General features: G+C 71.6%; 53 protein-coding genes and 3 tRNA genes (1 of these 56 cut by a window edge). 39 read left to right on the top strand and 17 right to left on the bottom strand.

Translation table 11 applies throughout. The features are described 5' to 3' along the window. From ACZ37P_RS23610 to ACZ37P_RS23590, 5 genes are all read right to left on the bottom strand, one after another. On the bottom strand, window positions 1-1,562 hold the 5' portion of the coding sequence (locus ACZ37P_RS23610) for a nitrate- and nitrite sensing domain-containing protein (protein ID WP_467348476.1). The gene continues 1,552 nt to the left of window position 1, outside the view; only the first 1,562 of its 3,114 coding nucleotides appear in the window; the start codon lies at window positions 1,560-1,562; its stop codon lies off the left edge, out of view. 489 nt (window positions 1,563-2,051) lie between these two features. Next, the gene (locus ACZ37P_RS23605) at window positions 2,052-2,660 is read right to left on the bottom strand and encodes a GTP-binding protein (protein WP_391050368.1); all 609 of its coding nucleotides are present in this window, start codon (window positions 2,658-2,660) and stop codon (window positions 2,052-2,054) included. After that, window positions 2,641-3,048 carry a DUF742 domain-containing protein gene (locus ACZ37P_RS23600; protein ID WP_093717892.1) on the bottom strand — a complete coding sequence of 136 codons (408 nt, stop codon included), beginning with the start codon at window positions 3,046-3,048 and terminating at the stop codon, window positions 2,641-2,643. Before ACZ37P_RS23600 ends, ACZ37P_RS23605 begins: the two co-directional genes overlap by 20 nt. Window positions 3,049-3,121: 73 nt before the next feature. Further along, a complete protein-coding gene (locus tag ACZ37P_RS23595; RefSeq protein WP_317452960.1) occupies window positions 3,122-3,535 on the bottom strand; it encodes a roadblock/LC7 domain-containing protein in 414 nt (137 codons plus the stop codon). 9 nt (window positions 3,536-3,544) lie between these two features. Then, window positions 3,545-7,672 carry a sensor histidine kinase gene (locus ACZ37P_RS23590; protein WP_467348472.1) on the bottom strand — a complete coding sequence of 1,376 codons (4,128 nt, stop codon included), beginning with the start codon at window positions 7,670-7,672 and terminating at the stop codon, window positions 3,545-3,547. A gap of 580 nt (window positions 7,673-8,252) precedes the next feature. On the opposite strand from ACZ37P_RS23590, the gene ACZ37P_RS23585 reads away from it, so the two are divergent. From ACZ37P_RS23585 to ACZ37P_RS23560, 6 genes are all read left to right on the top strand, one after another. Beyond that, on the top strand, window positions 8,253-8,456 hold the full coding sequence (locus ACZ37P_RS23585; RefSeq protein ID WP_188284971.1) for a hypothetical protein: 204 nt from the start codon (window positions 8,253-8,255) through the stop codon (window positions 8,454-8,456). Between the two features lie 35 nt (window positions 8,457-8,491). Beyond that, the gene (locus tag ACZ37P_RS23580; protein ID WP_355349418.1) at window positions 8,492-9,307 is read left to right on the top strand and encodes a fumarylacetoacetate hydrolase family protein; all 816 of its coding nucleotides are present in this window, start codon (window positions 8,492-8,494) and stop codon (window positions 9,305-9,307) included. Between the two features lie 22 nt (window positions 9,308-9,329). Continuing rightward, window positions 9,330-10,049, top strand: coding sequence for an HAD family hydrolase (locus ACZ37P_RS23575; protein ID WP_391050365.1), 720 nt, complete (start codon window positions 9,330-9,332; stop codon window positions 10,047-10,049). Between the two features lie 86 nt (window positions 10,050-10,135). After that, window positions 10,136-10,207 (top strand) — tRNA-Gln (locus ACZ37P_RS23570). A 27-nt stretch (window positions 10,208-10,234) separates the two neighbouring features. Further along, window positions 10,235-10,307: transfer RNA gene (locus ACZ37P_RS23565), tRNA-Glu, on the top strand. 61 nt (window positions 10,308-10,368) lie between these two features. Continuing rightward, a tRNA-Glu gene (locus tag ACZ37P_RS23560) sits at window positions 10,369-10,441 on the top strand. A 155-nt stretch (window positions 10,442-10,596) separates the two neighbouring features. Here ACZ37P_RS23560 and ndgR read toward each other — a convergent pair. Beyond that, on the bottom strand, window positions 10,597-11,313 hold the full coding sequence (gene ndgR / locus ACZ37P_RS23555) for an IclR family transcriptional regulator NdgR (RefSeq protein WP_188284974.1): 717 nt from the start codon (window positions 11,311-11,313) through the stop codon (window positions 10,597-10,599). Between the two features lie 183 nt (window positions 11,314-11,496). Between ndgR and leuC the strand changes: the two genes are divergently transcribed. From leuC to ACZ37P_RS23535, 4 genes are all read left to right on the top strand, one after another. Next, a complete protein-coding gene (gene leuC, locus ACZ37P_RS23550; RefSeq protein ID WP_355349424.1) occupies window positions 11,497-12,921 on the top strand; it encodes a 3-isopropylmalate dehydratase large subunit in 1,425 nt (474 codons plus the stop codon). A gap of 6 nt (window positions 12,922-12,927) precedes the next feature. Further along, entirely contained in the window at window positions 12,928-13,533 is a 606-nt protein-coding gene (gene leuD, locus ACZ37P_RS23545; RefSeq protein ID WP_355349427.1) for a 3-isopropylmalate dehydratase small subunit, read from the top strand. A 220-nt stretch (window positions 13,534-13,753) separates the two neighbouring features. Further along, window positions 13,754-13,978 carry an SCO5555 family protein gene (locus ACZ37P_RS23540; RefSeq protein ID WP_188284977.1) on the top strand — a complete coding sequence of 75 codons (225 nt, stop codon included), beginning with the start codon at window positions 13,754-13,756 and terminating at the stop codon, window positions 13,976-13,978. A gap of 132 nt (window positions 13,979-14,110) precedes the next feature. Continuing rightward, window positions 14,111-14,728, top strand: coding sequence for an HU family DNA-binding protein (locus ACZ37P_RS23535; protein WP_355349430.1), 618 nt, complete (start codon window positions 14,111-14,113; stop codon window positions 14,726-14,728). A gap of 178 nt (window positions 14,729-14,906) precedes the next feature. On the opposite strand, the gene ACZ37P_RS23530 is transcribed toward ACZ37P_RS23535, so the two are convergent. Both ACZ37P_RS23530 and cofC read right to left on the bottom strand, forming a co-directional pair. Next, window positions 14,907-15,134 carry a hypothetical protein gene (locus ACZ37P_RS23530; protein WP_401306150.1) on the bottom strand — a complete coding sequence of 76 codons (228 nt, stop codon included), beginning with the start codon at window positions 15,132-15,134 and terminating at the stop codon, window positions 14,907-14,909. 71 nt (window positions 15,135-15,205) lie between these two features. After that, the gene (gene cofC, locus ACZ37P_RS23525; protein WP_467348468.1) at window positions 15,206-15,859 is read right to left on the bottom strand and encodes a 2-phospho-L-lactate guanylyltransferase; all 654 of its coding nucleotides are present in this window, start codon (window positions 15,857-15,859) and stop codon (window positions 15,206-15,208) included. A 151-nt stretch (window positions 15,860-16,010) separates the two neighbouring features. Between cofC and ACZ37P_RS23520 the strand changes: the two genes are divergently transcribed. The 3 genes from ACZ37P_RS23520 to ACZ37P_RS23510 are packed head-to-tail and all read left to right on the top strand — an operon-like array spanning window position 16,011 to window position 18,979. Beyond that, window positions 16,011-16,733, top strand: a complete 723-nt coding sequence (locus ACZ37P_RS23520; RefSeq protein ID WP_355349439.1) for a lysophospholipid acyltransferase family protein — start codon at window positions 16,011-16,013, stop codon at window positions 16,731-16,733. Further along, window positions 16,730-17,731 carry an NAD(P)H-dependent glycerol-3-phosphate dehydrogenase gene (locus ACZ37P_RS23515; RefSeq protein ID WP_355349442.1) on the top strand — a complete coding sequence of 334 codons (1,002 nt, stop codon included), beginning with the start codon at window positions 16,730-16,732 and terminating at the stop codon, window positions 17,729-17,731. Before ACZ37P_RS23520 ends, ACZ37P_RS23515 begins: the two co-directional genes overlap by 4 nt. 12 nt (window positions 17,732-17,743) lie before the next feature. Beyond that, window positions 17,744-18,979, top strand: coding sequence for a D-alanine--D-alanine ligase family protein (locus tag ACZ37P_RS23510; RefSeq protein ID WP_391050363.1), 1,236 nt, complete (start codon window positions 17,744-17,746; stop codon window positions 18,977-18,979). A gap of 57 nt (window positions 18,980-19,036) precedes the next feature. Here the strand turns inward: ACZ37P_RS23510 and ACZ37P_RS23505 are convergent, their stop codons facing one another. Next, window positions 19,037-19,483 carry a DUF3515 domain-containing protein gene (locus ACZ37P_RS23505; RefSeq protein WP_355349448.1) on the bottom strand — a complete coding sequence of 149 codons (447 nt, stop codon included), beginning with the start codon at window positions 19,481-19,483 and terminating at the stop codon, window positions 19,037-19,039. A 51-nt stretch (window positions 19,484-19,534) separates the two neighbouring features. After that, on the bottom strand, window positions 19,535-19,768 hold the full coding sequence (locus ACZ37P_RS23500) for an Lrp/AsnC family transcriptional regulator (protein ID WP_188284985.1): 234 nt from the start codon (window positions 19,766-19,768) through the stop codon (window positions 19,535-19,537). A 179-nt stretch (window positions 19,769-19,947) separates the two neighbouring features. Between ACZ37P_RS23500 and ACZ37P_RS23495 the strand changes: the two genes are divergently transcribed. Both ACZ37P_RS23495 and thiD read left to right on the top strand, forming a co-directional pair. After that, window positions 19,948-20,913, top strand: a complete 966-nt coding sequence (locus ACZ37P_RS23495) for a thiamine-phosphate kinase (RefSeq protein ID WP_467348466.1) — start codon at window positions 19,948-19,950, stop codon at window positions 20,911-20,913. 101 nt (window positions 20,914-21,014) lie between these two features. Further along, window positions 21,015-21,803, top strand: a complete 789-nt coding sequence (thiD, locus tag ACZ37P_RS23490) for a bifunctional hydroxymethylpyrimidine kinase/phosphomethylpyrimidine kinase (RefSeq protein WP_402711267.1) — start codon at window positions 21,015-21,017, stop codon at window positions 21,801-21,803. 120 nt (window positions 21,804-21,923) lie between these two features. Here the strand turns inward: thiD and rpmB are convergent, their stop codons facing one another. Beyond that, entirely contained in the window at window positions 21,924-22,109 is a 186-nt protein-coding gene (gene rpmB, locus ACZ37P_RS23485) for a 50S ribosomal protein L28 (protein WP_028426177.1), read from the bottom strand. Between the two features lie 278 nt (window positions 22,110-22,387). On the opposite strand from rpmB, the gene ACZ37P_RS23480 reads away from it, so the two are divergent. From ACZ37P_RS23480 to mutM, 9 genes are all read left to right on the top strand, one after another. Further along, entirely contained in the window at window positions 22,388-24,037 is a 1,650-nt protein-coding gene (locus ACZ37P_RS23480) for a DAK2 domain-containing protein (protein ID WP_355349455.1), read from the top strand. A 76-nt stretch (window positions 24,038-24,113) separates the two neighbouring features. Then, on the top strand, window positions 24,114-26,345 hold the full coding sequence (recG, locus tag ACZ37P_RS23475; RefSeq protein ID WP_391050360.1) for an ATP-dependent DNA helicase RecG: 2,232 nt from the start codon (window positions 24,114-24,116) through the stop codon (window positions 26,343-26,345). A gap of 62 nt (window positions 26,346-26,407) precedes the next feature. Further along, complete coding sequence (rsmD, locus tag ACZ37P_RS23470; RefSeq protein WP_355349461.1) at window positions 26,408-26,986, top strand: 16S rRNA (guanine(966)-N(2))-methyltransferase RsmD; 579 nt, start codon at window positions 26,408-26,410, stop codon at window positions 26,984-26,986. A gap of 70 nt (window positions 26,987-27,056) precedes the next feature. Next, the gene (gene coaD / locus ACZ37P_RS23465) at window positions 27,057-27,536 is read left to right on the top strand and encodes a pantetheine-phosphate adenylyltransferase (RefSeq protein ID WP_355349488.1); all 480 of its coding nucleotides are present in this window, start codon (window positions 27,057-27,059) and stop codon (window positions 27,534-27,536) included. A gap of 10 nt (window positions 27,537-27,546) precedes the next feature. Further along, on the top strand, window positions 27,547-28,722 hold the full coding sequence (locus tag ACZ37P_RS23460; protein WP_391050359.1) for an ATP synthase subunit B family protein: 1,176 nt from the start codon (window positions 27,547-27,549) through the stop codon (window positions 28,720-28,722). Window positions 28,723-28,897: 175 nt separating this feature from the next. Beyond that, the gene (locus ACZ37P_RS23455; protein ID WP_355349491.1) at window positions 28,898-29,506 is read left to right on the top strand and encodes a YceD family protein; all 609 of its coding nucleotides are present in this window, start codon (window positions 28,898-28,900) and stop codon (window positions 29,504-29,506) included. 2 nt (window positions 29,507-29,508) lie between these two features. Next, window positions 29,509-29,682, top strand: coding sequence for a 50S ribosomal protein L32 (gene rpmF, locus ACZ37P_RS23450; RefSeq protein ID WP_188281855.1), 174 nt, complete (start codon window positions 29,509-29,511; stop codon window positions 29,680-29,682). A 19-nt stretch (window positions 29,683-29,701) separates the two neighbouring features. After that, window positions 29,702-30,442 (top strand): ribonuclease III, encoded by a 741-nt coding sequence (gene rnc / locus ACZ37P_RS23445; protein WP_188281856.1) that lies wholly within the window; start codon window positions 29,702-29,704, stop codon window positions 30,440-30,442. Between the two features lie 175 nt (window positions 30,443-30,617). Beyond that, on the top strand, window positions 30,618-31,484 hold the full coding sequence (gene mutM / locus ACZ37P_RS23440) for a bifunctional DNA-formamidopyrimidine glycosylase/DNA-(apurinic or apyrimidinic site) lyase (protein ID WP_401306141.1): 867 nt from the start codon (window positions 30,618-30,620) through the stop codon (window positions 31,482-31,484). Here mutM and ACZ37P_RS23435 read toward each other — a convergent pair. Together ACZ37P_RS23435 and ACZ37P_RS23430 are read right to left on the bottom strand one after the other, a co-directional pair. Next, window positions 31,457-31,882: a winged helix-turn-helix transcriptional regulator gene (locus ACZ37P_RS23435; RefSeq protein ID WP_391050358.1), complete on the bottom strand. Its 426-nt coding sequence runs from the start codon at window positions 31,880-31,882 to the stop codon at window positions 31,457-31,459. The genes mutM and ACZ37P_RS23435 overlap by 28 nt on opposite strands. A 163-nt stretch (window positions 31,883-32,045) precedes the next feature. Further along, on the bottom strand, window positions 32,046-32,930 hold the full coding sequence (locus ACZ37P_RS23430; RefSeq protein WP_391050357.1) for a CAP domain-containing protein: 885 nt from the start codon (window positions 32,928-32,930) through the stop codon (window positions 32,046-32,048). Between the two features lie 145 nt (window positions 32,931-33,075). On the opposite strand from ACZ37P_RS23430, the gene ACZ37P_RS23425 reads away from it, so the two are divergent. From ACZ37P_RS23425 to ACZ37P_RS23410, 4 genes are all read left to right on the top strand, one after another. Then, a complete protein-coding gene (locus ACZ37P_RS23425; RefSeq protein ID WP_355349478.1) occupies window positions 33,076-33,357 on the top strand; it encodes an acylphosphatase in 282 nt (93 codons plus the stop codon). A gap of 296 nt (window positions 33,358-33,653) precedes the next feature. Further along, window positions 33,654-33,857 (top strand): hypothetical protein, encoded by a 204-nt coding sequence (locus ACZ37P_RS23420; RefSeq protein WP_188281861.1) that lies wholly within the window; start codon window positions 33,654-33,656, stop codon window positions 33,855-33,857. A 210-nt stretch (window positions 33,858-34,067) separates the two neighbouring features. Beyond that, entirely contained in the window at window positions 34,068-37,940 is a 3,873-nt protein-coding gene (locus tag ACZ37P_RS23415; protein WP_467348460.1) for an AAA family ATPase, read from the top strand. 108 nt (window positions 37,941-38,048) lie between these two features. Next, on the top strand, window positions 38,049-39,464 hold the full coding sequence (locus ACZ37P_RS23410; RefSeq protein WP_355346347.1) for a sugar porter family MFS transporter: 1,416 nt from the start codon (window positions 38,049-38,051) through the stop codon (window positions 39,462-39,464). 114 nt (window positions 39,465-39,578) lie between these two features. Here the strand turns inward: ACZ37P_RS23410 and ACZ37P_RS23405 are convergent, their stop codons facing one another. After that, window positions 39,579-40,565, bottom strand: coding sequence for an LLM class flavin-dependent oxidoreductase (locus ACZ37P_RS23405; RefSeq protein ID WP_188281234.1), 987 nt, complete (start codon window positions 40,563-40,565; stop codon window positions 39,579-39,581). A 327-nt stretch (window positions 40,566-40,892) separates the two neighbouring features. Here ACZ37P_RS23405 and ftsY point away from each other — a divergent pair, with 327 nt between their 5' ends. Beyond that, window positions 40,893-42,101, top strand: a complete 1,209-nt coding sequence (gene ftsY / locus ACZ37P_RS23400) for a signal recognition particle-docking protein FtsY (RefSeq protein WP_391050355.1) — start codon at window positions 40,893-40,895, stop codon at window positions 42,099-42,101. Between the two features lie 140 nt (window positions 42,102-42,241). Here the strand turns inward: ftsY and ACZ37P_RS23395 are convergent, their stop codons facing one another. Then, entirely contained in the window at window positions 42,242-42,940 is a 699-nt protein-coding gene (locus ACZ37P_RS23395) for a bifunctional DNA primase/polymerase (RefSeq protein WP_391050354.1), read from the bottom strand. A gap of 311 nt (window positions 42,941-43,251) precedes the next feature. Here ACZ37P_RS23395 and nsdA point away from each other — a divergent pair, with 311 nt between their 5' ends. From nsdA to ACZ37P_RS23365, 6 genes are all read left to right on the top strand, one after another. Beyond that, complete coding sequence (nsdA, locus tag ACZ37P_RS23390) at window positions 43,252-44,736, top strand: transcriptional repressor NsdA (RefSeq protein WP_355346356.1); 1,485 nt, start codon at window positions 43,252-43,254, stop codon at window positions 44,734-44,736. Window positions 44,737-45,091: 355 nt separating this feature from the next. After that, on the top strand, window positions 45,092-46,429 hold the full coding sequence (locus tag ACZ37P_RS23385) for an ammonium transporter (RefSeq protein ID WP_391050352.1): 1,338 nt from the start codon (window positions 45,092-45,094) through the stop codon (window positions 46,427-46,429). Next, window positions 46,426-46,764: a P-II family nitrogen regulator gene (locus tag ACZ37P_RS23380; protein ID WP_355346362.1), complete on the top strand. Its 339-nt coding sequence runs from the start codon at window positions 46,426-46,428 to the stop codon at window positions 46,762-46,764. The genes ACZ37P_RS23385 and ACZ37P_RS23380 overlap by 4 nt, the downstream gene beginning before the upstream one ends. Before the next feature lie 70 nt (window positions 46,765-46,834). Next, a complete protein-coding gene (locus tag ACZ37P_RS23375; protein ID WP_467348456.1) occupies window positions 46,835-49,270 on the top strand; it encodes a [protein-PII] uridylyltransferase in 2,436 nt (811 codons plus the stop codon). A 135-nt stretch (window positions 49,271-49,405) separates the two neighbouring features. Further along, window positions 49,406-50,965 carry a signal recognition particle protein gene (gene ffh, locus ACZ37P_RS23370; protein ID WP_391050350.1) on the top strand — a complete coding sequence of 520 codons (1,560 nt, stop codon included), beginning with the start codon at window positions 49,406-49,408 and terminating at the stop codon, window positions 50,963-50,965. A 72-nt stretch (window positions 50,966-51,037) separates the two neighbouring features. Further along, entirely contained in the window at window positions 51,038-51,562 is a 525-nt protein-coding gene (locus tag ACZ37P_RS23365; protein WP_391161455.1) for a GNAT family N-acetyltransferase, read from the top strand. Window positions 51,563-51,626: 64 nt separating this feature from the next. Here ACZ37P_RS23365 and ACZ37P_RS23360 read toward each other — a convergent pair whose 3' ends face one another. Beyond that, window positions 51,627-52,133: a ribonuclease FAU-1 family protein gene (locus tag ACZ37P_RS23360; protein WP_467348453.1), complete on the bottom strand. Its 507-nt coding sequence runs from the start codon at window positions 52,131-52,133 to the stop codon at window positions 51,627-51,629. A 263-nt stretch (window positions 52,134-52,396) separates the two neighbouring features. Then, a complete protein-coding gene (locus ACZ37P_RS23355) occupies window positions 52,397-53,272 on the bottom strand; it encodes an SAM-dependent methyltransferase (RefSeq protein ID WP_467348451.1) in 876 nt (291 codons plus the stop codon). A 212-nt stretch (window positions 53,273-53,484) separates the two neighbouring features. On the opposite strand from ACZ37P_RS23355, the gene proS reads away from it, so the two are divergent. From proS to ACZ37P_RS23335, 4 genes are all read left to right on the top strand, one after another. Then, window positions 53,485-54,897 (top strand): proline--tRNA ligase, encoded by a 1,413-nt coding sequence (proS, locus tag ACZ37P_RS23350; protein ID WP_355346380.1) that lies wholly within the window; start codon window positions 53,485-53,487, stop codon window positions 54,895-54,897. A 198-nt stretch (window positions 54,898-55,095) separates the two neighbouring features. Beyond that, on the top strand, window positions 55,096-55,686 hold the full coding sequence (locus tag ACZ37P_RS23345) for a hypothetical protein (RefSeq protein WP_467348450.1): 591 nt from the start codon (window positions 55,096-55,098) through the stop codon (window positions 55,684-55,686). A 149-nt stretch (window positions 55,687-55,835) separates the two neighbouring features. Then, on the top strand, window positions 55,836-56,288 hold the full coding sequence (rpsP, locus tag ACZ37P_RS23340) for a 30S ribosomal protein S16 (RefSeq protein ID WP_355346383.1): 453 nt from the start codon (window positions 55,836-55,838) through the stop codon (window positions 56,286-56,288). A gap of 2 nt (window positions 56,289-56,290) precedes the next feature. Then, a complete protein-coding gene (locus ACZ37P_RS23335; protein WP_355346386.1) occupies window positions 56,291-56,530 on the top strand; it encodes an RNA-binding protein in 240 nt (79 codons plus the stop codon). The last annotated feature ends 168 nt before the right edge of the window (window positions 56,531-56,698 follow it).

Below are 56,698 nucleotides of genomic sequence, written 5' to 3'. Positions count from 1 at the left end.
GCCTCCACCTCGGACGCGGCGGCGCGGAGCACGTCGACCAGCGGAATCGGCTGATTCCACTGCCGGCCCGGCTCCTCACCCGCGAGGACCAGCAGATTCTCGCCGTTGCGGCGCATGCGGGTGGCGAGGTGGTCCATCTGGAAGAGGTGCTCGAGCTGGTCGGGGTCGGCCTCGTTGTTCTCCAGCTCGGTGATCAGGGTGAGCTGGCGCTGGATGAGGCCCTGGTTGCGCTGCGAGAGGTTGGTGAAGATCGCGTTGACGTTGCCCCGCAGCAGCGCCTGCTCCGCGGCGAGCCGCACGGCCTCGCGGTGCACCTGGTCGAAGGCGCGCGCGACCTCGCCGATCTCGTCCTGGCTGTTGATCGGGATCGGCGCCACGGTGGTGTCCACCCGGCCCGGGTCGGTCCGCGAGAGCTGGTCGACCATCGACGGCAGCCGCGTCTCGGCGATCTCGAAGGCCGCGCCGCGCAGCCGCCGCATCGCCCGGCTCATCGAGCGGGCCATCATGCCCGCCACGATGAAGGCCAGGATCAGCGCCACGATCACGATCGCGGAGTTCACGATCGCGTCCCGCTTGGCGTTCGACGCGATCGTCGAGGCGTCGGCGGCGGCCTGGTCGGCCAGCGAGTTCTCGACCGTGTGGTACGCGTCGAAGGAGAGCGTGGAGGCGGCGAAGTACGACTCGGGCGTGATGCCCTCGGCGCGCAGCTGCGCGACGGTCTTCCCCGGCGTGGCGATCTCGGTGACCATCTTCGGCAGGTCCGGCGGTACGACGAACGCCGTGTGCGCGGCCTCCGCCTTGCGCTGCGCCTCGCCGATCAGGTCGGTGCCCTTCTTCTCCGCGGCGGCCTGCGCGTCCTTCAGCCGCTGCACGTCCGCGGCCGTACCGCTGCCGTTGTACTCCGCGACCGAGATGCCCTGGAGGTACTGGTACGAGCCCAGCGCGGTCTTCTGGAGGGCCAGCTCCTTGTCGGAGACCGGCTTCTGCACCAGGATGTGCGTGCCGATCGACCTGGTCAGGGACTCGGCGGCCTTGGCCAGTGACACCGCGTAGAGGGTGCGGCCGTAGGCGGTGACATTGCTGGTGCCGTAACCTAGCTCATTGTCCAGTTCCAACAGCGGGTGCTGGATCTTGACGTAGAACTCCTCGGTCTGCACCCCGGAGAGCTGACGGGTGTACGCGACCTTGCGGAGCGTGGCGAGCTGCGGCTCGACGGTCCTGAAGTTGGCCATCCGGCGCTTGAGCCCGGCCTCGTTCGGCATCTTGGCCGCGGCGGCGTCGAATTCGCGGGCCGCCTCGTCGGTGGCGGCGCGGGCGGTGGAGACCGCCGGATCGTCACGTTTTCCCGCCAGCAGCGGAACCGCGGTGACATCACGTTCGTTGATCAGTGCGTGACTGTAGGTCGTGGCGGCGCGTACCAGATTCGCGGTACGTACGGCGTCGTCGGCCTGGCTCCAGGTGTCGACCGAGCTCTTGACCCGGAAGCCGCCGAAGACGAGGGCGACCAGGACCGGGATCAGCAGGATGACGTTGAGGCGGGTCGCGACCCGCCAGTTGCGCATGCTCAGCCGGGTGCCCGGGTCGTCCGGCGGCTCGGGAGCCGAGATGGCGGGTGCGCCCCCGGGACGTTGGGGCGGCGTGAAGTTCCCCCGCGGACCCTGAGCAGGGCCCGCTTCTGCTCGCCTCGTGTTCCTCACTGGACCAACAACCTCTCGGCGACGGCACGAACGAAGGCCGTTACTACTCTCGGGTTCTGCGAATTCCAGCACGTCATGTAGGCCCCAGCCAAACGTCCGGCATATGGGACGCGGCACAGTAACGGCGAAGATAAAACGGGCATAAGTAAAATCCCCCGTCAAACCATATGACAGATGTACGCGCTGCGACACCGGCTGAGCGCGAGCCGTGTTCGACGCCCGCCGAAACTCTCTCGAAATGTTATGAAGACGGGGACCGGCCGTGTCTCCTGACACAGCCGGTCCCCGTGGCTTGTTTTCACCAGCAACTCGCCGCTGGCGCCTGTCTGTTGAGCCTTCTTCCGAGCCTGCCCGCTACTTCAGCCGGGCAAGCAGCGCGTGCTCGACCAGCGTGATCAGCGCGCTCTTCGCCTCGCCGCGATGGCGGGCGTCGGTCGTGATGATCGGTGCCTCGGGCCCGATCTGGAGGGCCTCGCGCACCTCCTCCGGACGGTACGGCTGGTGTCCGTCGAAGCCGTTGAGGGCGATGACGAACGGCAGGCCGCTGTTCTCGAAGTAGTCGACGGCCGGGAAACAGTCCGCGAGCCTGCGGGTGTCCACCAGCACCACGGCGCCGATCGCACCGCGCACCAGGTCGTCCCACATGAACCAGAAACGGTCCTGGCCGGGCGTCCCGAACAGGTACAGGATCAGGTCGTCGTCCAGGGTGATACGGCCGAAGTCCATGGCCACCGTGGTGGTGGTCTTGTCCTGGACGTGGCTCAGGTCGTCGATCCCGGCCGAGGCCGAGGTCATCACGGCCTCGGTGCGCAGCGGGTTGATCTCCGACACGGCACCCACGAACGTGGTCTTGCCGACACCGAAGCCACCCGCCACCACGATCTTCGCAGACGTGGTGGACCGCACCGATTGCTGCGCGCCGTACGCCGGCTGCGGCTGCGGCCTAGAGCTTCCGAAGTCCACTGAGCACCCTCTCAAGCAGTGTCACATCAGGCTGGCCGCCCGCCTCGCCGCTGCCCGGCTGATGGATGGCGACCATGCCGGCCTCGGCGAGGTCGGCCACAAGAATCCTGGCCACACCGAGCGGGATGGCGAGCAGAGCGGAGATCTCCGCGACCGACTTGATCTCGCGCGTGAGATGGCAGATCCGCTGGTGTTCCGGCAGCAGCCCCGCGTACTGCCCCGGGTCGGCGGTCGTGCTGACCAGCGCCTCGATGGCGAGCTGGTAGCGGGGCCGAGTGCGGCCACCTGTCATGGCGTACGGCCGAACCAGCGGCTGATCGCCTTCCACCCCGTACGGCGCGTGGTGGGACGCGCCGTACGGGCCCGGCGAAGCGGGTGGCGGGGTCATGAGGGTCCTCCGTGTCCGGGCAGTGCTGTCGCGGTGCGGGAAGTACGGAAAAACATGGGGGGAGACGGATGGTTCAGTGCATGAGGCTGCCCTGGAGCTCTGCACGGAGATCCGGGGTGAGGACGGTGCCCGCTCGGTCGACGAGCAGGGCCATTTCGTAGCCGACCAGGCCGATGTCGCACTCGGGGTGCGCCAGCACGGCGATGGAGGAACCCTCGGAGACGGACATGATGAAGAGGAAGCCGCGCTCCATCTCCACCACGGTCTGATTGACCGCGCCGCCCTCGAAGATCCGGGACGCCCCGGCCGTGAGGGAGGTCAGCCCGGAGGCGACGGCGGCGAGCTGGTCGGCGCGGTCGCGGGGGAATCCGTCGGACATCGCGAGCAGCAGGCCGTCGGCGGAGACCACCACCGTGTGGGACACCCCGGGGGTGTTGTCCACGAAGTTGGTGATCAACCAGTTCAGGTTCTGTGCCGCCTGGCTCATCGCACTCAACTAACGCTCCTGATTCGTACCGAAACCACGGCCGTCGGTGTTGCCCCCGGCCTCGCGGCCCTGCTGGATACCACGGCGGAGGTTGGTCAGACGTCCGCGTACGTCGTCGGGCGCCCGCGAGATCTGCGGGCCGCCCTGCGGCGCTTGCTGCGGCGCCGCGCCACCGGCGACGAGGTTGGCCCTCGGCACCCGGCGCGGCAGCCCCGACGGAGTGACCCCGCCGGCCGAAGGTTCGCGGATCTGCTCGGCCCGCTGACGCAGCGCGTCGTTGGGCGAGGTCCGCCAGTTCGGGGTCTCCCTGGGCAGCGGCTGCGCCACCGGAGCGGCGGGAGCCTGGCCCTGGTACTGCGCCGAAGCGGGCACGGAGGCGGGCGGCGCCTGTACGGGCTGCTGCTGACCGCCGCCGGGGCGCTGGACGCCGTTCCCGTTGCCGTTCCCGCTGTTCCCGCCGTTGCCGCCGTTGCCGTTTCCGTTGCCATTGGCGACACCGGGCGCCGTCGTGCCGGGGCGCTGCGGGCGGAACCGCTGCGGGGCCGCGGGCGGAGCCGTACGGCCCACCGGGCGGACCGGCGGGGCCTCCTGGCCGCGCGCGCTCTGCTCCACGTGGATCTGCTGCATCCGCTCGGCCTGGCCGGTGCGGAACCAGTCCGACTCGATCGACGAGAAGATCGGCGTCGGCTCGTCCCCGCGGGTCGGGGCCGGGGGCAGCGCCATCGGCTCGGCGGGCTGCTGGGGCTGCTGCTGCTGAGGCTGCGGCGCCTGGGGCTGCTGCGGGCTCTGCATCGGCTGCTGGACCGGGTACTGACCGGTGTTGCCCTGCTGCGGCTGCTGCGGCTGCACGGGGAACTGCCCGGTCCCGTACGGGTCCTGGTACTGCTGCTGGTTCTGGTCGTAGCCCTGGCCGCCGTTGCCCTGCTGGGGGCCGCCGCGCTGCGGCAGACCCTGGCCGGGGAAGGCGTCGGGGCGCGGGCCGCTGGGGGGCGGGCCCTGGTACTGGTTGTTGCCGGGGAAGCCCTGCTGCTGACCGGGCTGACCGCCCTGTCCCTGCTGACCGCCCTGGCCCGGACGGCCCTGGGGCTGCTGGCCGGGCATCCGGAACTCGCCGGTGCCGTCGGCCTGCACGGCCGGGAACTGCGCCGTGTCGCCGGGACCGCCCTGGCCCTGGCCGCCCTGCGGCTGGCCGGGCATCGCGAACTGGCCCGTGCTGTACGTCTCTTCGGGGCTGCGGGCGCCGCGCTGCGGCAGGCCCGGGTGGGGGCCGCCCTGCACCGGGAACTGCCCGGTGTCGCTGGTGCCGCGGCCGCCGCCCTGGTTGCCCTGGTTGCCGTGACCCTGGCCGCCCTGGCCCTGGTTGCCCTGGCCGGTCGGTGCGAAGTCGTCGTCGCGGACCGGCGGGAACTGCGCGGTGTCAGCGGGACCGTTCTGCCGCGGCGCGGGGCCCGAGCGACCGCCGAACACGTCGGAACGGAAGCCGGAGGGGCCGGTGCTCTGCGGCTGCGGCGGCGGGAACTGGCCCGGCTGCTGCTGACCGCTCTGCTGACCGCCTTGCTGACCGCCCTGCCGGCCGCCGAAGTTCTGGCCGCCCTGCTGACCGCCCTGACCGCCCTGGCCGAAGTCCTGACCGCCGCCGGGGGGACGGCCGAAGGCGCCACCGGGCTGCTGGAAGTCGCCGCGCGGGCCCTGTCCGGGAGCGTCGAAGGCGGAGGCCGCCTCGACGTCCTCGTGGCCGCGCGGGGTGTCCTGGAGACCGCGGTCGTCGGGGAAGCCCTGCTGGCCGCCGTTCTGGTCCTGCGCCCAGCGCGGCGTGCCGCCCTGCTGCGGGGGACCGCCGGGACGGCCCGCTCCGGGGCTCAGCGCCGGACGCTGCTGGCCGCCCGCGACCGGGGTGCGCTGCGGCGGCCGGTTGACCGGCGCGGAGTTGGGCGAGTTGCCGAACGCGCCGGCGATGCCGGAGCCCGCGGCGGCCGGGGGAGCGCCCGCGGGGCGCCCGCCGCCCATCTGGCCGATGTTCTTGGGGTTACGGCCGCCCTGCGTGACGTCCACGGGCAGCATGACCAGCGCGGTCGTACCGCCGGAGTCGGACGGGCGGAGCTGGATCCGGATGCCGTGCCGCAGCGACAGGCGGCCGACCACGAACAGACCCATGCGGCGGGAGACGGAGACGTCCACCGTCGGCGGGTTCGCCAGCCGCTCGTTGATGTCCGCGAGGTCCTCGGGCGACAGGCCGATACCGGTGTCGTGGATCTCGATCAGCACCCGGCCGTCCGGCAGCGAGTGACCGGTGACCTTCACCTTGGTCTGCGGCGAGGAGAACGACGTCGCGTTCTCCAGCAGCTCGGCGAGCAGGTGGACGAGGTCGTTGACGATACGGCCGGTGACCTCGGCCGACGGTACCGACGTCAGTTCGATCCGCTCGTACTGCTCCACCTCGGACGCGGCGGCGCGCAGCACGTCGACCAGCGGGACCGGGCGGGTCCACCGGCGGCCCGGCTCCTCACCGGCGAGGACCAGCAGATTCTCACCGTTACGGCGCATGCGGGTCGCGAGGTGGTCGAGCTTGAAGAGCGAGGAGAGCTGGTCCGGGTCGGCCTCGCGGGACTCCAGTTCGGAGATGAGCGAGAGCTGACGCTGGATGAGGCCCTGGCTGCGGCGCGAGAGGTTGGTGAACATCGCGTTGACGTTCCCTCGCAGGAGGGCCTGCTCGGCGGCGAGTCGTACGGCCTCGCTGTGGACCTCGTCGAAGGCCCGCGCCACCTGGCCGATCTCGTCGCGGCTGTTGATGCCGATCGACTCGACCGAGGTGTCGACGTCCTGCGGGTCGGTCTCGGAGAGCTGCTTGACCAGCTCGGGCAGCCGCTTCTGGGCCACGTCGTTGGCGGTCTGCTGGAGCCTGCGCAGCGACCGGATCATCGAGCGGGCCACGATGAAGGCGCCGACCACGGCGACGCCGAGGACCAGCAGGATGATCGCGCCGGAGATCAGCGCGGACTGCTTGGCCTCGCTCTGCAGCTTGAGGGCCTTCTGCTGCATCTCGTTGAGCAGCGACCGCTCGATCTGGCTCATCGCCTGGATCTTGGTCTTGGCCGCGTCGTCCCAGTCGAGGTACGAGCTGTCGATCTTGGTGATCGCGTTCTGCGAGGCGGCGATGCGCTGGCGCGTGGTGTCGTGCGCGCTGATCGTGAGGTTGCCGCCCTCGATCGGGGTCAGCAGCGCCGCGCTCTTGGGTCCGTAGATCTTCTGGAACCGGGTGAGCGCGGTGTCCTCGTTCGCGGCGCCGTACTTCACCGACTGGTAGTCGTTGGCGTTCAGCTTGCCGCCGGTGGCCAGCGCGGCGCTGATCACCGCGCGCTGGATCGACTCGTACTCCTTGGCGGAGGAGAAGGCAGCCAGCGCGCGGGTGCTCTGGATCATCTCGGGGTTGTTGGTCGCCTGCGCCATGTCCTGGGACAGCGAGAGCAGGGACTGCACCAGGTCGTCGTACTGCGAGACCGTCTGCGAGATGGTGGAGGTCGAGGTGTACGCCTCGTCGCGGATCTCCGCCAGGTTGGCGAGCTGCGTGCCGATCGCCAGCAGAGTGGCGCGGACGCCGGAGAAGACCGGGTCGCGCTCGGAGACGTTGTCGCTGGCGTTCAGATACTGCTTGTACTCGCGGTCGGTGGCCTGCCGGGAGGCCTCCACCGCGTCGTTGGTCTTGTCGCCGGACGACAGCGGTCCGGCCGAGCTGTCCCGTTCCTCCTGGAGCGCGGCGGCGAGCTGCGTCGCGTGCTCGGTGATGTCGGTCAGCGTCTTCATGTGCTCGAGCTGGTTGATGTTGTCCAGCGAGCTGTTGATGCGCATGCCGCCCAGGACGGTGGCCGTGACCACCGGGAGGGCGAGCAGGGAGACGAGTCTGGTGCTGATGCGCCAGTTGCGCATGGCTATTCGGGGCCCCGGCTTGCCCGCGAGACCGGTGATCTTGCCCGCCTCGATGCCGCTGGGCGTGCTCGGTCGTCCGGTGGCAGCCGTCGTGCCCGGCGCAGTGCTCGCCGAGTCACCCGCCTGCTGCGGTGTCGGGCCGTTGCCGGTCCCGCCGGGCTGCTGCTCCGGGTCGCCCGCAGCGCCGCTGTCCCTCTTGAAACGTCCCTGCACTAGCGTCGCAACCTCTGGACCAGGCGTCCCCCGCGATGAAGCGGACAGGACGGTGTCGAGTCATGGGGGCTCAGGCCGCCCCGGGTTGCGAGGAGGCCGATTGATGCCCTTCACCACCGCTCGGTGCTCGAACGCGCCCCCTGCGCGCCGGCTCGATGTGATGCGGCGGTCCGGGGAATTCCAGCACAGTGCTGGATCTCCCAACAAGGGCCGTAGCCGACCTGTTGGAATCCGTTACTCGTCGCGTCGGGCCAAGCACTGAGTGTTGACATTTGATGTGGTGAAAGCGGGGGATTCCGGACCTAGCACCCCCCTGTTCGCACGAGTCACTCGCTGTCCCAGCCGGGTCGATGACAGCTGAATCGTACGACTGTGTGGGACTTGACCGGTTTGAGTCTGCCGGTCGGATGCGCGCAATGCCTGCTTTGCGACTTACTTAGTGAGCAAAATCACAGCCTGGTGCATGTCTGGGCCACGTTGTTCCGGGAAAGGGCCGCACTAGCCTGGTGCTTTACACATCGCGGTTTTCTGTCAACCCGCGCCCTGCGGGCGCCCCGAGTCACCGAGGTCCACACGGCCGATGAAGACCACCATGCTGTTCCGTCCGATCGCGAACCCGCGCCGCACCACCCTCGCGCACCTCAAGGACGCCGCTGAACTCGGGGTCCCCGCCGCGTCGGACACCGAAGCCGCCACGACCGCCGAGCAGGCCGTCGCCGAGCCCCTGCCGCAGGTCACCGCGAACCCGCGCCGCACCGTCCTGCACGAGCTGCCCACCGCCTGATCGGCGCGTATGGGCCCGGCCACTAAGCTGGGCCCATGCGTATCGCGAGGTTCTCGATCGACGGCAATGTCGCCTTTGGGGCTGTCGAAGCGGCCGAAGGCACCGACGGCGGCGAAGGCGACGGCGGAACAGCCGGCCACGACGGCCTCGTCATCAACATCATGAAGGGCATCCCCTTCGCGGACTTCGAGCTGTCCGGTACGCGGGTCCCGCTCGACAAGGTGCGGCTGCTGCCGCCCGTGCTGCCGAACAAGGTCGTCGCCATCGGCCGCAACTACGCGGACCACGCGAAGGAGTTGGGCCACGAGGTGCCGACGGCGCCCTGGGCCTTCTTCAAGCCCTCCACCTCCGTGATCGGCCACGGCGACCCGATCGTGTACCCCTCCTTCTCGCAGGAGGTGCACCACGAGGCCGAACTGGCCGTCGTCATCAGCCGGTTGTGCCGCGAGGTGCCGCGCGAGCGGGTCCGCGACGTCATCCTCGGTTACACCTGCGCCAACGACGTGACGGCCCGCGACACCCAGCGGACCGAGAAGCAGTGGGCGCGCGCCAAGGGCTTCGACTCCTCCTGCCCGCTCGGCCCCTGGATCGAGACCGACCTCGACCCCTCCGACCTCGCCATCACCGCGACGGTCAACGGCGAGCTGCGCCAGGCGGGCCGCACCGCGCAGATGATCAACTCGATCGAGGACCTGATCGTCAACATCACCGAGGCGATGACGCTGCTCCCCGGTGACGTGCTGCTCACCGGCACCCCCGCGGGCGTCGGCCCGATCCGGCCGGGGGACGAGGTCTCCGTGACGGTCGAGGGCATCGGCACCCTGACCAACAAGGTCGTCGCGCGGAGCTGACCCGCTTCGTACCCTGGGCGTTATGCCGATACGAGCGGTTCTCTGGGACATCGACGACACGATCTTCGACTACGCGAGCGCCGACCGCGTCGGCCTGCGGGCCCATCTGGCCGTCGAGGGACTGCCGGACGGTTGCGGGAGCGTGGAGGCCGCCGTGCTGCGCTGGGCCGAGCTGACCGAGCTCCACTGGGCGCGGTTCTCGGCGGGGGAGTGCGACTTCGAGGCGCAGCGCAGGGACCGCGTGCGCGACTTCCTGGGGCTGCCGCTGACGGACGCGGAGGCCGAGGAGTGGTTCGACCGCCACCGCACGCACTACGAGGCCGCCTGGTCCCTCTTCCCCGACGCCGTACCCGCCCTGGACGGCCTCACCCCCCACTACCGGCACGCGGTGCTGTCCAACTCCGCCTTCGTCGTACAGGACCGCAAGCTGCGCGCGCTGGGCGTACGGGACCGCTTCGAGGTGCTGCTGTGCGCCGCGGAGCTGGGGGTCTCCAAGCCCGCCGCCGCGGCCTTCCACGCGGCCTGCGAGGCGCTGTCCCTGGAGCCGCACGAGGTCGCGTACGTGGGCAACGAGCCGGACATCGACGCCCGCGGCGCGGCCGACGCGGGCCTGGTCGGCATCTGGCTGGACCGCCACGACCTCGGCTCCCGTCCCGACCTCACCCGCATCACCGGTCTCGCCGAGCTTGCTGACCTGCTGCGCGGCGATACTCGTTTTGGAGCGGTGTCCCGCATCGGGTAATGTTCTTCCTGCGCCGCCCGAGAGGGCCGAAAGGTCCGGCAGGGGGGCGTGATCCAAGCACAATCCCGCAAGGGGTTGCGTTTTGATGGGGTATGGTGTAATTGGCAACACGGCTGATTCTGGTTCAGTTGTTCTAGGTTCGAGTCCTGGTACCCCAGCGCATAGTTCAGTGCATTGCAGTGCGAGCCCCCGTTGTGTAGCGGCCTAGCACGCCGCCCTCTCAAGGCGGTAGCGCCGGTTCGAATCCGGTCGGGGGTACAGATCCTTCCCGCGTGATCACCTGGGTCGCACCCGTTGGTCATGATGCAGGATCGCTAGGGCCCCCGTTGTGTAGCGGCCTAGCACGCCGCCCTCTCAAGGCGGTAGCGCCGGTTCGAATCCGGTCGGGGGTACGCAAGCAGAGAAGTAACGGTACGGCCGAGGTCCTCACTCAGGTGGGGGCCTTTTTCGTTTCCGGCCGTCGTTCCCGGCCGTCGTCCTCTCCCGCGGTCCAACCGCCGTACCGGGCAGGGGCGTTCGCGCACCGGCGGCCCCTGCCGAGGACGGTTCAGCCGCTGCGGCGCAGCGCCTCGCTCAGCCGGGCCGCGGCGTCGATGACGGCCTGCGCGTGCATCCGGCCCGGGTGCCGGGTCAGCCGCTCGATCGGTCCCGAGACGGAGACGGCGGCGACCACGCGGTTGGAGGGGCCGCGGACGGGCGCGGACACCGAGGCGACACCGGGCTCCCGCTCGCCGATCGACTGCGACCAGCCGCGGCGGCGTACGCCCGACAGCGCGGTGGCGGTGAAGCGCGCGCCCTGGAGGCCGCGGTGCAGCCGCTCGGGCTCCTCCCAGGCCATCAGGACCTGCGCGGCGGACCCGGCCTTCATCGGGAGCGTGGAGCCGACCGGCACGGTGTCCCGCAGGCCGGAAAGGCGCTCCGCCGCGGCCACGCAGATGCGCATGTCGCCCTGACGGCGGTAGAGCTGGGCACTTTCTCCCGTGACGTCCCGCAGGTGGGTCAGGACCGGGCCCGCCGTCGCCAGCAGCCGGTCCTCGCCCGCGGCGGCGGCCAGCTCCGACAGCCGCGGTCCCAGGATGAAACGGCCCTGCATGTCGCGGGCCACCATGCGGTGGTGTTCGAGCGCGACCGCCAGGCGGTGCGCGGTGGGGCGGGCCAGGCCCGTGGCGCCGACGAGGCCGGCCAGGGTGGCCGGTCCCGACTCCAGTGCGCTGAGCACCAGAGCCGCCTTGTCGAGAACGCCGACGCCGCTAGAATTGTCCATGCAACGATATTCGCGTCTCACACTGTGAAACGCAAGCTCAATTTTCCGGGGAAGCCGTCAGGCTGGGGGCACAGGGCAGGACCGCCGTGCTCCCGCGGAGACACCAGGGGAACCGACGGCGTCCGGCATACACGTGCACCACACACGAGTTGGCCCGCGAGGGTGCGGGCCGGAGGGACAGCGATGGGTAGGACACTCGCGGAAAAAGTCTGGGACGACCATGTCGTCCGCCGCGTCGAGGGCGAGCCCGATCTGCTCTTCATCGATCTTCACCTGCTCCACGAGGTGACCAGCCCCCAGGCGTTCGACGGGCTGCGGATGAACGGCCGACCGGTGCGGCGTACCGACCTCACCATCGCCACCGAGGACCACAACACCCCCACCCTCGACATCGACAAGCCCATCGCGGACCCGGTCTCCCGCACCCAGCTCGAAACGCTGCGCAAGAACTGCGCGGAGTTCGGCGTACGGCTGCACCCGCTGGGCGACGTCGAGCAGGGCGTCGTCCACGTGGTGGGCCCGCAGCTCGGGCTGACCCAGCCGGGCACCACCGTGGTCTGCGGCGACTCGCACACCTCCACGCACGGCGCCTTCGGCGCGCTGGCGTTCGGCATCGGCACCTCCCAGGTCGAACACGTGCTGGCCACCCAGACGCTGCCGCTCGCGCCGTTCAAAACGATGGCGATCACCGTGGACGGCGAACTGCCCCCCGGCGTCACCGCCAAGGACCTGATCCTCGCCGTGATCACGCAGATCGGCACCGGCGGCGGCCAGGGTTATGTCATCGAATACCGCGGCTCCGCCATCGAGAAGCTGTCGATGGAATCGCGGATGACCGTCTGCAACATGTCGATCGAGGCGGGCGCGCGGGCCGGCATGATCGCCCCCGACCAGACCACGTTCGACTACCTGGAAGGGCGCGTGCACGCCCCCAAGGGCGCGGACTGGGACGCGGCGGTGGCGTACTGGAAGACGCTGCGCACCGACGACGACGCGGTCTTCGACCACGAGGTGCGGATCGACGCCGCCACCCTGGCGCCGTTCGTCACCTGGGGCACCAACCCCGGCCAGGGCGCGCCGCTGAGCGCGGCCGTGCCGGACCCGGCGTCCTTCGCCGACCCCGGCGACCGGCTCTCCGCCGAGAAGGCGCTGGAGTACATGGGCCTGTCCGCGGGCCAGCCGCTGCGCGAGGTCGCCGTGGACACCGTCTTCGTCGGCTCCTGCACCAACGGCCGGATCGAGGACCTGCGGGCCGCCGCGTCGGTCGTCGAGGGCCGCAAGGTGGCCGACGGCGTCCGCATGCTGGTCGTGCCGGGCTCCGTACGGGTCGCGTTGCAGGCCGTCGAGGAGGGCCTGGACAAGGTGTTCACCGCCGCCGGCGCCGAATGGCGGCACGCGGGTTGCTCGATGTGCCTGGGTATGAACCCGGACCAACTCGCCCCCGGCGAGCGCTCCGCGTCCACCTCGAACCGCAACTTCGAGGGCCGGCAGGGCAAGGGCGGCCGTACGCACCTGGTCTCGCCGCAGGTGGCCGCCGCCACCGCGGTGCTCGGCCACCTCGCCTCGCCCGCCGACCTGTCCGACGCCCCTGTCCTGACGGAGGTCTGAGCCCCCATGGAAGCCTTCACCACGCACACCGGCCGGGCCGTACCGCTGCGCCGCGGCAATGTGGACACCGACCAGATCATCCCCGCGCACTGGCTGAAGAAGGTCACGCGCAACGGATTCGAGGACGGGCTGTTCGAAGCCTGGCGCAAGGACGAGAACTTCGTCCTCAACGCCCCCGAGCGGCAGGGCGCCACCGTGCTCGTCGCCGGACCCGACTTCGGCACCGGTTCGTCGCGCGAACACGCGGTCTGGGCCTTGCAGAACTACGGCTTCAAGACCGTGATCTCGTCCCGCTTCGCGGACATCTTCCGCGGCAATTCGCTGAAGAACGGCCTGCTCACGGTCGTATTGCCGCAGGAGACGGTGGAATCGCTCTGGAAGCTGGTCGAGGCCGACCCGCAGGCCGAGATCACCGTCGACCTGGTGGCCCGCGAGGTGCGCGCCGAGGGCCCCGGTGTGTCGCTGACCGAGGCGTTCGAACTGGACGACAACGCCCGCTGGCGGCTGCTGGAAGGGCTGGACGACATCAGCCTGACCCTCGCCAACGAGGCCGACATCTCGGCGTTCGAAGCCGGCCGCCCGTCCTTCAAGCCGAGCACCGTGCAGGTCTGACCGACCCGTTCGGCCCTGTTCGGCCCCAAGAAGCGCCCTCTGCCCGTCCGCAGAGGGCGCTTCTGCGTGTCCGGGCGATGTCTGGGCCGGTCCCGAAGTGCCCGTGGGGGCGGCCCAGGAGGGTCCGTCCGGGCGGTCCAGGAGTGTCCGGAAAACGGCCCGGAACACCCGGTTGGCCCTGTCGCTCCCGACAACTCGCCGCAGATGGCACAATCGACGCATGGAACGCGACGGCCAACTCCAGCTCTACGGGGTTCTCGCCGCGCGTCTGAAGCAGGCGCATCTGCGCGTCGCGAATCCCGAAGTCCCTGATGGGACACGGCGGGAGTTGAGTCGCCGGCTGCTCGCGGTGACCGCTGTGGCGAAGCACGATCTCGCCGACGCGGCACGGCGCCTGGACGTGTTAACGGCTGAGTTGGACGACCTCGGAATCCCGGATCGCTGATCCCGTAGAGCACCGAGTTCGTTGCGGCACAAGGGTGATTCGCCCGTTTCGTATTTGATTTGCGGTATATATCCGCCTAGCGTGCGAAAAAGCCCGCACTCATTCGCCGGGCAAGTTTCCGAAGGGGAAGACGTGAACAAGGCGCAGCTCGTAGAAGCGATTGCCGACAAGGTAGGTGGCCGCCAGGCCGCCGCGGACGCGGTTGACGCGGTTCTCGACGCGATCGTCCGTGCGACGGTCTCGGGCGACCGGGTCTCGGTCACCGGTTTCGGTTCGTTCGAGAAGGTGGAGCGTCCGGCCCGTTACGCCCGCAATCCCCAGACCGGGGAGCGGGTCCGGGTCAAGAAGACCTCGGTGCCGCGGTTCCGCGCGGGTCAGGGCTTCAAGGACCTGGTCAGCGGCACCAAGAAGCTCCCGAAGAACGACGTCGCGGTGAAGAAGGCGCCCAAGGGCAGCCTCAGCGGCGGCGCTTCCACCACCACGAGGACCACCACCAAGAAGGCGGCGGCCAAGAAGGTCACCGCGGCCAAGAAGACGGTCGCGAAGAAGGCCTCCGCCGCCAAGAAGACCGCCGCGGCCAAGACCACGGCGGCCAAGAAGACCACCGCCAAGAAGGCCACGGCGAAGAAGACCACCGCCAAGAAGGCGGCGGCCAAGAAGGCCCCGGCCAAGAAGGTCGCCGCGAAGAAGGCCCCGGCCAAGCGCGCGACCGCCCGCAAGACCGCCGCCAAGCGGAGCGCCACCAGGTAGTAGTCCGTCCCACGGACCGCGACGGGCCGGGTTCCCCCAGGGGAGCCCGGCCCGCGCTCGTTTTTTTGGCCGCCTTCTCTCCCCCGGACTCCGTCCGGGGGCGCCCCCACGGGCGGCTTGGACCCGCCTTTGGCTCGCCGGCTACCGGCGAACCGCCCTGCGTCAGGGAGCCCCTTCGCTACACCTTCGGTCCCGCGGGGTCCGGGAAGGTCTGGAGGGTGATGAAGACCACCCGGCGGGTGTCGGCGGAGCCGTCGGTGCGGATGCGGACGCGCTGGCCGGGGCGCAGGAGGCGCAGGCCGCCCGCGTCGAAGGCGGCGGCGTCGAAGGGCAGCGGCGTCCCGTCGTCGAGGAGCACGCTGCCGCCGCGGGTCTCGGGGTCGTAGGTGAACGCGGTTGCCTGCATGGGCCGCAGCCTAGTGCCCGGCCCGGGGGAGACCGCCGGTCACGGCACGGGTGCCCGGCCCGGCCGGTGGTTCAGTCCGCGATCAGCAGCCCGGCGGCGGCCAGCGCCGTACGTTCGCCGACGCCCAGGGCCAGGGCCGCGCGCAGGTCGTCGCCGGTGTCCACGTCCTGCCGCACCGACGGCACCCGCCGCAGGGCGATCTCGCGGGCCCCGGTGGCCAGGTGGCGGGCGCGGGAGGCGCCGCCGAAGGCGGGGGAGAGGGCCGAACCGCGCGGAGCGGCGAGCAAGGTTGTCCCCACACCGGCCGCGTCGGCCAGAAAAGCCCGCTCCTGGCCGCCCGCGGCCTCCTGGAGCACCCATGCCAGCTCAGCGGGCCGCAAGGCCGGGAGATCGCCGTTCAGCGCCGCGACCGCCGCGTACGGATCGCGGGCCCGCACCCGGTCCGCCCCGTACCGCAGCGCGGCGTTCAGCCCCGCCGCCGGGGCGTCGGGCACCACGAAGGCACCCAGGGCGGCCAGCTCCGCCCCGGCCCGCTCGTCGTCCGTGACCACGGTCACGTCGGCCACCTCGGCGCAGGCCAGCGCCGCCGCGACCGTGTCCAGCGCGAACGCCAGGGCCAGCGCGGGCCGTACCGCACCGGCCGCCGTGGCCAACCGGCTCTTGGCCACGGCCAGCGGCTTCAGCGGCACGACAAGGGACCACTTCCAGGTCACATCTATCGCCACCGCACCATTGTGCGGCCTTCCCCAGGCGCCCCACGGGCCGCCGGGCCCTGGCGTTAACGTGTCCATAGCCGCAGACTTGTGCGGCTGCCGCACGGGTGGTGCTGCGCGAGCCTCTACGAGCGCGGCGTCACAGCAACGAAGAGGAGTCCTGGTGTCCCGCCGCAGAATCGGTTTCTGGTACCGCCTGGCGGCCGTCATCGCGAAACCGCCGCTCATTGTGCTGTTCAAGCGGGACTGGCACGGAATGGAGCACATTCCGGCCGACGGCGGTTTCATCACGGCGGTGAACCACAACTCGTACCTGGACCCGCTGTCGTACGCGCATTTCCAGTACAACACCGGCCGCGTCCCCCGCTTCCTGGCCAAGGCGGGGCTCTTCAAGCCCTTCTTCGTCGGCACGATGCTGCGCGGCACCGGCCAGATCCCCGTCTTCCGCGAGACCACCGACGCCGCGAACGCCTTCCGCGCCGCCGTCGACGCCATCAACTCCGGCGAGTGCGTCGCCTTCTACCCCGAAGGCACCCTCACCCGTGACCCCGACATGTGGCCGATGGTCTCCAAGACCGGCGTCGCCCGCGTCGCGCTGCTCACCAAGGCGCCCGTGATCCCCGTCGCCCAGTGGGGCGCCAACGAGGCCGTGCCGCCGTACGCCAAGAGCAAGCGCGTACGCCTGCTGCCGCGCAAGACGCTGCGGGTGCTCGCGGGCGAACCCGTCGACCTGACCGCGTTCTACGGCCAGGACCCCACCCCCGACGTGCTGCGCGCCGTCACCGAGACCATCATGCTCGCGGTCACCGCGCTGCTCGCCGAGGTACGCCAGGAACCCGCGCCCGCCGGTCTCTACGACCCGCGCAAGGCACGGGAGGGCGCATGACGGTCCGCTGCGCCGTCTACGGCACCGGCTCCTGGGGCACCGCCTTCTCGATGGTCCTCGCCGACGCCGGGTGCGAGGTGGCGCTCTGGGGCCGCCGCCCCGAGCTGACCGCGGCGATCAACGCCGACCGCAGGAACCCCGAATACCTCCCCGACCTCGAACTGCCCGCCGCCGTCACCGCCACCGCGGACCCCGCGGAAGCCGCCGCCGACGCCGAATTCGTCATCCTGTGCGTCCCGTCCCAGACGCTGCGCGCCAACCTCGCCGACTGGGCACCGCTGCTGCGCCCCGACGCGGTCCTGGTCAGCCTGATGAAGGGCGTCGAACTGGGCACCGCCAAGCTGATGAGCGAGGTGATCGAGGAGGTCGCCAAGGCAGGACCCGACCGCGTCGCCGTCCTGTCGGGCCCCAACCTCGCCCCGGAGATCGCCGCCAGGCAGCCCGCCGCCGCCGTCGTCGCCAGCCGCGACGAAGCCGTCGCCCGCCGCTTCCAGGCCGCCTGCCACACCGGCTACTTCCGCCCGTACACCAACACCGACGTCGTCGGCGTCGAACTGGGCGGCGCCGTCAAGAACGTCATCGGCCTCGCGGTCGGCATCGCCGACGGCATGGGCCTGGGCGACAACACCAAGGCGTCCCTGATCACCCGCGGCCTGGCCGAGACCACCAGGCTCGGCATGGCGATGGGCGCCGACGCGCACACCTTCGCCGGCCTCGCGGGCATGGGCGACCTGGTCGCCACCTGCTCCTCACCGCTGTCGCGCAACCACACCTTCGGCATGAACCTCGGCCGCGGCATGACCCTGGCCGAGACCATCGCCGTCACCAGCCAGACGGCCGAGGGCGTCAAGTCCTGCGAGTCCGTGGCCGATCTGGCCCGCAGGCACGGCGTCGACATGCCGCTGACGGACACCGTGGTCGACATCGTGCACAACGGGAAACCGCCCGTCGTGGCCGTACAGGAGTTGATGTCACGCTCCGCCAAGCCGGAACGGTAGGGTCATCGCGACATGAGCAACCTTGCATCCCACGACAGCTCCCAGAGCCCTGACCGGCGCGAATCCGGCCCGGACCGGCCCGCGGACCCGTACGCGGACCGGCGCGTGGTAGGCCACGCGAGCGAGAACTACCCGCGCAAGCCGCGGGTCGCGGTCGTCTTCGGCGGACGCAGCTCCGAGCACGGCGTCTCGGTGGTCACCGCGGCCAGCGTGCTCAGCGCCATCGACCGCGACAAGTACGACGTCCTGCCCATCGGCATCACCACCGAGGGCCGCTGGGCACTGACCGCGGACGCCCCCGAGCGGATGGCCATCGCCGACCGCCGGATGCCGACCGTCGAACAGGTCACCGACCACGAGGGCGCCGTCATGCTCCCGGTCGACCCGGCCAACCGCGAGGTCGTCTACACCGAAGCGGGCGCCGTCCCCAAGGCGCTCGGCGAGGTCGACGTCGTCTTCCCCATGCTGCACGGCCCGTACGGCGAGGACGGCACCCTCCAGGGCCTGCTCGAACTCTCCGGCGTCCCGTACGTCGGCGCGGGCGTGCTCGCCTCCGCCGTCGGCATGGACAAGGAGTACATGAAGCGCGTCTTCACCTCCTTCGGCCTGGCCGTCGGCCCCTACACCGTCATCCGCCCCCGCGAATGGGAACGCGACAGCGACGCCGTACGCCGCAAGGTCACCGACTTCGCCGCCGAGCACGGCTGGCCGCTGTTCGTGAAGCCCGCCCGCGCCGGATCGTCCTTCGGCATCACCAAGGTCGAAGGCCCGGAAGGGCTCGACGCGGCCATCACCGAGGCCAGGCGGCACGACCCCAAGGTCATCGTCGAAGCGCTGCTGCGCGGACGCGAGATCGAATGCGGCGTCCTGGAGTTCGAGGACGGCCCGCGCGCCTCCGTACCGGCCGAGATCCCGCCGGTCACCAGCCACGCGTTCTACGACTTCGAGGCGAAGTACATCGACTCCGCCGAGGGAATCGTTCCTGCGCCGCTCACCGAGGAGCAGACCGCCGAGGTACGGCGGCTCGCCGTCGAGGCGTTCGAGGCCGCGTCCTGCGAGGGCCTGGTCCGCGCCGACTTCTTCCTGCTGGACAGCGGGGAGTTCGTCATCAACGAGATCAACACGATGCCGGGCTTCACCCCGATCTCGATGTACCCGCGGATGTGGCAGGAGACGGGCGTCGACTACCGGCAACTGGTCGACCTGCTCATCCAGGCGGCGCTGCGCCGCTCGACCGGCCTGCGCTAGCCCGCCGGGGCCGCGCCTGTGCGCGGCCTTCGGACGGACAGCCGAACCCCGAGGGGGTCAGACCCCCTCGGGGATCGTGCGCTTGATCGCGTCCGCGAGATCCGTCAGCGGACTGATGTCATGGGCGAAACGCTTCGGCAGAGCCACCTCGACATACGCCTTGCGCAGCGTTGTCGTCATCAGCACCCCACCGTCGGCTCCCTGCTCCACCGACCAGGAGACGCCGTCCACCTCGGCGCCGTAAGTGGAGGGGTCCGCGTCGGCGGCGGGCCGCGGGACACCGCAGCGCAACACGATCGGCGGATTGCCCCACCCGGCTGTCAGCTCCGATTCCGGCTTGAGATCATGCCGGGAGAGACCGTCGACTTTCGCGGGCAGATCGCCGTACAGCGCGTGACAGTATCCGGCGACACGTGCGTCAGGAACCGGTACGGCGATCGCTTCGTCCGTACCGGACGTGAACGCGTAGACCGCCGCCGCAGAAAGGCACGCGACGGCGGACACGGCGGTCAGTACAACTCGGCGATACAGCATCACCGGTGAGCATAGTGGGGGCTAGATATGGACGACGGGGCAGGTCAACGTTCGAGTGATGCCGTCCGCCTGCTGGACTTTGGCGACCACCATGCGGCCGAGATCATCGACCGTGTCTGCTTGGGCCCTGACGATGACGTCATAAGGACCGGTGACGTCCTCGGCCTGAATGACTCCTTCGATCTTGGAGATCACCTCCGCTACTGCCGAGGCTTTGCCGACCTCGGTCTGGATCAGGATGTACGCCTGTACCACGGAACCTCCAGGGCGGCTTCGAGGATCATGTGGGAAGGGGGACGCCACGTTATCGCGTCGTCGCGCACAGCGGGGAGACCCGCGCGGTACCTGACCCCCGTATTGACGGGTCTCACGCCCGTATTGACGGGAAACACGCAGCAGAACCGGCTCAGGCCGCGACTCGAGGGGACGTTGGGATGAAGGGGACTGTGGGCGAGTTGGGCGAGTTCGGGCTCATCAGGGAGTTGACCTCCCGGCTCACCACCACATCCGCGGTGAAAATCGGACCGGGTGACGACGCGGCCGTGGTCGCCGCGCCCGACCGCCGGGTGGTCGCCACCACGGACGTCCTCATCGAGGGCCGCCACTTCCGCCGCGACTGGTCCACCGCCTACGACGTGGGCCGCAAGGCCGCCGCGCAGAACCTCGCCGACATCGCCGCCATGGGCGCCTTCCCCACCGCCGTGCTGCTCGGCCTCGTCGTCCCCGCCGAACTCCCCGCCACCTGGGCCGTCGAACTCATGGACGGCATCCGCGACGAGTGCCAGGTCGCGGGAGCGGCCGTGGTCGGCGGCGACGTCGTACGCGGCGACACCATCACGGTGGCCGTCACCGCGCTCGGCGACCTCCGCAGCCGCGAGGCCATCACCCGATCGGGTGCCCGCGCGGGCGACATCATCGCCGTCACCGGCTGGCTCGGCTGGTCCGCCGCCGGACTCGCCGTGCTCTCCCGCGGCTTCCGCTCCCCGCGCGCCTTCGTGGAGGCCCACCGCCGCCCGGAACCGCCGTACCACGCGGGCCCCGCGGCGGCCGAACTCGGCGCCACCGCCATGACCGACGTCAGCGACGGCCTGGTCGCCGACCTCGGCCACATCGCCGCCGCCAGCGGCGTCGACATCGACCTGCGCTCCGCCGACATCGACGTACCCGCCCAGATGTCCGACATCGGGCAGGCCGTGGGCGTCGACCCGCTGCATTGGGTGCTCACCGGCGGCGAGGACCACGCGATCGTCGCCGCCTTCCCCCGCGATGTGAAGCTGCCCGCCCGCTGGCGGGTCATCGGCGCCGTCAGCGCCCCCGGGGGCCGCACCCCGCAGGTCACCGTGGACGGCGCGCCCTGGGACAAGGCGGGCGGCTGGGACCACTTCGGGGACGAGGAGTGACCCTCCCGAACCCCGGCCTCCCGAACCCCGGCCTCCCGCGCCCCACCGTCCCAGACCCCGGCCTCCCGAACCCCGCGCCTGTGCGGGCGGCCCCCGCCCGGGTGCTCACCGTCGCCGGATCCGACTCCGGCGGCGGCGCGGGCATCCAGGCCGACCTCAAGACGATGCTCGCCCTCGGCGTGCACGGCATGAGCGTGCTCACCGCCGTCACCGCGCAGAATTCGCTGGGCGTGCACGGCGTCTGGGACCTGCCGGAGGCGGCCGTACGCGCCCAGTTCCACGCCGTCGTCGGCGACATCGGGGTGGCGGCGGTCAAGACCGGCATGCTCTCCTCGGCGGCCCTGACCGAGACCGTCGCCGGTCTCCTCGCCGCTCTGGACGGCGGTGTCCCCGTCGTCGTCGACCCGGTCGGGATCTCCAAGCACGGCGACGCGCTGCTCGCCGAGGAAGCCGTCGAGACCGTACGCACCCGGCTGCTGCCGCTCGCCACCGTCGCCACCCCCAACCTGGACGAGGTCACCCAGCTCACCGGTCGTACCGTGCACGACGAGGCCGGCATGCGGGCCGCCGCCGACGCCGTACTCGCCCACGGGCCGCGCTGGGTCCTGGTCAAGGGCGGCCACCTCGCCGACAGCCGCTCGGCCGAGGCCGTCGACCTGCTCACCGACGGCGCCGCCGAGCACTGGTACCGCGCCCCGCGGCTCGACAACCGGCACACCCACGGGACGGGCTGCACCCTGGCCAGCGCGATCGCCTGCCACCTCGCCCTCGGCCGCGACGTGCCGGACGCCGTCGGGCGGGCGAAGACGTACGTGACCGGCGCCATCGCGGCGGGCTTCCCGCTCGGCGCCGGGACCGGCCCCGTCGACCACGGCTGGCGCACGCGCTGAGCCGTCACCCGAGCCGCACGGGCACCCGTACAACGCAAGAAAACCGGCCCACCCTGAGGTGGACCGGCATTCGAGTAGCCGCTAAGGCTGCGCTGCTACGACGTGATGTACGACGACGCGTCAGCGCGAGACCTTACCGGCCTTGATGCACGAGGTGCAGACATTGAGGCGCTTCGGCGTCCGCCCGACCACTGCACGCACGCGCTGGATGTTGGGGTTCCAACGACGCGGGGTACGGCGGTGCGAGTGGGAGATGCTGTTGCCGAAGCCCGGCCCCTTGCCGCAGACGTCGCAGTTGGCAGCCACGGGTCACTCCAAAGACTTCAGATGCACTTACGATGAAAAGCCTGAGAGAGCCCCAGGCAACCGGAGCAGCATACAACGACCGCTCCCGTACAACGAAACTACCATGGTCCGCGGGTGCCCAGATCCGGACGCCCGCCCCCGTGACCGGGGTCACCACCAGGCCGTTTCCGTGCGGTCACGGGCGGCCCCGTCGCCGCCCGGCCCGCTCCCGACCGCCCCGAAAGGGCCTAGGCTCACCTGGCAGTTCCCGATATCCCGGTGTTCCGCAGGAGGACCTGTTGCCGCCCTCGCTCGACGCTTCCGCGGTGCTCGCCTGGTGCCGCCTCTCGCTCCAGGCACTGGGCAGGGCCCGCGAGGAGATCGACGCGATCAACGTCTATCCCGTCGCGGACGGGGACACCGGCACCAATCTGTACCTGACGTTCGAGTCCGCCGCGCAGGCCGTGGAAGCGGTCTTCGACGCGCACGCGACGGCCGCCGCCCCCGCGACCCGGCCCACCCTCCCCGACGTGCTCCGCGCCATGTCGCACGGCGCCCTCATTGGCGCCCGCGGCAATTCCGGCACGATCCTCGCCCAGCTTCTGCGCGGCATGAACGAGGCGGTCGCCTCGCCCGCCGACGCCCCTGAACGGATCGGGGCCGCCGAACTGCGGCGGGCCCTGCGGATCGCCGCGGAATCGGCGTACGACGCGGTCGCCCGGCCGGTCGAGGGCACGATGCTCACGGTGGCCGTCGGCGCGGCCGACGCCGCGGAGGCCGCCACGGGCGGCGTCGACGAGGTCGTACGGGCCGCGTACGCCGGAGCGCGCGCCGCGCTGGCCGCCACCCCGGGACAGCTCGGCGTGCTGCGCCGCGCGGGAGTGGTCGACGCGGGCGGCCTCGGCCTGGTCGCCGTGCTCGGCGCGCTGGCCGACGCCGTGACCGGCGACGCCCCGGAACAGCCCCTGGCCGGAACGGACTTCCGCGCCGGGCACACCGTCCCGGTCGAGGACGAGGACCTGTGCCCCGACGACGCGGTCCCCGACGGCCCCGCCTTCGAGGTGATCTTCCTGCTGGAGGCCGCCGACTCCGCCGTCACCCTGCTGCGGGCCCGGCTCGACGCGCTCGGCGACTCCCTCGTCGTCGTCGGCGGCGACGGGCTCTTCCACGTGCACGTCCACGTGGACGACGTCGGCGCCGCCATCGAGGCGGGCATCGAGGCCGGCCGCCCGTACCGCATCCGCGTCACCCACTTCGCCGACCAGACCAGGCCGCGCACCGAACCCGCGCACCGCGCCGTCGTCGCCGTCGTCCGCGGCGACGGCCTGTCGGAACTGTGCGCCCGCGCCGGGGCCACCGTCGTCGCCGTCCGCCCCGGCGAACAGCCCGCCAGCGGCGAGATCGCCGCCGCCATCCGCCGCGCCCACGCCCTTGAGGTCGTCCTGCTGCCCAACGACCGCGACCTGCGGCACGCGGCGGGCGCCGCCGCGGAACAGGCCCGCGCCGACGGCGTCCGGGTCGCCCTCATCCCCACCCGCTCCGCCGTCCAGGGCCTGGCCGCCCTCGCCGTCCACGAGCCCTCCCGGCGCTTCGACGAGGACGTCGTCGCCATGACCTCCGCCGCCGGAGCCACCCGCTACGCCGAACTCGCCGTCGCCGAGCACCGCTCCTGGACCTCGGCCGGCATCTGCCAGGCCGGCGACATCCTCGGCCTCATCGACGGCGACGTCTCCGTCATCGGCACCACGCTCGCCGGTACCGCCACCGCCGTCCTGGACCGCATGCTCGCCGCCGGCGGCGAACTCGTCACCCTCATCCCGGGACCCGACGCCCCCGCCGACCTCACCGCCCACATCGAGTCCCACGTCCGCGAGGCCCACCTGGCGGTGGACACCGTGACCTACGAGGGCGGCCAGGGCACCTGCCCCCTGCTGGTGGGCGTCGAGTAACCCGCCCCTCCCGCGGACCGCCGCGCGGACCTGCCCGAGGGGGATTTGTCGGTGGGGTGCGCCAAGATAGATCCCGATGTCGAACCCCATGGACGATCCGCTGCGGAAAATCGTCGGTGACCGTACCGCGAAGGTGCTCGCCGACCACCTCGGGCTGCACACCGCCGGTGACCTGCTGCATCACTATCCGCGCCGGTACGCCGAGCGCGGGGAGCTGACGCGGCTGGCGGATCTGCCGGTGGACGAGTACGTCACGGTGGTGGCGCAGATCGCGAAGGCGGACAAGCGGACGTACGGCCGCGGGTCCGGGGTGCGGCTCGAAGTCGTGGTGACCGACGGCAGCGGTTCGCTGACCCTGGTGTTCTTCAGCAAGGCGGCGCACGCGCACGCCCACCGGCTGATCCCGGGGCGGCGCGGGATGTTCTCGGGGAAGGTCTCGGTCTTCAACCGGACGCGCCAACTGGCCCACCCGGACTACCAGTTGCTGGACGCGGACGAGGGGGCGGAGAAGGACGCGCTGGACGCGTTCGCGAACCGGCTGATCCCGCTGTATCCGGCGTGCAAGCAGATCACCTCGTGGCGGATCGGGCAGGCGGTGGACACCGCGCTCAACTCGCTGACGGCGATCGGCTGGGAGGGCGTGGGGGAGCCGCTGCCCGCGGCGCTGCGCGAGGCGCGCGGGCTCGCGCCGCTGCCGGAGGCGCTGGAGCGGATCCACCGGCCGCGGACGAAGGCGGACATCGCGGCGGCCAGGGACCGGCTGAAGTGGGACGAGGCGTTCGTGCTCCAGGTGGCGCTGGCCCGCCGCAGGGCGGCGGACTCCGCGCTGCCCGCGGTGCCGCGCCGGCCGGGCCGGGACGGACTGCTGACGGCGTTCGACGCGAAGCTGCCGTTCACACTGACCGACGGCCAGCGGAGGGTGTCGGGCGAGATCTTCGAGGACCTGGCGGCCGAGCACCCGATGCACCGGCTGCTCCAAGGCGAGGTCGGCTCGGGCAAGACGATGGTGGCGCTGCGGGCGATGCTCGGGGTGGTGGACGCGGGCGGCCAGGCGGCGATGCTCGCGCCGACCGAGGTGCTGGCCCAGCAGCACCACCGCTCCGTCACCGAGATGATGGGCGAACTGGCCGAGTCCTCGGGCATGCTGGGCGGCTCGGACCTCGGGACGAAGGTCGTGCTGCTGACCGGATCCATGGGGACGCCCGCGCGGCGGCAGGCGCTGCTCGACCTGGTGACGGGCGAGGCCGGGATCGTGATCGGCACGCACGCGCTGATCGAGGACAAGGTGAAGTTCCACGACCTGGGCCTGGTCGTGGTCGACGAACAGCACCGCTTCGGCGTGGAGCAGCGGGACGCGCTGCGCGCCAAGGCCGCCCAGCCGCCGCACCTGCTGGTGATGACGGCCACCCCGATCCCGCGGACCGTCGCCATGACGGTCTTCGGCGACCTGGAGACGTCCGTACTGGACCAACTTCCCGCCGGGCGCTCGCCGATCGCCACCCATGTCGTACCGGCGGCCGAGAAGCCGCACTTCCTCAGCCGGGCCTGGGAGCGGGTACGGGAGGAGGTCGAGGGCGGGCACCAGGCGTACGTGGTGTGCCCGCGGATCGGCGACGAGGAGGAGGGCAAGGGGAGCGGCAAGGCCAAGGCGGCCAAGAAGGACAAGGAGCCGGGGCCCGACGACGACGAGCGCAGGCCGCCGCTGGCGGTGCTGGACGTCGCCGAGCAGATCGCCCAGGGGGCCCTGCGCGGGCTGCGCGTCGAGGTGCTGCACGGCCGGATGCAGCCGGACGCCAAGGACGACGTGATGCGCCGCTTCACCGCGGGCGAGGTGGACGTCCTGGTCGCCACCACGGTCATCGAGGTCGGGGTGAACGTGCCGAACGCCACCGCCATGGTGATCATGGACGCCGACCGCTTCGGCGTCTCGCAACTCCACCAGCTGCGCGGCCGCGTCGGCCGCGGCTCCGCGCCCGGCCTGTGCCTGCTGGTCTCCGAGGCGCCCGAGGCGACCCCGGCCCGGATGCGCCTGGACGCGGTGGCCGGGACGCTGGACGGCTTCGAACTCTCCGAGATCGACCTCCAGCAGCGCCGCGAGGGCGACGTCCTCGGCCAGGCCCAGTCCGGCAGCCGCTCCTCGCTGCGGGTGCTCACCGTCATGGACGACCGCGACGTCATCGAGGCCGCCCGCGAGGAGGCCACCGCGGTCGTGACCGCCGATCCCGAACTCACCGCGCACCCCGATCTCCGCAGCGCCCTGGACAGCCTGCTGGACGCGGACCGCGAGGAGTATCTGGAAAAGGGGTAGCCGGGCCGGGGCCCGTATCGTGGGGCGCGTCGGACCAGGTCCCCGCACCGGAAGTGAGTTCCATGACCCGCGTGATCGCCGGCGCCGCCGGGGGGCGGCGCCTCGCCGTACCGCCGGGCGACGGCACCAGGCCGACGTCCGACCGCGCCAAGGAGGGGCTGTTCTCCACCCTTCAGTCGCTGCGCGGCACGCTGGAGGGGGCCAGGGTGCTCGACCTCTACGCGGGCTCCGGCGCGGTCGGCCTCGAAGCGCTCTCGCGCGGCGCCGAACACGTCCTGCTGGCCGAGGCCGAGCCGCGGGCGGCGCGGGTGATCAGGGAGAACGTGGCGGCGCTGAAACTGCCCGGCGCCGAGGTGCGCTCGGGACGCGCGGAGAAGATCGTCGCGGGACCGGCGCCGCGGCCGTACGACGTGGTCTTCCTCGACCCGCCGTACGACGTCGAGGACGGCGAACTGCGGGAGATCCTGCTCACACTCCTGGCCAATGACTGGCTGACGGAGGAAGCGCTGGTCACCGTGGAGCGCAGGACCCGGGGCGGCGAATTCGGCTGGCCCCCGGGTTTCACGGGCCTGCGGTCCCGGCGGTACGGCGAAGCGACGCTTTGGTACGGTCGCGCCGCCCGGGTCACCGCCGGGTCATGAGCCCGCGGAGTCGACATGAACCCGCACCATGAGCCGTAGCACCCGCCGTACGGAGAGCGAGGAACCACTCTTGCGCCGCGCCGTCTGTCCAGGGTCCTTCGACCCCATCACCAACGGACACCTCGACATCATCGCCCGCGCCTCACGGCTGTACGACACCGTGTACGTCGCCGTGATGATCAACCAGTCCAAGCAGGGCCTGTTCACCATCGAGGAGCGCATCGCGCTGATCGAGGAGGTCACGGGCGACCTGGGCAACGTCAAGGTCGAGTCGTTCCACGGCCTGCTGGTGGACTTCTGCAAGCAGCGCGAGATCCCGGCCATCGTGAAGGGCCTGCGCGCGGTCAGCGACTTCGACTACGAGTTGCAGATGGCCCAGATGAACATCGGCCTCACGGGTGTCGAGACCCTCTTCGTCCCCACCAACCCCGCCTACAGCTTCCTGTCCTCGAGTCTGGTCAAGGAAGTCGCCCAATGGGGCGGCGACATCTCCCACTTGGTGCCGTCCGTCGTCCTCGACGCGCTCAAGCCCAAACTCCGACAGCGCTAGGCTCTCCCCCGTGGACGTCCAGAAGAAGCTCGATGAGATCGCGGCCACCGTGGCTAACGCCCGGTCGATGCCGATGTCGGCCTCCTGCGTGGTGAACCGTGCCGAGCTGCTCGCCATGCTCGACGAGGTCGCCGCCGCGCTTCCCGACTCCCTCTCCCAGGCGCAGGCACTGCTCGGCGACCGGGAGACGATGGTCGGGGAGGCCCGAGCCGAAGCCCAGCGGATCATCGAATCGGCCCACGCCGAACGCGGATCGCTGGTCTCCGACACCCAGGTGGCCCGCCAGTCGCAGGACGAGGCGGAGCGGATCGTCGCCGAGGCGCGCCGCGAGGCCGCCGAGATCCGCGCCGAGGCCGACGACTACGTCGACAGCAAGCTCGCCAACTTCGAAGTGGTCCTCACCAAGACCATCGGCTCGGTCGACCGCGGCCGGGAGAAGCTGCTCGGCCACGACCCCAACGGCTACGACCAGGGTTACGACCAGGCCGAGGAGGACGCGGACGCCCCCGAGCGCAGCGCCGACCCGGAGACCCTGCGCCGCCGCGCCGACGAGTACGTGGACGCCAAGCTGGGCGCCTTCGAGGCCGTCCTGAGCAAGACCCTGGAGGCCGTCGGCCGCGGGCGCCTGAAGCTCACCGGCCACAATCCGATCGACGACCTCGCCGCGCAGATGGCCGCGCAGGACGCCGCGGACGGCGACGGCGAGCACGGCGGGCAGCGGCAGAGCGACGCCGACTACATGGCGGGCCTGGCCGCGCCCACCGCCCCCGAGCAGGCCGACCTGGCGCAGTACGGCTACGACCCGGCCCCGCAGCAGGCCGCCGCCGCGGCGGCTCCCGGCTACGGCTATTCGCAGCAGGACACCGCGTACCAGCAGGGCGGTTACCAGGGCGACGGCGGCTACCGGCCCGAGTACCAGCAGGCCGCCGCCGACTCCGGCGCCTACGTCGACTACGGCACCCAGGCCCAGGACCCGTACGGCCAGCAGCAGCCCGCGTACCAGCAGGACGCGGCCGGCTACGGCTACGACCAGCAGCAGTACGACCAGCAGATCCCGTACCAGCAGCAGGGCTATCCGCAGCAGCAGCCGCAGGGGCAGCAGCCCGCGGCGCTGGACGAGACCAGCTTCTTCGACACCGGACTGATCGACCTCAACCGGCTGAGAGAGCTGGAGCAGGGCCGCTGAGGACGCCCGCGGGAGCCTGCCGGCGGCCCCGGACAGGCTCCGTTTGGGTGCGGGCGGGGTGGTCCAGTATCCTGTCACTTCCAGCCGTGTGAATTCCCGGCGCTTTGGCCTGCCCGCCCGCAAGGGTCGCCCGCGAGGGCCGCGGGGCAGGCCGTACCGATGAAAGCAGGAAGCCCTGAACACCCGCCTCGACCACCGCAACCCACTTGTGTTCGACACACACGAGCTGGGTCGGCGTCCTGGTGCGATGAGGAAGGTCTCCCGCTCGGTGCCGGCCCCCAAGGACCTCGGCCTCGTCGATGTCATCGGGGTGCCGGAGGGCGCCACGGTCGAGCTGGAGCTCCGCCTGGAGTCGGTCATGGAGGGTGTGCTGGTCACCGGCACCGCCCATGCGCCGGTCACGGGGGAGTGCGTAAGGTGTCTGGAGCCCGTCGAGCGTGAGCTGGACGCGGAATTCCAGGAGATGTTCTCCTACCCCGACGCCGACACCAGGACCGCCCGCAAGGACGAAGCCGGTGACGACGCCGAGGACGAGGACGCGCTGGAACTCGAGGACGATCTCTTCGACCTCGAACCCGTACTGCGCGACGCGGTGGTGCTCGCACTGCCGTTGCAGCCGGTGTGCCGGGAGGACTGCGAAGGGCTGTGCTCCGAATGCGGAGTTCGCCTCGCGGACGACCCGGACCACCACCACGAGGTCACCGACATCCGGTGGGCGGCCTTGAAGGATCTCAACCAGAGTTTCGGTACCGACCATGGTGCCGACGAGAACCAGGAGAAGTAGCCGTGGCTGTTCCGAAGCGGAAGATGTCGCGCAGCAACACGCGCCACCGCCGTTCGCAGTGGAAGGCTGCGCCCGTGAGCCTGGTGGCGTGCGAGCGCTGCCACGAGCCGAAGCTCCAGCACATCGCGTGCCCGAGCTGCGGCACGTACAACCGCCGTCAGGTCATCGACGTCTGATCGGCAGGTGACAGGCTCCATGTCAGACGCCTCAGCGCCACAGTCGGCCACGGCGGACAAAGCCTCGTCCCCCACGCTTCTGGAAGGGCGGCTCGGGTACACCCTCGAGCCCGCCCTTCTGGTGCGTGCGCTGACCCACCGCTCGTACGCGTACGAGAACGGCGGGCTGCCCACCAACGAGCGGCTGGAGTTCCTCGGGGACTCCGTGCTCGGCCTGGTGGTCACCGACACCCTCTACCGCACCCACCCCGACCTGCCCGAGGGCCAACTGGCCAAGCTGCGGGCCGCGGTGGTCAACTCGCGTGCCCTGGCGGGCGTGAGCCGCGGGCTCGACCTCGGCGCGTTCATCCGCCTGGGCCGGGGCGAAGAGGGCACCGGCGGCCGGGACAAGGCATCCATCCTCGCGGACACCCTGGAAGCCGTCATCGGCGCGGTCTATCTCGACCAGGGGCTCGAAGCGGCCTCCGAGCTGGTGCACCGGCTCTTCGACCCGCTCATCGAGCAGTCCTCCAACCTCGGTGCGGGACTGGACTGGAAGACCAGCCTCCAGGAACTCACCGCAGCCGAAGGGCTCGGCGTTCCCGAGTACGTGGTCACCGAATCAGGACCCGACCACGAGAAGACCTTCACGGCTGCCGCCCGCGTCAGTGGCGTCGAGTACGGCACCGGCACCGGCCGCAGCAAGAAGGAAGCCGAGCAGCAGGCGGCGGAGTCCGCCTGGCGCTCCATCCGCGAAGCCGCCGCCTCAGCGGCGAGCTGAGCCCCGAAGGGGCGCGGGGAACCGCGCGACCGGCCGCGACGCGGCCGCAGGTCACCACCGGCCCCGGCGGGGCAGACCGGTCGTCTCCCGACCACCGGCCGTGGGGGGCCTGTCGCGCGGTTCCCCGCGCCCGTGGCAGGGGCACACGCACCCGCGTGGACCATGAGGGGATGTCATGCCGGAGCTGCCGGAGGTGGAGGTCGTCCGGCGCGGACTCTCGCGCTGGGTCTCGGGCCGCACCGTCGAGACGGCCACCGTTTTCCATCCGCGGGCCGTACGGCGGCACGTGGCCGGGCCCGAGGACTTCGCGGCGCGGCTCAAGGGCGCGGCGATGGGCGAGGCGCACCGCAGGGGCAAGTATCTGTGGCTGCCGGTCACCGAGGACCTGTCGCTCATGGCCCACCTGGGGATGAGCGGTCAGCTCCTGGTGCAGCCGCAAACCGCGGCGGCCGAGACCCACCTGCGGATCCGTATCCGATTCCAGGACACTCTCGGCACCGAACTGCGCTTCGTCGACCAGCGCACCTTCGGCGGGCTGTCCCTGCACGAGGCGGTGCCGGGCGCGGCGGACGGCCTCCCGGCGGTCCTGGCGCACATCGCGCGCGACCCGCTGGACGACGCCTTCGACGAGGACGCCTTCCACACGGCGCTGCGCCGCAAGCGCACCACGATCAAGCGGGCGCTGCTCGACCAGTCGCTGATCAGCGGGGTCGGCAACATCTACGCCGACGAGGCGCTGTGGCGCACGCGGCTGCACTACGAGCGGCCGACGGCGTCGATGACCAGGCCGCGTACGGCGGAGCTGGTCACGCACATCCGCGAGGTGATGGGCGACGCGCTCGCCGCGGGCGGCACCAGCTTCGACAGCCTGTACGTCAATGTGAACGGTGAATCGGGCTACTTCGACCGGTCGCTGGACGCGTACGGCCGTGAGGACGAGCCGTGCCGCCGCTGCGGCACACCGATCAGGCGCCGGCCGTGGATGAACAGGTCGAGCTACTTCTGCCCGCGCTGTCAGCCGGTGCCGCGCTCCGCGTCGTAGCGTTCGCGCGCGGCCAGCACCTCCGGCATCCGGCCCTCGACCAGCGCGATCAGTGACAGCAGGCGCGCGGCGGTGTCCCGGCCGAGCGGGGTGAGCCGGTATTCGACGTGCGGCGGATTCGTCGGCCGCGCGTCCCTGACGACCAGGCCGTCGCGCTCCAGCGCGTGCAGCGTCTGCGACAGCATCTTCTCGCTGACCCCGTCCACGCGGCGGCGCAGCGCGTTGAACCGCAGCGTGTCCTCGTAGAGCGCGCCCAGCGTCAGGCCGCCCCACCGCCCGGTGACGTGCTCCAGCGTCCCGCGCGACGGGCAGGAGCGCGCGAAGACGTCGAAGGCGAGCCTGCCGTCGTCCTTCACGGTGGCCCCGGCGCACTCCGCCGTCCGGTCGCTGTCTGTCATACGGCCAGCGTACCCCCGCACAGCGCGCACCTCAGGGGTGCGCGATCCCCCGGTTAGCGCCCTGGCCAGGGCGGCTCCGGCTCCCACGGCTCCCACGGCTCCACAGGCCGCGACGGCTCCAGCGGCTCCCACGGCTCCACGGGCCGCGACGGCCCCAGCGGCCTCAGAAGCCGAAGTCCTGGGTCCACCAGGGGCCGCCGCTGCCGTAGTGGATGCCGACGCCGAGGGTCTTGTAGTCGCAGTTGAGGATGTTGGCGCGGTGGCCGGGGCTGTTCATCCAGGCGTCCATGACGGCCTGGGCGGTGGCCTGGCCGCGGGCGATGTTCTCGCCGCCGAGGTTGGTGATGCCCAGGGCCTTGGCGCGGTCCCACGGGGTCTTGCCGTCGGGGTCGGTGTGGTCGAAGAAGCCGCGGGCGGCCATGTCCTCGCTGAACGCCTGCGCGAGGCCGTCGAGGGAGGAACTGGCGGTGAGCGGCGAGCAGCCCGCGCTCGCCCGCTGGGTGTTGACCAGGGAGAGGATCGCCGCGCGGGCCGCCGTGACGGCGTCGGCGGAGGCCGGGGCGGCGGTCGTGGGCGGCTGGGTGCGGGCCGCGGTGGTGGTCGGCACCGGGGTGGTGGGCGCGGCCGTCGTACGGGTCGGCGTGGGGGCGGCGGCCGGGCTGGTGGCCGTACGGGACGGCGTCGCCGTGTTCGACCGCATCGTGCCCGGCTTCGACGGCGTACCGGAGGACGGGGTACCAGGGGAGCCGGTGGTCTGCCCGGGGGTCGGCGCCGTGCTGTCGCCCAGCGGCGAGGGCATGTCGCTGCCGTCGCGCGACGGGTCCGCCGGGCCGTCGGCCTGCGTGTGGCCCGCGTCGCCCTGGCGGTAGTCGAGACCGGCGGTGAGGCCGCTGAGCATCCCGGAGGACGCGGCGACCGCGCCCACGGCCATCGCGGCCGACGTGGCGAGCAGTCCGGTACGGACCGGGTGGTGCTTACGGCGCCCGCGGTGCGAGCGGGGTCCCGTCTCCGGCGCTGCCGGTTGCGCATGACGGCTGTGACGGCCCATCCTTCGCGCTCCTCTGGTCGGCTCGGTTCTGGCGGCCCGATTCGGCGGATTAACCCGAACGGGTGACCCCGTTGTCGGGTGACTGTAGCGAATGACGCCGCCCGCCGATGTGCTGCTGATCCAACTGGCGGGATAGCGTGCGGACATGAACGAAGATGTCCGGCTCACCGCGTGGGTGCGCGGCCGCGTCCAGGGCGTCGGCTTCCGGTGGTGGACCCGGGCCACCGCCCTGGAACTGGGCGGCCTCGTCGGCTACGCGGGCAATCTGGGCGACGGCCGGGTCCAGGTCGTGGCCGAGGGCACGCGCGAACAGTGCGAGCGGCTGCTGGAGTGGCTGCGCCGCGGGGACACGCCCGGACGGGTCGACGGAGTGACCGAGATCTGGGGCCGGCCGCGGGGCGGATACGAAGGTTTCGAGATCCGCTGAGCAATTTGGTTGCCATACGACGATCGCCGTGTCAGGCTGCCCCCATCGAGCATGATCCCTATGCCACGCGGGCAGCCCGCGGCGCCGTCAGCGCCGTGTTTTCTGAGGCGGACCCGACGACTGGGCTGTGATCGTGTTGACCGTCCCGTTATTTGGTGAGACTCTGGAAGCCCCGCGCATCGTGGCTCCAGGATTGTTCAGCGGCGGTCACGGCACTCACCCTGCGCGGGCGAGCAACCCTCACCCACGACCCAAACCGCATTCGGTCGGTCACTCAGCGTGGAGGACCATCCATCATGGCAAAGGCGCTTCTCGGTTACGTCGGCGGTCCCGACCCGCGACTTCTCGCCGAGATGCGAAGGCTCCAGCAGCGCGTTCAGGATCTGGAATCCGAGCTTGTCCGGATGCAGGCCGAGAACGACGCTCTGACTGTCGCATCGCACGAAGAGTCGCTGCTCAGCAGCATCGACGTATCTCGCGCGGAGCCCGTGCTCGCCTGACCCGGTCCCCGGCCCGGACAGGTGTCCCCGGACACCGCCTGAGAATCTGCAGAATCCGCGAGGGACGCTTCGGCGTCCCTTTCGTCATTCCGCGCGCTGTCCCCTCGCCCTGCTCCCCACCCGCTCCCCGCCTGGACGTCGCTTCTTAACGCATGATGTGCCCTGCGCCTTCCTCGGTGAAACCGAGGACGGCTAGTAGAGTCGACCGGCGTGCATCTCAAGAGCCTCACGCTGCGCGGTTTCAAGTCGTTCGCCTCGGCGACGACCCTGCGCTTCGAACCCGGAATCACCTGCGTCGTCGGCCCCAACGGGTCCGGCAAGTCCAATGTGGTGGACGCGCTGTCCTGGGTCATGGGCGAGCAGGGGGCCAAGTCGCTGCGCGGCGGCAAGATGGAGGACGTCATCTTCGCCGGCACCACGGGCCGCCCCCCGCTGGGCCGCGCCGAGGTGTCCCTGACCATCGACAACAGCGACGGCGTCCTGCCGATCGAGTACGCCGAGGTCACCATCACGCGGATCATGTTCCGCAACGGCGGCAGCGAGTACCAGCTCAACGGCGACACCTGCCGCCTGCTGGACATCCAGGAACTTCTCTCCGACTCCGGTATCGGCCGCGAGATGCACGTCATCGTCGGCCAGGGCCAGCTCGACTCCGTACTGCACGCCGACCCGATGGGCCGCCGCGCCTTCATCGAGGAGGCCGCGGGTGTGCTCAAGCACCGCAAGCGCAAGGAGAAGGCGCTGCGGAAACTGGACGCGATGCAGGCCAATCTCGCCCGTGTGACGGACCTCACCGGTGAGCTGCGCCGCCAGCTCAAACCGCTCGGCCGCCAGGCGCAGGTCGCCCGCCGCGCCGCCGTCATCCAGGCCGACCTGCGCGACGCCCGGCTGCGGCTGCTCGCCGACGACCTGGTCACGCTGCGGGAGGCGCTGAGCGCCGAGGTCGCCGACGAGGCCGCGCTCAAGGAGCGCCGCGACGCCGTCGAGACGGAACTGGCCGCCGCCGTCCAGCGCGAGGCCCGCCTGGAGGAGCAGGTACGCGCCCTGTCGCCGCGGCTGACCGACGCGCAGGCCACCTGGTACGCGCTGTCCCAGCTCGCCGAACGCGTACGCGGCACGATCGGCCTCGCCGAGCAGCGGCACCGGCACGCCACGTCCCAGCCCGCCGAGGAGCGGCGCGGCCGGGACCCGGAGGACATGGAACGCGAGGCCGCCCGCATCCGCGAGCAGGAGGCCGAGCTGTCCGAGGCGCTGGACGCGGCCCAGCGCGCCCTGGACGACACCGTCGACCACCGCGCCGAGCTGGAGCGCCGGCTCGCCGAGGAGGAGGCCCGGCTCAGGACCGCCGCCCGCGCCATCGCCGACCGCCGTGAGGGCCTGGCCCGGCTGCACGCCCAGGTCAACGCCGCCCGCTCCAAGGCCGCCTCCGCCGAGGCCGAGATCGGCCGCCTCGCCGCCGCCCGCGACGAGGCCCGCGACCGGGCGGAGTCCGCGCAGGGCGAGTACGAGGAACTGCGCGCGCAGGTCGACGGCCTGGACGCCGACGACTCGGAGCTGGAGGAGCGGTTCCAGGCCGCGCGCCGCGAACAGGCCGCGGCGGAGGAGGCGTTCAGCGCCGCGCGCGAGGCCGCCACTGCGGCGGAGCGCCGCCGCGCCGCCGTCGCCGCCCGCCGGGACGCGCTCGCGCCGTCGCTCCGCCGCAAGGACGGCACCGGCGCGCTGCTCAGCGCGGGCGAGGGGCGCGACGCCCTGCCCGGCATCCTGGGCTCGGCCGCCGCGCTGCTCCGCGTCACCCCCGGCTACGAGATCCCGCTCGCCGCCGCGCTCGGCGCCGCCGCCGACGCCGTCGCGGTCACCGGCCCCTCCGCCGCCGCGGACGCGCTGCGCCTGCTCCGCAAAGAGGACGCGGGCCGCGCGGCCCTCCTCCTCGCGGCCCCGGCCGCCGAGCCCGTCGTCGCCCGCGACCACCGCCCGCCGACGGAGGCCGCGCGCGACGCGGCCGACGGGGACGGTCAGGGCCTTGCGAGCGGGGGCGTTTCCGGGGGCGGCGCGGGGTCCGGCGGGTCGGGCCCGGGCCCGGCAGACGCGGGCGTTTCCGGCGACCCGGGGCCGGACGCGGCCGAAGCGGGCGGGCGGCGTGCCGCGCTGCCGGGGCAGGCGGGCGGCGGCTCCGCCGGGGCCGGTGACGGGGGTCGTCCGGCGGCGACGGCGGGCGCCGGTGTGCCGGGTCCGAGGCCGGAGGCCGCAGGGCTGCCCGGGCAGGCGCGGTGGGCCGTGGAGCTGGTGGCCGCGGACGGGGAGCTGCTGCCCGCGGTGCGGCGGCTGCTGGACGGGATCGTCGTCGTGGAGTCGCTGGAGGAGGCCGAGGCGCTGGTCGGGCGGCGTCCCGAGCTGACCGCGGTGACCGCGGAGGGCGATGTGCTGTCCGCGCATCTCGCGCAGGGCGGCTCGGCGAAGGCGCCCAGCCTGCTGGAAGTGCAGGCGCAGGTGGACGAGGCGACGGCCGAGCTTGAGCAGCTCGACGCGCGCTGTGCGGCGCTGGCGGCCGAGCAGCAGGACGCCAAGGAGCGCCGGGCGGTGGCGACGCGCGAGGTCGAGGCGCTGACGCAGCTGCGCCGCGCGGCGGAGAAGGAGAAGTCCTCGGTCGCGCAGCAGCTGGGCCGGTTCGGCGGCCAGGCCAGGGCGGCGGCGGGGGAGGCGGACCGGGCCGCCGCGGCCGTGGGCCGCTCCGAGGAGGCGCTGGCGGCGGCCCGCGAGGAGTTCGAGGAGCTGTCGTACCGGCTGAGCGAGGCCGAGGAGGAGCCCGGCGAAGAGGAGCCGGACACCTCCGTACGGGACCGGCTGTCCGCCGACGGCGCGAACGCCCGGCAGACCGAGATGGAGGCGCGGCTCCAGGTCCGTACGCACGAGGAGCGGGTCAAGGGCCTGGCGGGCCGGGCCGACGGCCTGGACCGGGCGGCGCGCGCCGAGCGTGAGACCCGGGCCCGCGCCCAGCAGCGCAGGGCCCGGCTCGCCTACGAGGCGTCGGTCGCGGCGGCCGTGGTGGAGGGCGCCCGGGCGCTGCTGGACTGCGTCCAGATCTCGCTGGGCCGCGCCGAGGAGGAGCGGGCCGCCGCCGAGCAGGCGAGGGCGGAGCGCGAGGCGGAGCTGGGCCAGGAGCGGCGGCGCGGCCGGGACCTGAAGAGCGAGCTGGACCGGCTGACCGGCGACGTCCACAAGGGCGAGGTGCTGGGCGCGGAGAAGCGCATGCGGATCGAGCAGCTGGAGGCCAAGGCGCTGGAGGAGCACGGCATGGAGCCCGCGGGGCTCGTCGCGGAGTACGGCCCCGACCAGCTCGTGCCGCCGTCGCCGCCCGCCGAGGGCGAGATCCTGCCCGAGGACCCGGAGGACCCGCGCAACCAGCCGCGCCCGTACCACCGCCCCGAGCAGGAGAAGCGGCTGAAGGCGGCGGAGAAGGCGTACGCGCAGCTCGGCAAGGTCAACCCGCTGGCGCTTGAGGAGTTCGCGGCGCTGGAGGAGCGGCACAAATTCCTCACCGAGCAGCTGGAGGACCTGCGCAGGACGCGGGCCGACCTCCTCCAGGTGATCAAGGACGTGGACGAGCGGGTGGAGCAGGTCTTCACCGCCGCCTTCCATGACACCGCCCGCGAGTTCGAGGGCGTCTTCTCGCGGCTTTTCCCAGGTGGGGAGGGTCGGCTGCTGCTCACCGACCCGGACAACATGCTGACCACAGGTGTGGAGGTTGAGGCGCGTCCGCCCGGGAAGAAGGTCAAGCGGTTGTCGCTCCTGTCGGGCGGTGAGCGCTCGCTGACCGCGGTGGCGATGCTGGTGTCGATCTTCAAGGCACGGCCGAGTCCGTTTTATGTGATGGACGAGGTCGAGGCCGCGCTGGACGACACCAATCTCCAGCGGCTCATCCGGATCATGGAGGAGCTTCAGGAGAGCTCGCAGCTCATCGTGATCACGCACCAGAAGCGGACGATGGAGGTCGCCGATGCCCTGTACGGCGTATCGATGCAGGGCGACGGTGTCTCCAAGGTGATCAGCCAACGGCTGCGGAACGGCAAGCAGCCGGCCGCGTAGGGCTCCGGGTCAGGCCCGGTTCCCGAGTGGTGGTGACCGACGCGTCGGCTGACACTCGAAGATCCAGACCCTCATGTGAGGGCTCACCGCCGAGCCCGAGGAGCCATCTTGACCAGCACCGCACGAGCCTCCGCCTCGGCAGATCACAACCCGCTGCCGGAGCACATCGGCCACATCATCTTCATCACGGCCGCCGCCGCCATGGGCGGCTTTCTCTTCGGCTACGACAGCTCCGTCATCAACGGCGCCGTCGAGGCCATCCGTGACAAGTACAACATCGGCTCCGGCACGCTCGCCCAGGTCATCGCCATCGCCCTGATCGGCTGTGCCATCGGCGCCGCGACCGCGGGCCGGATCGCCGACCGGATCGGCCGTATCCGCTGCATGCAGATCGCCGCGGTGATGTTCACCGTCAGCGCCGTCGGCTCGGCACTGCCCTTCGCGCTGTGGGACCTGGCCCTGTGGCGGATCATCGGCGGCTTCGCGATCGGCATGGCCTCGGTCATCGGCCCGGCCTACATCGCCGAGGTCTCGCCGCCCGCCTACCGCGGCAGGCTCGCCTCGTTCCAGCAGGCCGCCATCGTGCTCGGCATCGCGGTCTCACAGCTCGTCAACTACGCCATCCTCAAGGGCGCCCACGGCGACCAGCGCGGCCACATCGTCGGCCTGGAGGCGTGGCAGGTCATGCTCGGTGTGATGGTCATCCCCGCGGTGGTCTACGGGCTGCTGTCGTTCGCGATCCCCGAATCGCCGCGCTTCCTGATCTCCGTGGGGCGCGAGCAGGACGCCAAGGCCGTACTCGCCGATGTCGAGGGCTCGGACACCGACCTGGACGCCCGTGTCGCCGAGATCGAGACCGCCATGCGGCGCGAGCACAAGTCGACCTTCAAGGACCTGCTCGGCTCCCGCGGCGGTTTCCTGCCGATCGTCTGGATCGGTATCGGCCTGTCGGTCTTCCAGCAGCTCGTCGGCATCAACGTGGCCTTCTACTACTCGTCCACGCTCTGGCAGTCGGTCGGCATCAACCCCAGCAGCTCGTTCTTCTACTCCTTCACCACGTCGATCGTGAACATCATCGGCACGGTGATCGCGATGATCTTCGTGGACCGGATCGGCCGCAAGCCGCTGGCGCTGATCGGCTCCACCGGCATGGCCGTCGCGCTCGCCCTGGAGGCGTGGGCCTTCTCGTCCAAGTCCGGTGCCACCCTGCCGAACACCGAGGGCACGGTCGCCCTGATCGCCGCCCACTGCTTCGTGCTCTTCTTCGCCCTGTCGTGGGGCGTCATCGTCTGGGTCTTCCTCGGCGAGATGTTCCCCAACAAGATCCGGGCCGCGGCCCTCGGCGTCGCCGCCTCCGCGCAGTGGATCGCCAACTGGGCCATCACCGCGAGCTTCCCGAGCCTGGCGGACTGGAATCTGTCGGGCACGTACGTCATCTACGCGTGCTTCGCGACGCTCTCCATCCCGTTCGTGCTGGTGTTCGTGAAGGAGACGAAGGGCAAGACGCTGGAGGAGATGGGATAGCCGGGCGCCAAGCTCGCCGAGTGCCGAGTGCCGAGTGCCGAGTGCCGAGTGCCGAGTGCCGAGTGCCGAGTGCCGAGTGCCGAGTGCCGGGTGTTGGGCCGCGGGCCCCGGAGGCTACGCGGCGAGCTTGGGGAGCACCTGCTCCGCGAGCAGCCGCAGGCTCCGCCAGCCCTCGTCGACGGGCATGCCCCCGCACAGCGGGTGCAGCACCAGGCTCGCCTGGTCACCGCCCGCCTCGGCGAGGGCGACGCACTGCGCCGGTGTGACGATCCGGTAGACGCCCTCCGCGCGCAGTTCCGCCACGCCCGACGCGGCCGAGCGGACCGCCGAGTGGATGTCGCCCGACTGCCAGGACGCGTAGGTGCGCGCCTCGTGCAGCAGGTGCCCGCCGTACTCGGCCCAGGCCCGGTCCGGGTCCTCCGCGATGTGCAGCAGCGGCACGTCGGCAGGGGGCATCAGGCACCAGCCCTCCGTGCCGTACGCGGCCAGCCGCTCCTCGTAGTACGCCGCCAGCTCCGGCAGGTGCGCGCTGGGGAAGAACGGCAGGCCGAGCCGGGCCGCCCTGCGGGCCGCGGCCCGTGAGCTGCCGCCGATCAGCAGCGGCGGATGCGGCCGGGAGTACGGACGGGGCGTGACGCGTACGGTCCGGCCGCGGTAGTCGAAGGGCTCGCCCGTCCAGGCCGCGATCAGCGTGTCGAGCACCTCGTCCTGGAGGGCGCCGCGCCGGTGCCAGTCCTGGCCGAAGGCCGCGTACTCCTCCGGGCGGTAGCCGATCCCGGCCACCGTGACCAGCCGCCCGCCGCTGACCAGGTCCAGTACGGCCAGGTCCTCCGCCAGCCGCAGCGGGTCGTGCAGCGGCCCGATCAGCGCGGACACCGTCACCGAGATCCGGCTGGTGGCGCCGAGCACCGCTCCCGCGAAGGCCAGCGGCGCCGAGAGCCAGTTGTTCTCCGCGCCGTGGTGCTCCTCGGTCTGCACGGTGGTGACGCCGTGCTCGTCGGCGTACCTGGCCATCTCCAGGGCAGCCCGGTACCGTGCGCCGAGTGCCTTCGGCTCGGCCCCCGGATCGATCAGATTCATGCGCACGACGGTCACGGTCATGGCGGACGGCCCCCTTCGCCGGATGCGGGCGACCGGAGATTAGCTGACGCAGCGTCAGATTCACAGGGCCGCGACGGTCCGGGGACGGCTGGGGCGGGCCGGGAAGGCCGCGGTCCGCCGCCCGCTCGCCGCCCGCTCGCCGCTCGCTCGGCGCCCGCGCGCGGCCCGCGCGGCGCGGATACGGGCGCGGGTCCTGGGCGGGCGAGGGGTTTCCCGTACGGTTGACGTGCGCGTGTGCCTGACCGAGCCGTGACGCCTCGGTGGTCCCGAGCGTCGGTGGGCTAGCATGCACACGCCCTGACCTGGTGAAAGGCTCCGAAAGAAACCATGGAAATCGTCGTCCTTGCCGTAGTCATCGCCCTGGTCGTGATCCTCGGCGCCGGTGGACTGGTCGTCGGCAGCCGCCGCAAGAAGCGGCAGCTCCCGCCGACGCCGCCGAGCAGCCCGTCCGTCACCGCGCCTCCCGCGGAACCGCACGTCGGTGACGAGGCCGAGGCCCCGCGGGAGGAGCCCCGCAGGACCATCGAAGAGGTCGCCCTGCCCGGCGCGACCGCCGCGCCCGACGCGGTGGAGGAGGTGCAGGTCCCCCAGGCGCCGGTGCTCGAACAGCCGGAGCCCACGGCGGGACGCCTCGTCCGGCTGCGCTCACGCCTGTCGCGCTCGCAGAACTCGCTGGGCAAGGGGCTGCTCACGCTGCTCTCCCGCGAACGCCTCGACGAGGACACGTGGGAGGAGATCGAGGAGATCCTGCTCACCGCGGACGTCGGCGTCGCGCCCACCCAGGAACTGGTGGAGCGGCTGCGCACCCGCGTGCGGGTGCTCGGCACCCGGACCCCGGACGAGCTGCGCGGGCTGCTCCGTGAGGAGCTGATCACGCTCCTCGACCCGGAGCTGGACCGCACCCTGCACACCGAGAGCCACGAGACGTCCCCGGCCGTCCTGATGGTCGTCGGCGTCAACGGCACCGGCAAGACCACCACCACGGGCAAGCTCGCCCGCGTGCTGGTCGCCGACGGCCACAGCGTCGTGCTCGGCGCGGCCGACACCTTCCGCGCCGCCGCCGCCGACCAGCTCCAGACCTGGGGCGAGCGCGTCGGGGCGCGTACGGTACGCGGCCCCGAGGGCGGCGACCCCGCCTCCATCGCCTTCGACGCGGTCAAGGAAGGCATCGCCGAGGGCGCCGACGCGGTGCTCATCGACACCGCGGGCCGCCTGCACACCAAGACCGGCCTGATGGACGAACTGGGCAAGGTCAAGCGCGTCGTGGAGAAGCACGGCCCGGTCGACGAGGTGCTGCTCGTCCTCGACGCCACCACCGGCCAGAACGGCCTCGTCCAGGCCCGCGTCTTCGCCGAGGTCGTCGACATCACCGGCATCGTCCTCACCAAGCTCGACGGCACCGCCAAGGGCGGCATCGTCGTCGCCGTCCAGCGCGAGCTGGGCGTCCCGGTCAAGCTCATCGGCCTCGGCGAGGGCGCCGACGACCTGGCCCCGTTCGAGCCGGGCGCCTTCGTGGACGCGCTCATCGGGGACTAGGGCCCGTCGTACGGCTGCGGTAAGGGGCGCTCACCCAGGTGGGCGTCCCTTACTCGTACCTGGTTGTGTACGGCAGGCGGCAGGCGGCAGGCGGCAGGCGGCGAGGAGCGAGCGGCAAGCGCCGAGCGGGACGGCAGGGCTCAGGCGAAGGCGCTGTCGCGGTGGCTGACGTACGCCAGAGTGCCGAGCAGGAGGCGGGCCTCGGGGGGCTGGGCGGCCGAGTCGAGGACCGGCTCGCGCAGCCAGCGGACCGGGCCGTGGCCGCCGAGGTCGGACGGGGGAGCCGTCACGTGGTCGCCGGGGCCCAGGCAGCGCAGGTCGAGGCGCGCGTCGTCCCAGCCCATCCGGTAGAGCAGGTGCGGCAGCTCGGCGGCGGCGCCCGGCGCGACGAAGAACTGCGCGCGCCCCGTCGGCGTCAGCAGGACCGGACCGAGCCGCAGTCCCATCCGCTCCAGCCGTACCAGCGCCCGGCGCCCGGACGCCTCGGCCACGTCGAGCACGTCGAAGGTCCGCCCCGCGGGCAGCAGCACCGCGGCCCCCGGCACCTGTGACCAGGCATGGGCGGCCCGCTCAAGCGTGGTGCCCGCAGGGATCTCGTCGGCGAAGGGCAGCGGATGCGCGCCCGGCTCCTTGCAGTCGTCCGCGCCGCACGAGCACGAACCGCCGCCGCGCGAGGCCCGCGCGCCGGGCACCACGGCCCAGCCGCACAACCCCGTGTACTCCGCGACAGTGGTGCACACGGCGGCGCGCGTTCGCCGGCGCGCGCCGGGCCGAACCCCGGACCGCCCTCCGGTCCGCTGCTGCCGGATCTCCCGCATGCTGCCGATCGTGAACACCATGACACCTCCAACGGATCGCCGCGCCCGATGGTTACGCACCCGCCTGACCTCGTCCGACCGGCATGTGTCAAGTGAATCGCCTGTCGCCATAGTCGAGTTCATTCGAAGGGGTGGCGAATGGTGGCGTTTCCGCAACAACGGTCGCGGACGGGTGATCGTAGGATTACTTTCGGTTCGTAGGCCGACGAGGGCCGTCCGCACGCCTGCTCGGTTGTGCCGCAGGCATGCCTACGGCGGTGCGTGCGGTGTCGACAGGACTCAACCAGCCCTGGTATCCAAAGGGTTGAGCTAGTTCGGATGGGGGCTTGACCGTGGGCGGCACACAAGAGAAGCAGCCCAACGCGCAGTTGACCTCCTGGTTCGTGCGCAGCGGCTGGTCCAAGGGCGAGCTGGCCCGTCAGGTGAACCGCAGGGCACGCCAGTTGGGCGCCCACCACGTCAGCACCGACACCTCACGCGTGCGCCGCTGGCTCGACGGCGAGCAGCCCCGCGAGCCCATCCCGCGCATCCTGTCCGAGCTGTTCTCCGAGCGCTTCGGCTGCGTGGTGCCCGTCGAGGACCTGGGGCTGCGCTCCGCGCACCAGCCCGCCGCGGGCGGCGACGTCGACCTGCCGTGGGCGGGCCCGCAGACCGTCCAGTTGATCAACGAGTTCTCCCGCAGCGACCTGATGCTCGGCCGCCGCGGCTTCCTCGGCGCCTCGCTCGCGCTGTCCGCGGGCCCCGCGCTCATCGAGCCCATGCAGCGCTGGCTGGTGCCCACCGGCTCCGCCGCGGGCGGCCCGCAGGGCCCATCGGGGGCCGACGGACCGCTGCTCACCGCGCCCCGCGACACCGCGGGACGCCCCTCAAGGCTGTCGGAACAGGAGTTGCAGCTCCTGGAGTCCACCACCGTGATGTTCCGCGAGTGGGACAATCAGTGCGGTGGCGGCCTGCGCCGCAAAGCCGTCGTCGGCCAGCTCCACGAGGTCACCGACCTGCTCCAGGAACCGCAGCCCGAGGCCGTGGCCCGCAGGCTGTACCGGATCACCGCCGACCTCGCCGCGCTCGCCGGATGGATGAGCTACGACGTCGGACTCCAGCCCACCGCCCAGAAGTACCTGGTCCTCGCGCTGCACGCGGCCAAGGAAGCGGGCGACCGGCCGCTCGGCGCCTTCATCCTGTCCTCGATGAGCCGTCAGATGATCCACCTGGACCGGCCGGACGACGCCCTGGAGCTCATCCACCTCGCGCAGTACGGCAGTCGGGATTCGGCCACCGCCACCACCCAGGCGATGCTGCACTCGCTGGAGGCCCGCGCGTACGCCAACATGGGCCAGGTCAACAAGTGCCACCGCGCCGTCCGGATGGCCGAGGACACCTGGAGCGACTCCCGCCCGGCCGAGGACCCGTCCTGGATCAGCTTCTTCAACGAGGCCGAACTGAACGCGGAAAACGCGCACTCCTACCGCGACCTCGCCTACATCGCGGGCCGCAGCCCCACGTACGCCTCCCTCGCGCACCCCGTCATGGAGCGCGCCGTCGAGCTGTTCAGCGACGACCCGGTGCACCAACGCGCGTACGCGCTCAATCTGGTGGGCATGGCCACCGTGCACCTGCTCCAGCAGAACCCCGAGCAGGCCGCGCACTTCACCGAGCACGCCATCACCGTCGCCAAGCGGGTCCGCTCCGAGCGCGTCAACACCCGTATCCGCAAGACCACCCAGTCCGCGGTACGCGACTACGGCGATGTCGCCGAGGTCGTCGCGCTCTCCGACCGGCTCTCGGCGGAGCTCCCGGAAGTCGCCGCGTCCGCGTGAACGTCAACGCGTCCGCGTAAACGCCGCCGCGTCCGCTGTGGCGCGGCCCTCCGCGTAACGCGGCATTACTGTCACGCCTGTCCCGGCCGTCCCGTATACCGACGGGTATCCGACCGGCTTCCCCGACTCGTGGCCGGTCCGTATCCGCTTCGTATCCCATCCCACGTCACACGCGTATACAGCCTTCCGGTCACGTACGGCCGGTTCACCTTCACGTAACACGCGCGACTTCTTCGTCACGGCGCCGAAACACCGTGCGGCATCGTCGGAAACCCGCCTGAGCGAATCTCTTGGCGAAAACCGGCCCAACCCTTGCACCGCCCGCACGGGCCGTTCGGATGACGAGGAGACGCCGATGGCACCAGCCATCATCACGCTGGCCGCGGATGCGCCCAAGCTCGATACCGGAAGTACGGCGTTCATGCTGATCAGCGCCGCCCTAGTGATGGTGATGACCCCAGGTCTCGCCTTCTTCTACGGCGGCATGGTGCGCGTCAAGAGCGCCCTGAACATGTTGATGATGAGTTTTATCAGTCTGGGCATCATCACCATTCTCTGGACGCTGTACGGATTCAGTTTCGCCTTCGACAGCGGTAGCGGCTTCATGGGCGGCACCGACTGGCTGGGCATGCGCGGTATCGGTATCTCGGAGCTCTGGCCCGGATACGGCATCCCGGTCTATGTCTTCGCCGTCTTCCAGCTCATGTTCGCGATCATCACCCCGGCGCTGATCAGCGGCGCCCTCGCCGACCGCGTCAAGTTCACCGCATGGGCGCTGTTCATCACCCTGTGGGCCACGGTCGTCTACTTCCCGGTCGCGCACTGGGTGTGGGCCTCCGACGGCTGGCTGTTCAAGAAGGGTGTCATCGACTTCGCCGGTGGTACCGCGGTGCACATCAACGCCGGCGCCGCGGCCCTCGGAGTCATCCTCGTGATCGGCAAGCGCAACGGGTTCAAGAAGGACCCGATGCGCCCGCACAGCCTCCCGCTGGTCATGCTCGGCTGCGGCCTGCTGTGGTTCGGCTGGTTCGGCTTCAACGCGGGCTCCTGGCTCGGCTCCGACGGCGTCGCCGCCGTGGCCTTCACCAACACCCAGGTCGCCACCGCCGCCGCGATGCTCGGCTGGCTGATCTACGAGCGGATCAGGCACGGCTCCTTCACCACCCTGGGCGCCGCGTCCGGCGCGGTCTCCGGTCTGGTCGCCATCACCCCGGCCTGCGGCTCGGTCTCCCCGCTCGGCGCCATCGCCGTCGGTCTGATCGCCGGTGTCGCCTGCGCCGCGGCCGTCGGCCTGAAGTACCGCTTCAACTACGACGACTCGCTCGACGTCGTCGGCGTCCACATGGTCGGCGGCATCGTCGGCTCCCTGCTCATCGGCTTCTTCGCCACCGGCGGCGTCGGCCAGACCGCCAAGGGCGTCTTCTACGGGGGCGGCTGGCACCAGCTCGGCCTCCAGTTCATCGGCGTCGGCGCGGTCCTCGGCTACTCCCTGGTGTGCGCCGCGATCCTCGCCAAGCTCATCGATGTCACCATGGGCTTCCGGGTCACCGACGACGAAGAGGTCACCGGCGTCGACCAGGTCCTGCACGCCGAGACCGCGTACGACTTCGCGGGTGTCGGCGGCCGGTCCTCCGTCCCCGTGCCCGGTGCGAACAGCGAGGCGGACGCCTCCAGCAAGAAGGTGGACGCGTGAAGCTCATCACCGCCGTCGTGAAGCCCCACCGGCTCGACGAGATCAAGGAAGCACTCCAGGCGTTCGGCGTCCACGGCCTCACGGTCACCGAGGCCAGCGGCTACGGTCGGCAGCGTGGACACACCGAGGTCTACCGGGGCGCGGAGTACACCGTCGACCTGGTGCCGAAGATCCGCATAGAGGTACTGGCGGAGGACGCGGACGCCGAACAGCTCATCGAAGTGATCGTGAAAGCGGCCAGAACCGGCAAGATCGGTGACGGCAAGGTGTGGAGTCTGCCGGTCGACACGGCCGTCAGGGTCCGCACCGGCGAGCGCGGCCCCGACGCGCTTTAGTGCCGTGACCGGCGGTGTTCGCCGGGAGGGGCATCAGGACCACACCATTGGCCCCCAGCGTGGAGAACGAGTGACCGACAGCGTCGAAGCGCAGGACAGCAGTTACGCGGCGGCCCGGCTGCGTCTCCTCAACGAGGAGGCGCGGTCCGGGCCGCCGCGCCGTGCGGCCCTGGCCGCCCTCACCGACCAGTGGCTCGCGCAGCTCGCCACCGAGGCCGCGGCGGCCACCGGCACCACAGGCTTCGCCCTGCTGGCCGTCGGCGGCTACGGGCGCGGCGAGCTGTCACCGCGCAGCGACCTCGACCTGGTGCTGCTGCACGACTCGCAGAAGACCGTCGCGGCCCTCGCCGACCGCATCTGGTACCCGGTCTGGGACCTCGGCCTGGCCCTGGACCACTCGGTACGCACCCCGGCTGAGGCCCGGCAGACCGCGGGGGAGGACCTCAAGGTCCAGCTCGGCCTGCTCGACGCCCGGCACATCGCGGGCGACTCCGCGCTCACCGCGGCCCTGCGCAGCAGCGTCCTGGCCGACTGGCGCAATCAGGCACCCAAGCGGCTGCCCGCGCTGCACGAGATGTGCCAGGAGCGCGCCGCACGCCAGGGCGAGCTGTCCTACCTGCTGGAACCCGACCTCAAGGAGGCCCGCGGCGGCCTGCGCGACGCCACCGCCCTGCGGGCCGTCGCCGCCTCCTGGCTCGCCGACGCGCCCCGCGAGGGCCTCGAAGAGGCCCGCACCACCCTGCTGGACGCCCGCGACGCCCTGCACCTGGCCACCGGCCGCGCCACCGACCGGCTCGCCCTCCAGGAGCAGGACCAGGTCGCCGACGCGCTCGGCCTGCTCGACGCCGACGCGCTGCTGCGCCAGGTCTACGAGGCCGCCCGGCGGATCGCGTACGCCTCCGACGTCACCTGGCGCGAGGTCGGCCGCGTCCTGCGCTCACGCCAGCAGCGCCCCCGCCGCCGCGGACTGCTCGGCCGCGGCCGTACGACCCCCGCCGCCGTCCACACCCCCGAGCGCGTACCGCTGGCCGACGGCGTCGTGGAGCAGGAGGGCGAGGCCGTGCTGGCGCTGGCCGCCAGACCCGACCGCGACCCCGTCCTGGCGCTGCGCGCCGCGGCGGCCGCGGCCCAGGCCGGGCTGCCGCTGTCGCTGCACGCCGTCCGCAGGCTCGCCGCGTCGGCCAAGCCGCTGCCCGTGCCGTGGCCGGGTGAGGCCCGCGAACAGCTCGTGACGCTGCTGGGCGCCGGTGAGTCCACCGTCCAGGTCTGGGAGGCGCTGGAGGCCGAAGGGCTGATCACCCGGCTCCTGCCCGACTGGGAGCGGGTCCGCTGCCGCCCGCAGCGCAACGCCGTACACCGCTTCACCGTCGACCGGCACCTGGTGGAGACCGCCGTGCAGGCCGCAGAGCTGACCCGCCGCGTCGGCCGCCCCGACCTGCTGCTGACCGCCGCGCTGCTGCACGACATCGGCAAGGGCTGGCCCGGCGACCACAGCGAGGCGGGCGAGGTCATCGCCCGCGACGTCGCCACCCGGATCGGCTTCCACGAGGCCGACGTCGACACCCTCGCCCTGCTGGTCCGCCACCACCTGCTGCTCATCGACACCGCGACCCGCCGCGACCTCGACGACCCCGAGACCATCCGGTCGGTCGCCGAGACCGTACGGGACACCTCCACGCTGGAACTGCTCGCCGCCCTCACCGAGGCCGACGCGCTGGCCACCGGGCCCGCCGCCTGGAGCACCTGGCGGGCCTCGCTCCTGGCCGACCTGGTCGACCGGGTCGCCGGGGCGCTCGACAGCGGCGCGCTGCCGCAGGTCGCCGACCGCGAGCCCACCGCCGAGGAGGAACGCCTGGTCATCGAGGCCGCCCGCACCGGCGGCCCGGTGCTGGCGCTGCACGCCCACACCGAGCCCGAGGCCGAGGGCGACGCCCAGGACGAGGCGCTGGGCGTGGAACTCGTCCTCGCCGTCCCCGACCGGCCCGGCCTGGTCGCCCAGGCCGCGGGCGTCCTCGCCCTGCACCGGCTCACCGTCAGGGCCGCCGACCTGCGCGCCGTCGACCCCCTCGGCGAGGGCCCGATCGCGCTGCTGACCTGGCGGGTCTCCGCCGAGTACGGCGCGCTGCCCGAGGCCGCCAGGCTCCGCGCCGACCTCGCCCGCGCCGTCGAGGGCACCCTGGACATCGAGGCCAGGCTCGCCGAGCGGGAGGCCGCCTATCCGCGGCGGCGCGGCATCACCCCGCCGCCGCCCCGCGTCAGCGTCGCCCCCGGCGGCACCTCCCAGACCGCCACCGTCCTCGAAGTCCGCGCCCACGACGCCCCCGGCCTGCTGCACCGCATCGGCCTCGCCCTGACCGCCACCGCCGTCACCGTCCGCTCCGCGCGCATCTCCACCCTGGGCGCGAACGCGGTCGACGCCTTCTACGTGGTCGGCAAGGACGGCGAGCCGCTGCCGCCCGCCCGCGCGGCCGAGGTGGCCCGCCAGGTCGAGAAGGCGCTGCGGTGACGGGGCGGTCGCGGCGGCGGCGATGAATCGCGGTCGCGGCGGCGACAATGAATCCGGGGCGAACCGAACGGGGGTCGGCCAAGTACCCTTGAGGACGACCACCGCCCACCCCCGACGCGAGGATCCACGACCGACGTGTTCGATACCCTCTCCGACCGCCTTGCAGCAACCTTCAAAAACCTCCGGGGCAAAGGCCGTCTGTCCGAGGCGGATATCGATGCCACCGCGCGCGAGATCCGGATCGCGCTGCTCGAAGCCGACGTCGCCCTCCCCGCGGTGCGCTCCTTCATCGCGAACGTCAAGGAGCGCGCCCTGGGCGCGGAGGTCTCCAAGGCGCTCAATCCCGCGCAGCAGATCGTCAAGATCGTCAACGAGGAACTGGTCGGCATCCTCGGCGGCGAGACCCGCCGCCTGAGGTTCGCCAAGCAGCCGCCGACCGTGATCATGCTCGCGGGCCTCCAGGGCGCCGGTAAGACGACGCTCGCAGGAAAGCTCGGCAAGTGGCTCCAGGGCCAGGGACACACCCCGCTGCTGGTCGCCTGCGACCTCCAGCGCCCCAACGCCGTCAACCAGCTCAGCGTCGTCGCCGAGCGCGCGGGCGTCGCCGTCTACGCGCCCGAGCCGGGCAACGGGGTGGGCGACCCCGTCAAGGTCGCCGGGGACTCCATCGAGTTCGCGAAGACCCAGCAGTACGACATCGTCGTGATCGACACCGCGGGCCGCCTCGGTGTCGACGAGGAGCTGATGCGGCAGGCCGCGGACATCCGCGACGCCGTACGCCCCGACGAGATCCTCTTCGTCGTCGACGCGATGATCGGCCAGGACGCGGTCAACACCGCGGAGGCGTTCCGCGACGGCGTCGGCTTCGACGGCGTGGTGCTGTCCAAGCTGGACGGCGACGCCCGAGGCGGCGCCGCGCTGTCGATCGCGCACGTCACCGGCAAGCAGATCATGTTCGCGTCGAACGGCGAGAAGCTGGACGACTTCGACGCGTTCCACCCGGACCGGATGGCCTCCCGGATCCTGGGCATGGGCGACATGCTGTCGCTGATCGAGAAGGCCGAGCAGACCTTCAGCCAGGCCGAGGCCGAGAAGATGGCCGCCAAGCTGCAGAGCAGCAAGGGCGGCAAGGACTTCACGCTCGACGACTTCCTGGCCCAGATGGAGCAGGTCCGCAAGATGGGCTCCATCTCCAAGCTGCTCGGCATGCTGCCGGGCATGGGCCAGATCAAGGACCAGATCAACAATCTGGACGAGAAGGACGTCGACCGCACCGCCGCGATCATCAAGTCGATGACGCCCGGCGAGCGGCAGGACCCGCACATCATCAACGGCTCGCGCCGCGCCCGTATCGCCAAGGGCTCCGGCGTCGAGGTCAGCGCGGTCAAGGGCCTGGTGGAGCGGTTCTTCGAGGCGCGCAAGATGATGTCGCGGATGGCCCAGGGCGGCGGCATGCCCGGAATGCCGGGGATGCCCGGCATGGGCGGCGGTCCGGGGCGGCAGAAGAAGCAGCAGAAGCAGGCCAAGGGCAAGCGGCAGTCGGGCAACCCGATGAAGCGCAAGGCGGAGGCCGCGGCTGCCGCCGCCCGCCGCGAGCAGCAGGGCCAGGGGCAGGAGGGCGACAGCCCGTTCGGTCTGCCCCCGGGCGGCGAGAACTTCGAACTGCCCGACGAGTTCAAGAAGTTCATGGGCTGAGCCCGGCGACGGGACCCGGCGGCGTGCGCATCCCGGAGGCGCGCACGCCGTACGGGAGGCGATGATGGGCGCATGCGCGTTTCCATTCGAGAGCCCAGGCCCGCAGACGCCGAAGCCCACCGCGCGGCGGTGCTGCGCTCGGCGGAACACCTCAGACCGTGGAATCCGGTGGACCCGGACGGCTTCCACGAGCTGCTGCGGCAGCAGGGCGGCGAGCTGCGGACCTTCCTCATCGTCAACGACGAGGACGGCGGCCTGGTCGGCAAGTGCAATGTCGCCAACATCGTGCGGGCCCGCTTCCGCAACGCCGCGCTGGGCTACGACAGTTACCTGCCGTACAACGGCACCGGCCGGATGAGCGAGGGGCTGCGGCTGGTGGTGGACCGCTGCTTCACCAGCTATCCGAACGGGCTCGGGCTGCACCGCCTGGAGATCAACGTCCAGCCGGACAACAGCCGTTCGGTCGCGATGGCCAAGCGGCTCGGTTTCCGCCACGAGGGCTTCTCGCCGCGCATGCTCTTCATCAACGACGCGTGGCGCGACCACGAGCGGTTCGCGCTCACCGCCGAGGAGTGGCCGGGCCTGCCGTCCGACTGACGACCGGCCGCCGTACGCGTACCCGTATCCGTATCCGTAGGGGTGCGGTCGCAGGGCCCGGCGCTCAGGCCAGCAGCCCGCGCAGCCCTCCGGCCCGTGCCAGCGCCTCCAGTTCGTCCAGCGCGCGCACGGCCCGCCCCGCGGCCTCGGGGTCGGTGCCCGGCAGGCCGCTCGCCGCGAACTCGTCCTCGTCCAGGCGCAGTACGGCCGTGCCGTCGGCGGACACCCACAGGTCGAGGTCCAGATCCTCGACGGTGAGGCCGTCGGAGGCCACGAGCGCGGGCCTGGCGATGTCGCAGTACCAGCCCTTGAGGCAGCCGCGCCCGTCGCGCACCTCCTTCACGGCGTACCAGCGGTCGCGCCAGTAGGTCTCGGTGAACACGTCGCCGGGCTCGAAGCGGACGAAGCCGAAGTCCCTGGCCTCGGGCGCCGCCCAGTCGGCGCGTACGGTCACGCGTACGCCGTCGTCGTGCAGCACGGTCGCGGGATAGCGGCGCTTCTCGCGGCCGGCCTTCGTCAGGCGGACGGTGGTCGGGGCGGCGGCCGGGAGCGGCGGGGGAGTGTCGGGCATGCCGCCGACCCTGTCCGACGCGCGGCGGGGCGGGCCACCGAATTTCCGCGGACCGCCTGGTTCTGCGCGAGCCACCGAATTTCCGCGGACCGCCTGGTTCTGCGCGGGCCACCGGATGCCCGCGGACCATCGGATTCCTACGGCCCCGCGAGGTTTCGGCGGGTGGGCCGGCCGGACCGCGTGCGCCGCTTCGTATACGACGTCGGCGCGGGTTCGGACGCGGACCCGTTATCGGAGCGGGGCAAGATTTTACCTACGCCCGCCTACGCCCGCCTCCGCGCGGCCTGCCCGCCGGGCCGGTCTGCGCCGGGATCACCCGCGTCCGGCGTGCGGACGATCAGATACCGGAAGACGTTCTCCATCCGCACCGAGCCGTCCGGCCGCCGGTACGGGTGCAGCGCCTCGGCGATCTCCTTGTCGACCTGCTGCCGGTCGGTGGCCTCGACCGCCGCGTCGAAGAGCCCGGTGGAGAGCAGACCGCGCACCGCGCTCGGCAGATCCGGGTAGCCGAAGGGGCAGGACACCCGCCCCGAGCCGTCAGGGCGCAGCCCCGCGGCGAGCGCCAGATTCTCCAGGTCGTCCCGGCCGCTGAGCCGTACCTCCCGGGCGGCGGGCCCGCGCGGCTCCGCCAGCCGGGTCGCCACCCGCAGGACCCGCGAGGTCGCGCACCGCTCGGGCGGACCCCAGCCCGCCAGGACGATCGCGGTGTCGGGGTCCGCCGTGGCCGCGGCGGCGCACAGCGACGGCAACAACTCGGCCGCGGGAGCCGCCGGGTCGAAGGCCGTGACCAGGTCGAAGCCGCCGGTGAGCCGGTGCGGAACACCCGCCGTCAGCCGCGTCCTGCCCCGGGCGCGCGCCGGTGCGCCCCAGGGATGCGCGGGAAGCAGCCGCTCGCGGGCCAGCGCCAGCCGCTGCTCGTCCGTCTCGAAGCCGGTGACGGCCGCGCCCCGGTCCGCCGCCAGCAGCAGCGCGAGCCCCGCGCCGCAGCCGAGGCCCAGTAACCGGGTGTCCGCGCCGACCTCCAGCCGGTCGTACACGCTCTCGTACAGCGGGACGAGCATCCTTTCCTGGATCTCCGCCCAGTCCCGCGCCCTGCTCTCCGCGTCGGACCTGGTTCCGCGATAGAGCGTAGAAGCCATCGACCGCCCCAATCAGATGTGCGCCGTCGTTTTGCCCCCGTGGTGCCGTACCTGCCGCTTGCGTCCCCGAAAGCCAGACAACTGCTGAATCCCGACGCCGTCCAGGGTCCGGAGTGCCCATTTTTGGAACTACCCGCCCAGGCGCCGCACCGGTCCCGGGGCCGACCGGACCGATTCACGCTCGGGGCGAGCGGGGCCGTAACATCTGCGTCATGGCAAAGGCTCCCGTTCTCACCCCCCAGGCGGACGATTTCCCGCGCTGGTACCAGGACCTGATCAGCAAGGCCGAGTTGGCCGACAACGGCCCGGTGCGCGGCACCATGGTCATCCGGCCTTACGGCTACGGCCTGTGGGAGCGGATGCAGCAGGACATGGACGCGCGGATCAAGGAAGCGGGCGCGCAGAACGCGTACTTCCCGCTCTTCATCCCGCAGTCGTACCTGACGCGCGAGGCCGAGCACGTCGAGGGCTTCGCGCCCGAGCTCGCGGTCGTGACGCACGCCGGCGGCAAGGAGCTGGAAGAGCCGATCGTCGTCCGGCCCACGTCCGAGACGATCATCAACGAGTACTTCTCCAAGTGGGTGCAGAGCTACCGCGACCTGCCGCTGCTGATCAACCAGTGGGCGAACGTGGTCCGTTGGGAGCTGCGCCCGCGGCTGTTCCTGCGCACCACCGAATTCCTCTGGCAGGAGGGCCACACCGCCCACGCCACGTACGAGGACGCGCGCGCCTACGCCGCCCGGATCCAGAAGGACGTCTACGCGGACTTCATGGAGAACGTGCTGGCGATGGACGTCGTCCTCGGCCGCAAGACCGCCAAGGAGCGGTTCGCGGGCGCGATCAACACCCTCACCCTGGAAGGGATGATGGGCGACGGCAAGGCGCTCCAGCTCGGCACCAGCCACGAGCTGGGGCAGAACTTCGCCAAGGCGTTCCACACGCAGTACCTGTCGAAGGACGGCACGCAGGAGCACGTCTGGCAGACGTCCTGGGGCAGCACGACGCGGATGATCGGCGCCCTGGTGATGACGCACGGCGACGACAACGGGCTGCGGGTGCCGCCGAGGCTCGCGCAGACCCAGGTCGTGGTGCTGGCGATCAAGGGCGACGAGGCGGTCGTCGCCAAGGTGCGCGAGATCGGCGAGACGCTGCGCGCGGCCGGGCTGCGCGTGCACGTGGACGACCGCACCGACACCCCCTTCGGCCGCCGCGCGGTCGACTGGGAGCTGAAGGGCGTGCCCGTCCGCGTCGAGATCGGGCCGCGCGACCTGGAGGCGGGCACCGCGATGCTGGCCCGCCGGATTCCCGGCGGCAAGGAGCCGGTCGCGATCGACACCCTGGCCGACCTGCTGCCCAAGGTGCTCGAAGAGGACCAGGCGACGCTGCTGCGCGAGTCCCGCGAGCGCCGGACGTCCCGCACCGTGGACGTCACGACGATCGAGGAGGCCGCCGAGGCCGCCGCCACCGGCTGGGCCCGCATCCCCTGGGCCGACCTCGGTCCCGAGGGCGAGGCCAAGCTGGCTGAGCAGGGCGTTTCCGTACGCTGCCTGGTCGCGCCCGACGGTTCGGTGCCGGATGCCGATGACACCCCGGGCACGCTGGCGATCGTCGCGCGCGCCTACTGAGGCCGCTCGCGTCCGCTGACCGAAAAGCGGCGTGCGTTATATGTGAATCGTCCGTCGATGGGGCGGGTGCGCGGGTTCTCCACAGACCTGCACACCCGCCCTTCGTCATGCGCATCATCCGGAACTGACCGATCAGTGCAAATTATTTACGGTAGCCCGGTATCGGAACACCGGGAGCGCCCGGCTCGTTGTCACGGCGTGAGCACGACACCACCTGTTCTCGCCGCCGAGCTGGCAGTCGCCTGGGCCGATATTCAACGGCACCATTCCGAGCTGCCCGACCTGGCCGCGCCCGAGTCCCTGATCGGAGAGTCGTCGTCCGCCTGCGGCAACGAGCTCTCCTTCGAAAGGCTGCTGCACGAGGCCGTGCACGGGATCGCCGCTGCCCGCGGAATCCGTGACACCTCGCGTGCCGGCCGCTACCACAACCGCCGATTCCTGGCCATCGCCGACGAAATGGGCCTCGATCACGCGGAGGAGCCGCACCCGAGCAGCGGCTTCTCCCTCGTGGTGATGCGCCCGGACACCCGGAAGCGTTACCGGGTCACCATCGACCGGCTGCAGCGCGCCCTCAAGGCGCACACCGTGGCCACCACCGCCGACACCGCACGCTCCTTCCGCGGGCCGGCCGCCAGGCACGGCTCGTCGGGCGGCGGGGTACGGGTCAAGGCCGTGTGCGACTGCGGGCGCAATGTCCGGGTCGTCCCGTCGGTGCTGGCCCAGGCGCCCATCATGTGCGGGGCCTGCGGGCAGCCGTTCCGGATCCCGGAGGTCGTCGGGGTCGGCTGAGTGTGGCAGAATGTCCAGTCGAGAACTCGACAGCCGTGCAGGAACCCTCTCTCCTTCGGCTGACGCGTCCACCGGGCGCGACGACTCCCACAACCCCACGTGGAAGTCCGCCGTGCCCAAACACGTCAATTCCAGGAGAACCCACTCCCGTGGCAGTCAAGATCAAGCTGAAGCGTCTGGGCAAGATCCGTTCGCCTCACTACCGCATCGTCGTCGCCGACTCCCGTACCCGCCGTGACGGCCGGGCCATCGAGGAGATCGGCCTGTACCACCCGGTGCAGAACCCCTCGCGCATCGAGGTCGACTCGGACCGCGCGCAGTACTGGCTCTCCGTCGGCGCTCAGCCGACCGAGCCCGTGCTCGCCATCCTGAAGCTCACCGGCGACTGGCAGAAGTACAAGGGCCTCGACGCCCCGGCACCGCTGCTCGTCGCCGAGCCGAAGGCCGACAAGCGCGCCCTCTTCGAGGCCGCCGCCAAGGACAGCGCGGACGAGCCCAAGGGTGAGGCGATCACCCCGAAGGCGAAGAAGTCCGAGAAGTCCGAGAAGAAGGCCGATGACACCGCCGAGGCTCCGGCCGCGGCCGAGTCGACCGAGGCCTGAGCATGCTCGAGGAGGCCCTTGAGCACCTCGTGAAGGGCATCGTCGACAATCCTGACGATGTGCACGTGGGTATGCGCACCCTGCGTCGCGGCAGCGTGCTCGAGGTCCGGGTGCACCCCGACGACCTCGGCAAGGTGATCGGCCGCAACGGCCGTACCGCCCGCGCGCTGCGTACCGTCGTGGGCGCCCTCGGCGGCCGTGGTGTCCGTGTCGACCTCGTTGACGTGGACCAGGTTCGCTGAGCGGGCCGACACAGAGAACACCGGCGCGGGGGGGGGGGGGGGGGGGGGGGGGGGGGGGAGGGGTGGGGGGGGGGGGGGGGGTGGCGGAGGAGCACAAATGTGCTGCGGACAGCCCCAGTTCAACACCGGCTACAGGCACGAGACAGAGCCGCTGGTCCGCCGCTACGC

It is taken from the genome of Streptomyces sp. NPDC024632, from assembly GCF_055559175.1.
The sequence above is the reverse complement of the archived record's forward strand: the minus strand, read 5'-3'. Positions and strand labels throughout refer to the sequence as shown.

Excerpts from the sequence above, each read along its gene's own strand:
- ACZ37P_RS23575 (WP_391050365.1), top strand. The coding sequence starts at position 9,330 with ATGCCGATACGAGCGGTTCTCTGGGACATCGACGACACGATCTTCGAC.
- ACZ37P_RS23405 (WP_188281234.1), bottom strand. The coding sequence starts at position 40,565 with ATGACCGTGACCGTCGTGCGCATGAATCTGATCGATCCGGGGGCCGAG.
- recG (WP_391050360.1), top strand. The coding sequence starts at position 24,114 with ATGTCGAACCCCATGGACGATCCGCTGCGGAAAATCGTCGGTGACCGT.
- ACZ37P_RS23435 (WP_391050358.1), bottom strand. The coding sequence starts at position 31,882 with ATGACAGACAGCGACCGGACGGCGGAGTGCGCCGGGGCCACCGTGAAG.
- ACZ37P_RS23335 (WP_355346386.1), top strand. The coding sequence starts at position 56,291 with ATGCTCGAGGAGGCCCTTGAGCACCTCGTGAAGGGCATCGTCGACAAT.
- ACZ37P_RS23540 (WP_188284977.1), top strand. The coding sequence starts at position 13,754 with ATGGAACGCGACGGCCAACTCCAGCTCTACGGGGTTCTCGCCGCGCGT.
- rsmD (WP_355349461.1), top strand. The coding sequence starts at position 26,408 with ATGACCCGCGTGATCGCCGGCGCCGCCGGGGGGCGGCGCCTCGCCGTA.
- ACZ37P_RS23430 (WP_391050357.1), bottom strand. The coding sequence starts at position 32,930 with ATGGGCCGTCACAGCCGTCATGCGCAACCGGCAGCGCCGGAGACGGGA.
- proS (WP_355346380.1), top strand. The coding sequence starts at position 53,485 with ATGGCAAAGGCTCCCGTTCTCACCCCCCAGGCGGACGATTTCCCGCGC.
- ACZ37P_RS23580 (WP_355349418.1), top strand. The coding sequence starts at position 8,492 with ATGCGTATCGCGAGGTTCTCGATCGACGGCAATGTCGCCTTTGGGGCT.
- ACZ37P_RS23530 (WP_401306150.1), bottom strand. The coding sequence starts at position 15,134 with ATGCAGGCAACCGCGTTCACCTACGACCCCGAGACCCGCGGCGGCAGC.
- ACZ37P_RS23595 (WP_317452960.1), bottom strand. The coding sequence starts at position 3,535 with ATGAGCCAGGCGGCACAGAACCTGAACTGGTTGATCACCAACTTCGTG.
- ACZ37P_RS23360 (WP_467348453.1), bottom strand. The coding sequence starts at position 52,133 with ATGCCCGACACTCCCCCGCCGCTCCCGGCCGCCGCCCCGACCACCGTC.
- ftsY (WP_391050355.1), top strand. The coding sequence starts at position 40,893 with ATGGAAATCGTCGTCCTTGCCGTAGTCATCGCCCTGGTCGTGATCCTC.
- rnc (WP_188281856.1), top strand. The coding sequence starts at position 29,702 with ATGTCAGACGCCTCAGCGCCACAGTCGGCCACGGCGGACAAAGCCTCG.
- ACZ37P_RS23420 (WP_188281861.1), top strand. The coding sequence starts at position 33,654 with ATGGCAAAGGCGCTTCTCGGTTACGTCGGCGGTCCCGACCCGCGACTT.
- ACZ37P_RS23510 (WP_391050363.1), top strand. The coding sequence starts at position 17,744 with ATGAGCAACCTTGCATCCCACGACAGCTCCCAGAGCCCTGACCGGCGC.
- ndgR (WP_188284974.1), bottom strand. The coding sequence starts at position 11,313 with ATGGACAATTCTAGCGGCGTCGGCGTTCTCGACAAGGCGGCTCTGGTG.
- ACZ37P_RS23515 (WP_355349442.1), top strand. The coding sequence starts at position 16,730 with ATGACGGTCCGCTGCGCCGTCTACGGCACCGGCTCCTGGGGCACCGCC.
- ACZ37P_RS23495 (WP_467348466.1), top strand. The coding sequence starts at position 19,948 with ATGAAGGGGACTGTGGGCGAGTTGGGCGAGTTCGGGCTCATCAGGGAG.
- ACZ37P_RS23355 (WP_467348451.1), bottom strand. The coding sequence starts at position 53,272 with ATGGCTTCTACGCTCTATCGCGGAACCAGGTCCGACGCGGAGAGCAGG.
- ACZ37P_RS23600 (WP_093717892.1), bottom strand. The coding sequence starts at position 3,048 with ATGACCCCGCCACCCGCTTCGCCGGGCCCGTACGGCGCGTCCCACCAC.
- ACZ37P_RS23395 (WP_391050354.1), bottom strand. The coding sequence starts at position 42,940 with ATGGTGTTCACGATCGGCAGCATGCGGGAGATCCGGCAGCAGCGGACC.
- leuC (WP_355349424.1), top strand. The coding sequence starts at position 11,497 with ATGGGTAGGACACTCGCGGAAAAAGTCTGGGACGACCATGTCGTCCGC.
- ACZ37P_RS23425 (WP_355349478.1), top strand. The coding sequence starts at position 33,076 with ATGAACGAAGATGTCCGGCTCACCGCGTGGGTGCGCGGCCGCGTCCAG.
- ACZ37P_RS23385 (WP_391050352.1), top strand. The coding sequence starts at position 45,092 with ATGGCACCAGCCATCATCACGCTGGCCGCGGATGCGCCCAAGCTCGAT.
- ACZ37P_RS23365 (WP_391161455.1), top strand. The coding sequence starts at position 51,038 with ATGCGCGTTTCCATTCGAGAGCCCAGGCCCGCAGACGCCGAAGCCCAC.
- leuD (WP_355349427.1), top strand. The coding sequence starts at position 12,928 with ATGGAAGCCTTCACCACGCACACCGGCCGGGCCGTACCGCTGCGCCGC.
- mutM (WP_401306141.1), top strand. The coding sequence starts at position 30,618 with ATGCCGGAGCTGCCGGAGGTGGAGGTCGTCCGGCGCGGACTCTCGCGC.
- ACZ37P_RS23585 (WP_188284971.1), top strand. The coding sequence starts at position 8,253 with ATGAAGACCACCATGCTGTTCCGTCCGATCGCGAACCCGCGCCGCACC.